At 59.6% G+C, this 57,671-nt stretch carries 49 protein-coding genes; 31 read left to right on the plus strand and 18 right to left on the minus strand.

The window, feature by feature from the left end:
* Positions 1-320: 320 nt before the first annotated feature.
* The 3 genes from GIW48_RS08970 to GIW48_RS08980 are packed head-to-tail and all read left to right on the plus strand — an operon-like array spanning position 321 to position 2,338.
* Positions 321-623 (plus strand): hypothetical protein, encoded by a 303-nt coding sequence (locus GIW48_RS08970; RefSeq protein WP_017137114.1) that lies wholly within the window; start codon positions 321-323, stop codon positions 621-623.
* The gene (locus tag GIW48_RS08975; RefSeq protein ID WP_236460203.1) at positions 623-1,483 is read left to right on the plus strand and encodes a DUF72 domain-containing protein; all 861 of its coding nucleotides are present in this window, start codon (positions 623-625) and stop codon (positions 1,481-1,483) included. The genes GIW48_RS08970 and GIW48_RS08975 overlap by 1 nt, the downstream gene beginning before the upstream one ends.
* A gap of 27 nt (positions 1,484-1,510) precedes the next feature.
* The gene (locus GIW48_RS08980; RefSeq protein WP_058421656.1) at positions 1,511-2,338 is read left to right on the plus strand and encodes an isocitrate lyase/PEP mutase family protein; all 828 of its coding nucleotides are present in this window, start codon (positions 1,511-1,513) and stop codon (positions 2,336-2,338) included.
* Between the two features lies 1 nt (position 2,339).
* Here GIW48_RS08980 and GIW48_RS08985 read toward each other — a convergent pair whose 3' ends face one another.
* Positions 2,340-2,960 carry an energy transducer TonB gene (locus GIW48_RS08985; RefSeq protein ID WP_236460204.1) on the minus strand — a complete coding sequence of 207 codons (621 nt, stop codon included), beginning with the start codon at positions 2,958-2,960 and terminating at the stop codon, positions 2,340-2,342.
* A 96-nt stretch (positions 2,961-3,056) separates the two neighbouring features.
* Between GIW48_RS08985 and GIW48_RS08990 the strand changes: the two genes are divergently transcribed.
* Positions 3,057-3,839 (plus strand): class I SAM-dependent methyltransferase, encoded by a 783-nt coding sequence (locus tag GIW48_RS08990; RefSeq protein WP_017137118.1) that lies wholly within the window; start codon positions 3,057-3,059, stop codon positions 3,837-3,839.
* A gap of 122 nt (positions 3,840-3,961) precedes the next feature.
* Here GIW48_RS08990 and GIW48_RS08995 read toward each other — a convergent pair whose 3' ends face one another.
* Positions 3,962-4,597 carry a TetR/AcrR family transcriptional regulator gene (locus GIW48_RS08995; protein ID WP_017137119.1) on the minus strand — a complete coding sequence of 212 codons (636 nt, stop codon included), beginning with the start codon at positions 4,595-4,597 and terminating at the stop codon, positions 3,962-3,964.
* Between the two features lie 93 nt (positions 4,598-4,690).
* On the opposite strand from GIW48_RS08995, the gene GIW48_RS09000 reads away from it, so the two are divergent.
* Complete coding sequence (locus GIW48_RS09000; protein WP_017137120.1) at positions 4,691-5,791, plus strand: efflux RND transporter periplasmic adaptor subunit; 1,101 nt, start codon at positions 4,691-4,693, stop codon at positions 5,789-5,791.
* Between the two features lie 6 nt (positions 5,792-5,797).
* The gene (locus tag GIW48_RS09005) at positions 5,798-8,863 is read left to right on the plus strand and encodes an efflux RND transporter permease subunit (protein WP_138453031.1); all 3,066 of its coding nucleotides are present in this window, start codon (positions 5,798-5,800) and stop codon (positions 8,861-8,863) included.
* Positions 8,864-8,968: 105 nt separating this feature from the next.
* Here the strand turns inward: GIW48_RS09005 and GIW48_RS09010 are convergent, their stop codons facing one another.
* Positions 8,969-9,559: an Lrp/AsnC family transcriptional regulator gene (locus GIW48_RS09010; RefSeq protein ID WP_225933036.1), complete on the minus strand. Its 591-nt coding sequence runs from the start codon at positions 9,557-9,559 to the stop codon at positions 8,969-8,971.
* 194 nt (positions 9,560-9,753) lie between these two features.
* Between GIW48_RS09010 and GIW48_RS09015 the strand changes: the two genes are divergently transcribed.
* Positions 9,754-10,368 carry a LysE family translocator gene (locus GIW48_RS09015; RefSeq protein WP_169985366.1) on the plus strand — a complete coding sequence of 205 codons (615 nt, stop codon included), beginning with the start codon at positions 9,754-9,756 and terminating at the stop codon, positions 10,366-10,368.
* A 513-nt stretch (positions 10,369-10,881) separates the two neighbouring features.
* Here the strand turns inward: GIW48_RS09015 and GIW48_RS09020 are convergent.
* Genes GIW48_RS09020 through plsB form a run of 3 tightly spaced genes read right to left on the minus strand, consistent with a single transcriptional unit; the run spans position 10,882 to position 14,567 of the window.
* Positions 10,882-11,571 (minus strand): DUF4197 domain-containing protein, encoded by a 690-nt coding sequence (locus GIW48_RS09020; protein WP_017137124.1) that lies wholly within the window; start codon positions 11,569-11,571, stop codon positions 10,882-10,884.
* A gap of 38 nt (positions 11,572-11,609) precedes the next feature.
* The gene (locus tag GIW48_RS09025) at positions 11,610-12,011 is read right to left on the minus strand and encodes a YbaY family lipoprotein (RefSeq protein ID WP_236460205.1); all 402 of its coding nucleotides are present in this window, start codon (positions 12,009-12,011) and stop codon (positions 11,610-11,612) included.
* 51 nt (positions 12,012-12,062) lie between these two features.
* Positions 12,063-14,567 carry a glycerol-3-phosphate 1-O-acyltransferase PlsB gene (plsB, locus tag GIW48_RS09030; protein ID WP_186616809.1) on the minus strand — a complete coding sequence of 835 codons (2,505 nt, stop codon included), beginning with the start codon at positions 14,565-14,567 and terminating at the stop codon, positions 12,063-12,065.
* Between the two features lie 182 nt (positions 14,568-14,749).
* Here plsB and GIW48_RS09035 point away from each other — a divergent pair, with 182 nt between their 5' ends.
* Entirely contained in the window at positions 14,750-14,959 is a 210-nt protein-coding gene (locus tag GIW48_RS09035; RefSeq protein ID WP_003219353.1) for a cold-shock protein, read from the plus strand.
* A gap of 137 nt (positions 14,960-15,096) precedes the next feature.
* Here GIW48_RS09035 and GIW48_RS09040 read toward each other — a convergent pair whose 3' ends face one another.
* The 4 genes from GIW48_RS09040 to GIW48_RS09055 all read right to left on the minus strand — a co-directional run bounded on the left by GIW48_RS09040 (position 15,097) and on the right by GIW48_RS09055 (position 20,336).
* Positions 15,097-15,474 (minus strand): hypothetical protein, encoded by a 378-nt coding sequence (locus GIW48_RS09040; protein ID WP_236460206.1) that lies wholly within the window; start codon positions 15,472-15,474, stop codon positions 15,097-15,099.
* Between the two features lie 54 nt (positions 15,475-15,528).
* Positions 15,529-16,338 carry a putative RNA methyltransferase gene (locus tag GIW48_RS09045; RefSeq protein ID WP_017137128.1) on the minus strand — a complete coding sequence of 270 codons (810 nt, stop codon included), beginning with the start codon at positions 16,336-16,338 and terminating at the stop codon, positions 15,529-15,531.
* Entirely contained in the window at positions 16,338-17,489 is a 1,152-nt protein-coding gene (dapE, locus tag GIW48_RS09050; RefSeq protein ID WP_017137129.1) for a succinyl-diaminopimelate desuccinylase, read from the minus strand. Before dapE ends, GIW48_RS09045 begins: the two co-directional genes overlap by 1 nt.
* Before the next feature lie 255 nt (positions 17,490-17,744).
* Positions 17,745-20,336, minus strand: a complete 2,592-nt coding sequence (locus tag GIW48_RS09055) for a glycosyltransferase (RefSeq protein WP_099548548.1) — start codon at positions 20,334-20,336, stop codon at positions 17,745-17,747.
* 217 nt (positions 20,337-20,553) lie between these two features.
* On the opposite strand from GIW48_RS09055, the gene tcdA reads away from it, so the two are divergent.
* Positions 20,554-21,369 (plus strand): tRNA cyclic N6-threonylcarbamoyladenosine(37) synthase TcdA, encoded by an 816-nt coding sequence (gene tcdA, locus GIW48_RS09060; protein WP_017137131.1) that lies wholly within the window; start codon positions 20,554-20,556, stop codon positions 21,367-21,369.
* Between the two features lie 99 nt (positions 21,370-21,468).
* Here the strand turns inward: tcdA and GIW48_RS09065 are convergent, their stop codons facing one another.
* The 4 genes from GIW48_RS09065 to GIW48_RS09080 all read right to left on the minus strand — a co-directional run bounded on the left by GIW48_RS09065 (position 21,469) and on the right by GIW48_RS09080 (position 24,522).
* On the minus strand, positions 21,469-21,882 hold the full coding sequence (locus GIW48_RS09065) for a SufE family protein (protein ID WP_170036451.1): 414 nt from the start codon (positions 21,880-21,882) through the stop codon (positions 21,469-21,471).
* On the minus strand, positions 21,879-23,084 hold the full coding sequence (locus GIW48_RS09070) for an aminotransferase class V-fold PLP-dependent enzyme (protein ID WP_169985372.1): 1,206 nt from the start codon (positions 23,082-23,084) through the stop codon (positions 21,879-21,881). Before GIW48_RS09070 ends, GIW48_RS09065 begins: the two co-directional genes overlap by 4 nt.
* 63 nt (positions 23,085-23,147) lie before the next feature.
* The gene (dapD, locus tag GIW48_RS09075; protein WP_017137134.1) at positions 23,148-24,182 is read right to left on the minus strand and encodes a 2,3,4,5-tetrahydropyridine-2,6-dicarboxylate N-succinyltransferase; all 1,035 of its coding nucleotides are present in this window, start codon (positions 24,180-24,182) and stop codon (positions 23,148-23,150) included.
* 31 nt (positions 24,183-24,213) lie between these two features.
* Positions 24,214-24,522, minus strand: coding sequence for an arsenate reductase (locus tag GIW48_RS09080; RefSeq protein WP_231982825.1), 309 nt, complete (start codon positions 24,520-24,522; stop codon positions 24,214-24,216).
* A gap of 278 nt (positions 24,523-24,800) precedes the next feature.
* Here GIW48_RS09080 and GIW48_RS09085 point away from each other — a divergent pair, with 278 nt between their 5' ends.
* Positions 24,801-26,444 (plus strand): Na+/H+ antiporter, encoded by a 1,644-nt coding sequence (locus GIW48_RS09085; protein ID WP_170036453.1) that lies wholly within the window; start codon positions 24,801-24,803, stop codon positions 26,442-26,444.
* Positions 26,445-26,463: 19 nt separating this feature from the next.
* Here GIW48_RS09085 and GIW48_RS09090 read toward each other — a convergent pair whose 3' ends face one another.
* The 4 genes from GIW48_RS09090 to map form a co-directional block, all read right to left on the minus strand.
* Positions 26,464-27,174: a M12 family metallopeptidase gene (locus tag GIW48_RS09090; RefSeq protein ID WP_236460207.1), complete on the minus strand. Its 711-nt coding sequence runs from the start codon at positions 27,172-27,174 to the stop codon at positions 26,464-26,466.
* A gap of 166 nt (positions 27,175-27,340) precedes the next feature.
* On the minus strand, positions 27,341-28,537 hold the full coding sequence (dapC, locus tag GIW48_RS09095) for a succinyldiaminopimelate transaminase (protein ID WP_169985376.1): 1,197 nt from the start codon (positions 28,535-28,537) through the stop codon (positions 27,341-27,343).
* Between the two features lie 146 nt (positions 28,538-28,683).
* Entirely contained in the window at positions 28,684-31,386 is a 2,703-nt protein-coding gene (locus GIW48_RS09100) for a [protein-PII] uridylyltransferase (RefSeq protein ID WP_017137139.1), read from the minus strand.
* Between the two features lie 66 nt (positions 31,387-31,452).
* Positions 31,453-32,235, minus strand: a complete 783-nt coding sequence (gene map / locus GIW48_RS09105; protein WP_017137140.1) for a type I methionyl aminopeptidase — start codon at positions 32,233-32,235, stop codon at positions 31,453-31,455.
* 387 nt (positions 32,236-32,622) lie between these two features.
* On the opposite strand from map, the gene rpsB reads away from it, so the two are divergent.
* The 21 genes from rpsB to eno all read left to right on the plus strand — a co-directional run bounded on the left by rpsB (position 32,623) and on the right by eno (position 57,658).
* Positions 32,623-33,360, plus strand: a complete 738-nt coding sequence (gene rpsB, locus GIW48_RS09110) for a 30S ribosomal protein S2 (RefSeq protein WP_003189158.1) — start codon at positions 32,623-32,625, stop codon at positions 33,358-33,360.
* 191 nt (positions 33,361-33,551) lie between these two features.
* The gene (tsf, locus tag GIW48_RS09115) at positions 33,552-34,415 is read left to right on the plus strand and encodes a translation elongation factor Ts (protein ID WP_177032712.1); all 864 of its coding nucleotides are present in this window, start codon (positions 33,552-33,554) and stop codon (positions 34,413-34,415) included.
* A 211-nt stretch (positions 34,416-34,626) separates the two neighbouring features.
* Positions 34,627-35,370 carry a UMP kinase gene (gene pyrH / locus GIW48_RS09120; RefSeq protein ID WP_003172271.1) on the plus strand — a complete coding sequence of 248 codons (744 nt, stop codon included), beginning with the start codon at positions 34,627-34,629 and terminating at the stop codon, positions 35,368-35,370.
* Positions 35,367-35,924 (plus strand): ribosome recycling factor, encoded by a 558-nt coding sequence (frr, locus tag GIW48_RS09125; protein WP_138453693.1) that lies wholly within the window; start codon positions 35,367-35,369, stop codon positions 35,922-35,924. Before pyrH ends, frr begins: the two co-directional genes overlap by 4 nt.
* A 17-nt stretch (positions 35,925-35,941) precedes the next feature.
* Complete coding sequence (gene uppS, locus GIW48_RS09130) at positions 35,942-36,697, plus strand: polyprenyl diphosphate synthase (protein WP_017137143.1); 756 nt, start codon at positions 35,942-35,944, stop codon at positions 36,695-36,697.
* Positions 36,698-37,507, plus strand: a complete 810-nt coding sequence (locus GIW48_RS09135; RefSeq protein WP_170036455.1) for a phosphatidate cytidylyltransferase — start codon at positions 36,698-36,700, stop codon at positions 37,505-37,507.
* Positions 37,504-38,694 carry a 1-deoxy-D-xylulose-5-phosphate reductoisomerase gene (gene ispC / locus GIW48_RS09140; RefSeq protein ID WP_138454083.1) on the plus strand — a complete coding sequence of 397 codons (1,191 nt, stop codon included), beginning with the start codon at positions 37,504-37,506 and terminating at the stop codon, positions 38,692-38,694. Before GIW48_RS09135 ends, ispC begins: the two co-directional genes overlap by 4 nt.
* 53 nt (positions 38,695-38,747) lie before the next feature.
* Complete coding sequence (rseP, locus tag GIW48_RS09145) at positions 38,748-40,100, plus strand: sigma E protease regulator RseP (RefSeq protein WP_017137146.1); 1,353 nt, start codon at positions 38,748-38,750, stop codon at positions 40,098-40,100.
* Between the two features lie 74 nt (positions 40,101-40,174).
* Entirely contained in the window at positions 40,175-42,565 is a 2,391-nt protein-coding gene (gene bamA / locus GIW48_RS09150; protein WP_017137147.1) for an outer membrane protein assembly factor BamA, read from the plus strand.
* Positions 42,566-42,610: 45 nt separating this feature from the next.
* Positions 42,611-43,114 (plus strand): OmpH family outer membrane protein, encoded by a 504-nt coding sequence (locus GIW48_RS09155; RefSeq protein ID WP_003189173.1) that lies wholly within the window; start codon positions 42,611-42,613, stop codon positions 43,112-43,114.
* Positions 43,115-43,117: 3 nt separating this feature from the next.
* Entirely contained in the window at positions 43,118-44,173 is a 1,056-nt protein-coding gene (lpxD, locus tag GIW48_RS09160) for a UDP-3-O-(3-hydroxymyristoyl)glucosamine N-acyltransferase (protein ID WP_017137148.1), read from the plus strand.
* Positions 44,174-44,284: 111 nt separating this feature from the next.
* Positions 44,285-44,725, plus strand: a complete 441-nt coding sequence (fabZ, locus tag GIW48_RS09165; RefSeq protein ID WP_003172281.1) for a 3-hydroxyacyl-ACP dehydratase FabZ — start codon at positions 44,285-44,287, stop codon at positions 44,723-44,725.
* Entirely contained in the window at positions 44,722-45,498 is a 777-nt protein-coding gene (gene lpxA, locus GIW48_RS09170) for an acyl-ACP--UDP-N-acetylglucosamine O-acyltransferase (RefSeq protein WP_017137149.1), read from the plus strand. Before fabZ ends, lpxA begins: the two co-directional genes overlap by 4 nt.
* Before the next feature lie 2 nt (positions 45,499-45,500).
* Positions 45,501-46,640, plus strand: a complete 1,140-nt coding sequence (gene lpxB, locus GIW48_RS09175; RefSeq protein WP_017137150.1) for a lipid-A-disaccharide synthase — start codon at positions 45,501-45,503, stop codon at positions 46,638-46,640.
* Positions 46,637-47,269, plus strand: coding sequence for a ribonuclease HII (gene rnhB / locus GIW48_RS09180; protein WP_017137151.1), 633 nt, complete (start codon positions 46,637-46,639; stop codon positions 47,267-47,269). The genes lpxB and rnhB overlap by 4 nt, the downstream gene beginning before the upstream one ends.
* Before the next feature lie 77 nt (positions 47,270-47,346).
* On the plus strand, positions 47,347-50,868 hold the full coding sequence (gene dnaE, locus GIW48_RS09185) for a DNA polymerase III subunit alpha (RefSeq protein WP_017137152.1): 3,522 nt from the start codon (positions 47,347-47,349) through the stop codon (positions 50,866-50,868).
* Between the two features lie 129 nt (positions 50,869-50,997).
* Positions 50,998-51,945: an acetyl-CoA carboxylase carboxyltransferase subunit alpha gene (locus GIW48_RS09190; RefSeq protein WP_017137153.1), complete on the plus strand. Its 948-nt coding sequence runs from the start codon at positions 50,998-51,000 to the stop codon at positions 51,943-51,945.
* A 190-nt stretch (positions 51,946-52,135) separates the two neighbouring features.
* Entirely contained in the window at positions 52,136-53,455 is a 1,320-nt protein-coding gene (tilS, locus tag GIW48_RS09195) for a tRNA lysidine(34) synthetase TilS (protein ID WP_236460208.1), read from the plus strand.
* A 273-nt stretch (positions 53,456-53,728) separates the two neighbouring features.
* Positions 53,729-55,360 carry a CTP synthase gene (locus GIW48_RS09200; RefSeq protein WP_078741105.1) on the plus strand — a complete coding sequence of 544 codons (1,632 nt, stop codon included), beginning with the start codon at positions 53,729-53,731 and terminating at the stop codon, positions 55,358-55,360.
* 5 nt (positions 55,361-55,365) lie between these two features.
* Positions 55,366-56,211 (plus strand): 3-deoxy-8-phosphooctulonate synthase, encoded by an 846-nt coding sequence (gene kdsA, locus GIW48_RS09205; RefSeq protein WP_010212442.1) that lies wholly within the window; start codon positions 55,366-55,368, stop codon positions 56,209-56,211.
* Positions 56,212-56,368: 157 nt separating this feature from the next.
* Positions 56,369-57,658, plus strand: a complete 1,290-nt coding sequence (gene eno / locus GIW48_RS09210; RefSeq protein ID WP_017137156.1) for a phosphopyruvate hydratase — start codon at positions 56,369-56,371, stop codon at positions 57,656-57,658.
* Positions 57,659-57,671 lie beyond the last annotated feature (13 nt).

Genomic DNA, 57,671 nt, shown 5'->3' on the forward strand with positions numbered 1-57,671 from the left:
CCCCAGGCTGCCCCGTTTTCCCGGCCCTATAAAGTTCCCAAACCCACGCCTGCCCCCGCCTTTTAGGTGTGGCGGGGGCGTTTGCCCCCGTCGGGCCGCAAAGCGGCCCCCTTTTTAAAAGATCGGGGCTGCTGCGCAGTCCAACGGGAGCAAGCTCCCTCGCCACAGTAAGTGCAGCGCACCGGCAAAAATCCCCAATCGTCAGAATTTTCCCCGGTTTGTAAACCTTTTACAAATTATGTGTTCTAGTTATCACCAGAGCATTTGCGCGCTACGGAAAGTGCCGCTAAATTGCCATCATTGATACCGAGTCTGCATGTATGCGTATAGACGGCTTTTCCTCACAGTCCTACCCACTCAAGCGTAAGCCGCGCAAGGCGAACGTTACGGTAGACGAGTCCGTCGAAGATTCGCCGGACTTCATCGAGGTTCAGTCCGAGTCGCAGCCCAGTGCCCAGGGTTCTGGCGCTGCACGCATCAGTGGCCTTCCTGCCCGTCAGCAAGACATGGTCTTCCCCCGTTCCATGAGCAAAAGCGTCGCCACCGCGCTGGCCAGCTACCTGACCACTGCCGGCTTTGTCGAATGGGATATGGAAGTGCTGGGTCTCGACATCCACATCTGATGCGCCTGCCTTACTACATCGGCTGCCCGTCCTGGAGTGAAAACGCCTGGCGCGAGTACCTATACCCGGCCGATGCCCGTTCCGGCGACTACCTCGCTTTGTATTCCCAAGTCTTCAACGCCGTCGAAGGCAATACCACCTTTTATGCCCGCCCCTCGGCCGCCACGGTGCAGCGCTGGGCTGAAATCATGCCTGAGGATTTTCGCTTCACCGCCAAATTCCCCGGAGACATCAGCCACGGCGGCGACCTGCGCGAACAGTTACCGGCAGCGGAAAGCTTTGTCGGCTTGATGAGCCCTTTGGGTGAACGGGTTTCACCGCTGTGGCTGCAATTGTCAGCGAGCTTTTCGCCGCAACGCCTGGGCGAACTGGCGGGTTTTATTGACGGCCTGGAGCGCCCGCTGGCCGTGGAAGTGCGCCACCCTGAGTTCTTCGCCAAGGGCGATGCCGAGCGCAGGCTCAACCGCCTGTTGCGCGACCGTGGCGTGGAGCGTATTTGCCTCGATCCACGTGCGCTGTTCAGTTGCACTTCAACGTCGGCGGCCGTGCTGCACGCCCAATCGAAAAAGCCCAAGGTACCAACACGGCCGGCGGCGTTGACTCAATTTCCCCAGGTGCGCTTCATCGGCCATCCGGAACTGGAGGCCAATGACCCGTTCCTGGTCCCGTGGGTAGAAAAAATTGCTGGCTGGATCGAAGAGGGGCGCACGCCTTATGTGTTCCTGCACACCTCGGATAACCGCCTCGCCGCGCAACTGGCGCTGCGCTTTCACCAACAGTTGATGCTGCGTTTGCCGGGGTTGCCAGCGCTGCCAACCTTGCATCGGGAACCCGCAGCGGAGCAACTGGGGTTACTCTAGGGCTCCTTTTTCCGACAGGAGTCAGCCATGGATGCCCAAACCCTTCGCGCCGAAACCTTCAAGGCCTTGCATGAGCGTGACCGCGCATTCGTGATGCCCAACCCGTGGGACGCCGGCTCCGCCATCATGCTCGCCAGCCTGGGTTTTGAGGCGTTGGCCACGACCAGTGCGGGCTATGCGTTCAGCCTCGGGCGCCCGGATGCGGAAGGCGCATTATCGCTTGAAGACACCTTGGCCAATGCCTCGGCGATTGTGCAGGCCACTGCGCTGCCGGTGGCGGCTGACCTGGAGAACGGCTTCAGCGACACCCCCGAAGGCTGCGCCCAGACCATCCTGCGCGCCGCGGCCAGCGGTATTGTGGGTGGCTCTATCGAAGACGCCACAGGCATTGCGGTCGACCCGATCTATCCGTTTGACCTGTCGGTGGAGCGCGTGGAAGCCGCCGTCGCCGCTGCCCGCAGCTTGCCATTTGCCTTTACGCTCACCGCCCGTGCAGAAAACCTCCTGCATGGTCGCCTGGATTTGCCTGACACTATTCGCCGCCTGCAAGCCTACGCCGAAGCCGGGGCGGACGTGCTCTACGCTCCCGCCTTGCGCAGTGCCGAAGAAGTGCTCGCGGTGGTCAAGGCGGTGGCGCCCAAACCGGTAAATGTGCTGATGTCCGGTGGTTTGAACCTGAGCGTGGCGCAGTTGAGCGAAATGGGCGTGCGCCGCATCAGTGTCGGCTCAGCCATGGCGCTGGCGGCGTATGGCGAGTTCTATCGGGCGGCGCAGGAGGTGTATGAGCTGGGCACTTTTACCTTCACTGAACGCAAGATGCCGTTCAGCCAGGCCAACGGTTTTTTCAAAGGCTGAATCAGGCCGCCAGGCGCAGGTTGTTGAGGACCAGCGGGCGCGCCCAGTGATAATCGAAGTCCAGCGCCTTCTGTTGCGCCACCAGCTCCTCGGCCGGGTAAGGCGTGGCAGGCGGTGGCAGCAGGTCCAGTTCGAATTCGGCAATCGGCAGGTGCAGCGGCTGGGGCTGCGGCGCCGGGCCAGGCTCAGGCAGCGGGTTGCCGGCATTGAGCACAATCGGGCGGACCCAGCCGCTTTCGAAGTTTTGCTGGCGCTGCTGGGCGATGATTTCTTCTGCCGGGAACGGCGTGGCAGGCGGCGGCAGCAGCTCGGTTTCAAATTCGGCGATGGGCAGGAACAGCGGCTCCGGCGGGGCGACCTCGGTGTCGTGTACGTCGCATTCACGCTGGGTGAGGATCTGTGACAACAGGTCGGCGCCTTCGCTGGGTTCTACCGCCGGGTCCCTCGGCGCCGGAGCTTTGGCCGCCAGCGCACTCGGCGTATCGCCAAGCTGCTCGGCCAACGCACGGGCGAAGAAGTCCTGCCACACATGGCTCACCCCAGCCAGCGCTTGAGTATTGCGCAGGCCGTAGTGGTTGTGGGTCGGCAGTACACCGATGGTTAGGGGAAGAATGTCTGACATTTTTCTCGGTCGACGCTCAGCTCTGGCAAAATACCTGACTATTGTTTTTATCGGCCGTTGTTTGCCGATCCTTAATATTTTTGAGCGTAGCGATTGATGAGCGAACAACCAGCGGCCAGCCGCATTCGGGTCGAGGCTTTGGCCGACGGTTTCAAGGCCCGCGCCGAGCACTGGGCCGCGCAGCTTGGCCTGCCTTTACAGCTGGAGGAGGCGGACTTTTCCCTGCAAGTCGGGGAACACGGCCTGCAACTGCAACAGCTCGGGCCTGACGCGCCGGGGCCGGTGCGCGTGGACTTCGTCGAAGGCGGCGCGGCGCATCGGCGTCTCTACGGTGGTGGCAGCGGGCAGATGATCGCCAAGGCGGTCGGTGTTGCCCAAGGCGTGCGCCCACGGGTGCTGGACGCTACGGCGGGCTTGGGCAAGGACGCGTTCGTACTCGCCAGCCTGGGCTGCGAGATGAGCCTGATCGAGCGTCAGCCGTTGATCGGCGCCTTGCTCGAAGACGGCCTGGCCCGTGGTGCGGACGACTTTGAAGTGGCGCCGATTGTGGCGCGCATGCAGTTGCTCAAGGGCAACTCGATCGAGGTGATGCGCAACTGGGAGGGCGAGCCGCCGCAGGTGATCTACCTGGACCCGATGTTCCCGCACCGTGAGAAAACGGCGCTGGTGAAGAAGGAAATGCGCTTGTTTCGCCCCTTAGTGGGTGATGATCCGGACGCACCGGCCTTACTCGCTGCCGCTTTGGCGTTGGCCAGCCACCGCGTGGTGGTCAAGCGCCCGCGCAAGGCGCCGTGCATTGACGGACCGAAACCGAGCCATGCGTTGGATGGCAAGTCCAGCCGGTATGACATCTATCCAAAGAAAGCGCTCAAGTCCTGAATCATTGTTGTTCTTTCGGGCCTCATCGCAGGCAAGCCAGCTCCCACCTTTTGATTTGCAAACACAGTCAAAGGTGGGAGCTGGCTTGCCTGCGATAGTGCCCGATCAGGCAGCTCAAACCCTCAAGGCCGATACGCCCGCATAAACAACCCCACCACCTCCTGCACATGCGCTTCGGCAGCTTCTTCACTCAGCTGCCCGCCACACCCATACAACAAGCAAAAATTTGCCGTGCCCTTGAGCAGGCAAAAGAAGTGCTCAGCCGCCGTAAATGGTTTGTCGATGCTCAAGGCGCCGCTCTGGTCAATGCGGCTGAGCAGGCGCTCCATGCCTTGCAGCATGCGCATAGGCCCGGCTTCAAAGAAGATCTGCGAGAGTTTCACGTCCTGGTTGCCGGTGGTCATCATCAGGCGGTGCAGGTTCACCGATTCTTCGCTGTTGATCAGCCGATGAAAGCCGCGCGCGATGTTCAGCAGTACGGTGTGCACCGGCATGCCCTCGGGCAACTCGAAATACATCACCGGCAACTGCTCCTCGCACTTGGCCACGACGGCGGCGGTGAACAAGGTCTCTTTATCCGTGAAGTGGCTGTAGACCGTCAGTTTTGACACGCCGGCCTCAAGGGCCACGGCATCCATGCTGGTGCTGGCGTAGCCATTGCTCAAAAACAGGATTTTGGCTGCTTCGAGGATTGCCTGGCGTTTTGCCATGTCCTTGGGACGCCCGGGGCTATTGGTGTTTACAGGATTGTCGGACATTTTCACCTTTAATACTGGACTGGTGAGTTTGGTATTAATAACATACCGGCCAGTATAATTATTCCTAGCTCCATTTGCGAAAGGTCCTTCAGCATGCGCAGTACTTTCCTGCCCCTTGCGTTGCCTGTCAGCCTGATCTTCCTGTTGACCGCCTGCGGTCATGAAGAAGCGGCCCAAACCACCATCCGCCCGGCCATGGTGGTGCAACCGCAGCCGTCGGCGCTGGCGATGGACAGTTTTCCGGGGGAAGTACGCGCCCGTTATGAGCCGGACCTGGCCTTTCGCATCGGCGGCAAAGTCAGTAAGCGCTTGGTGGAGGAGGGCGAGCGGGTCAAGGCCAACCAACCATTGGCAGAGCTCGACCCACAGGACGTGCGCCTGCAACTGGAAGCCACCCGCGCTCAGGTTGCCGCCGCCGAAGCCAACCTGAGCCTGGTGCGCGCCGAACGCGACCGCTACAAGACCCTGATGGACCGTCAGATGGTCAGCCGCTCGCAGTACGACAATTCCGAAAACCTCTACCGATCCGGTGAAGCGCGTCTTAAGCAGATCAAGGCCGAGTTCGACGTATCGAGCAACCAGGCCGGCTATGCCGTGCTGCGTGCGCCCCAGGACGGTGTAGTGGCCAAACGTGCGGTGGAAGTCGGCCAAGTGGTGGCCGCCGGCCAAACGGTGTTTACCCTGGCCACCGATGGCGAGCGCGAAGTGTTGATCAGCCTGCCCGAGCAAGGCTTTGGCCGCTTCAAGATCGGCCAACCGGTATCGGTGGAGTTGTGGAGCCAGCCCGACCAACGTTTTGCCGGGCGCATTCGTGAGCTCTCACCGGCAGCCGACCCAAAATCCCGCACCTTCGCTGCGCGCGTTGCCTTCACCGGCGGCAAAGTCCCCGCCGAGTTGGGCCAGAGCGCCCGCGTCTTCATCCAGGCTGATGGCATCGTCCCACTGTCCGTGCCGCTGTCGGCCCTGAGCGCGGAGAACGGTGCGTCCTACGTCTGGCGGGTACAGCCGGACAACACGCTCAAACGAACGCCGGTGCGCATCGGTGCTTTCGGTGAAAAAACCGTGCCGGTGCTTGAAGGCTTGGCCCCCACCGATTGGGTGATCGCGGCGGGTGTGCATGTGCTCCATGAGGGCCAGCAAGTGCGCCCGGTGGATCGCGCCAACCGAGTAGTGAATCTGGCGGCCAAGGAGTAGTCCCCGATGGGTTTCAATCTTTCCGAATGGGCGTTGCGTAATCGCCAGATCGTACTGTTCCTGATGATCCTGCTGGCAGTGGTCGGCACGTTGTCCTACACCAAGCTGGGGCAAAGTGAAGACCCGCCGTTTACCTTCAAGGCCATGGTCATCAAGACCAACTGGCCGGGCGCCACGGCCCAGGAAGTTTCGCGCCAAGTCACCGAACGTATCGAGAAGAAGCTGATGGAGACGGGCGAGTACGAGCGCATTGTCTCGTTCTCCCGGCCCGGTGAGTCCCAGGTCACCTTCATGGCCCGCGATTCGATGCACTCGGCACAAATCCCGGAGCTGTGGTACCAGGTGCGCAAGAAGATCAGCGATATTCGCCAGACCTTGCCGCCGGATATCCAGGGGCCGTTTTTCAACGATGAATTCGGCACCACCTTCGGCAATATCTACGCCCTGACCGGTGACGGTTTTGACTACGCGGTGCTCAAGGACTACGCCGACCGCATCCAGATTCAACTGCAACGCGTGCCGGATGTGGGCAAGGTCGAGTTACTGGGCCTGCAGGACGAGAAGATCTGGATCGAACTGTCCAACCTCAAGCTCGCCACCCTCGGCCTGCCATTGGCTGCAGTGCAGCAGGCACTGCAGGAGCAGAACGCCGTCTCCACCGCCGGTTTCTTTGAAACCCCGACGGAACGCGTGCAACTGCGCGTCTCGGGTAACTTCAAAACGGTCGATGAGATCCGTAACTTCCCGATTCGCGTAGGTGACCGCACCTTCCGCATCGGTGATGTGGCGCAAATCCATCGCGGCTTCAACGACCCACCGGCGCCGCGCATGCGCTATATGGGCGCGGACGCCATCGGCCTGGCCGTGGCGATGCGTGACGGCGGCGACATTCTGGTACTGGGCAAGGCCCTTGAAGGCGAATTCGCACGCCTGCAGAAGAACCTTCCGGCAGGCATGGAACTGCGCAAGGTCTCGGACCAACCGGCGGCGGTGAAAACCAGCGTCGGTGAATTCGTCCAGGTACTCGCTGAAGCCTTGGCCATCGTGCTGCTGGTGAGCTTCTTCTCCCTTGGTGTACGCACCGGCATGGTGGTCGCCCTGGCGATTCCGCTAGTACTGGCGATGACCTTTGCGACCATGTATTACCTGGGCATCGGCCTGCACAAAATCTCCCTCGGTGCCTTGGTGTTGGCCCTGGGCTTGTTGGTGGACGATGCGATCATCGCCGTGGAAATGATGGCGATCAAAATGGAGCAGGGCTACGACCGGCTCAAGGCCGCGAGTTTTGCCTGGACCAGCACCGCGTTCCCGATGCTCACCGGCACATTGATCACCGCCGCAGGTTTCCTGCCGATTGCCACCGCGCAATCGAGTACCGGTGAATACACCCGTTCGATTTTCCAAGTGGTGACCATTGCCCTGCTGGCCTCGTGGGTTGCGGCGGTGGTGTTTGTGCCGTACCTGGGGGAAAAGCTCCTGCCGGACCTGGCGAAGATTCATGCGGCCAAACACGGCACCGATGGGCCTGATCCCTACGGCACGCCGTTCTATCAACGTGTAAGACGCTTGGTCGAATGGTGTGTGCGTCGGCGCAAAACCGTGATCGTGTTGACCTTGTTGTTGTTTATCGGCTCGGTGGCGCTGTTCCGTTTTGTACCTCAGCAGTTCTTCCCGGCCTCCGGTCGCCTGGAGCTGATGGTCGACCTGAAACTGGCTGAAGGTGCTTCGCTGAGCAACACCGCCGACCAGGTCAAGCGCCTGGAAGCCTTGCTCAAGGAACATGCTGGCATCGACAACTATGTGGCCTATGTGGGCACCGGTTCGCCGCGCTTCTACCTGCCGCTGGACCAACAACTGCCGGCCGCCAGCTTTGCGCAGTTTGTGGTACTGGCCAAAACCATCGAGGAACGCGAAAGCCTGCGCACCTGGCTGATCGAGACCCTTAACGAACAATTCCCCGACCTGCGTTCACGCGTCACGCGCCTGGAAAACGGCCCGCCCGTGGGCTACCCGGTGCAGTTTCGCGTGACCGGCGAGCACATCGAAGAAGTCCGTGCCCTGGCGCGCAAGGTCGCGGCCAAGGTTCGCGAAAATACCCACGTGGTCAACGTGCACCTGGACTGGGAGGAACCGAGCAAGATCGTCTACCTGAATATCGACCAGGACCGTGCCCGTGCGCTGGGCGTCAGCACTGCCAACCTGTCGAAGTTCCTGCAAAGTTCCTTGACCGGCTCCAGCGTCAGCCAGTACCGCGAGGACAACGAGTTGATCGAGATCCTGCTGCGCGGCACCGTGCATGAACGTACCGAGTTGTCGCTGCTGCCGAGCCTGGCGGTGCCGACCGACAACGGCAAAAGCGTAGCGCTGTCGCAGATTGCGACCCTCGAATATGGCTTTGAAGAAGGCATCATCTGGCACCGCAATCGCCTGCCGACGGTGACCGTGCGTGCCGATATCTACGGCAAGGAACAACCGGCAACCTTGGTCCAGCAGATCCTGCCGACCCTGGAAGGCGTGCGCGCCGAACTGCCGGACGGCTACCTGCTCGAAGTGGGCGGCACCGTCGAGGATTCGGCCCGTGGCCAGAACTCGGTCAAGGCCGGCGTGCCGCTGTTTATCGTGGTAGTGCTGACCTTGCTGATGCTGCAACTGCGCAGTTTCTCACGCACTGCAATGGTGTTTCTGACGGCGCCGCTGGGCTTGATCGGCGTGACCTTGTTCCTGCTGGTGTTCCGCCAGCCCTTCGGCTTTGTCGCCATGCTCGGCACCATCGCGCTGTCGGGCATGATCATGCGTAACTCGGTGATCCTGGTGGACCAGATTGAACAAGACATCAAGGCGGGACTGGCGCCCTGGCAGGCGATCATCGAAGCCACCGTCCGACGCTTTCGCCCGATTGTGCTGACGGCGCTTGCGGCGGTATTGGCAATGATTCCGCTGTCGCGCAGCGTGTTCTTCGGGCCGATGGCGGTGGCTATCATGGGCGGGTTGATTGTGGCGACCGCGTTGACGTTATTGTTCTTGCCAGCCCTGTATGCGGCATGGTTTCGCATTAAGAAGGAGGCGCACTAGTTCATAACGGGAGGCGTGAAGGCGTATCGATAGTATTGACGGGTGTGGGAAAAGCCTGAAATTCGATAACTGCTGTTTAAGCCTGAATGTCTCCCACTTGTTTATTTAGAACAGGGGCAGTTTCTTCTCGACGGTTTTTATAATAGAGGTGTTGGTGTCGGCCAACGGCGTTATTTTTTGCAAGGTTTGATCAAGGTGGTTAACGGAATGTGTGTACAGATGGCAGACGAAACTGTCTTCCCCGGTGATCTTGTAACAGACAATACATTCAGGCATGTCTGACAGTAGCTGCTCCACTGTTTGAAAATTTCCCGTCAGCGGTTTTACCCGCACCAGTGCCTGCAGCGCAAACCCCAGTGCCTGCGCGTCCAACGCTACGCTGAACCCACTTATAACCCCTGCCACTTCCAGGCGTTTGAGACGCTCACTGCAACCAGGAGCGGACAATCCCACCTGCCGGCTGAGCGCGCGGATAGAGGCACGGGCATTCTGATGCAGGGCGACCAGCAGCGCGCGATCAATTGCATCGAGTGTCTGATCGTTTTTTGTAAGCCTTTTCATTAGATGGACCTTACGAACATTGATGAAATAGCGTGAAAATCTTACATACCACAGATCCCTGACAAAAGAATGGATTTTTAAAAGGTTTCCATCTATTTTTTTATTCTTGAATGTGCGAATTACAGCTGCGTTCAAAAGTTACCGCCGGCTAAACGATGCGGCTGTGTTTGAGTGAGTGTTTTTAACTTGCTATAAATTTTATTGAATGGGTGTATGAATGTGCAAAGCGGTCCAGTGCGTGGTGGTTGTGAGGGGTGCTAACGTCGAGTTACAACTACAAGGCGGTGCGGTTTCATTAAGTTTTGAATAAGGCTACCGAGGCGCTTCACATGTTTGATGTCACGCTAAGTGTTTACCAGGCGATATTCACCTTTACTCTCGCAGCTATCGCCTTACTGGCCAGCCCCGGCCCCGCGACTCTGGCGCTGGCTGCCAGCGGCGCGGCGTATGGCATGCAACGCTCGTTTCAGTTTTTTGTCGGGATCACCCTGGGTTTAGTGATTGCCATGGCGTTGGTTGTTTCTGGGCTGTATGTGGTCTTGCACAGCTTTCCCGGGTTGGCGGTGGCACTGACGATCATCTCCATTGTTTATATTTTTTGGTTGGCTTACCGCATTGGTACGGCACCGCCCATTCAGGATCAGCAAGCCGTGGTCACGCCGGGCTGGGGTGCCGGTTTTGTGCTGGGGGTTGCAAATATCAAGGCGTATGCCGCGTTTGCAGCGTTACTGGGCAGTTTCACCTTGGGCACGACGCCGGGCTGGGAGCAGGGCACAAAAGCGCTTATTTGTTTATTGGTTTGCGTGGTATTCGATTTTTTGTGGCTTTTTGCAGGCAGCCGGATGCGCAAGTTGTTCATCCACCCCGTTTGGAGTCGACGACTTAACGTAAGCTTCGCGATTTTGATGGTAGTGACGGTCGCCTGGTCATTCACGCTGACGTAGTAGCACTGACTCACATCCTGATGCAAACAGGCGTCTGCGCCTTTGGAACGTTTGCCTTTTTTACTCCACTCAGAATTGCCTGATGGACAGGCGCAGGTTTGGACTTCCCTGAGTTGGCAGTCCGACCTATTCAATGAGTTTATGGAGAGTTACATGGCTTTTTTTGATGCTGTAATTGCTTTCAAAAGTGCGCTGCTCGGAGCCCTGTTGGGCAATAATGCACCGCGCAACAATTTTGGAAATGGGTATAGGTCGGGGCACGCAACAAACAATCACCACTATCCCCAACATCGTCCTCATACAGTCCGGCCGAACGTGGGCCACACCTATCCAACCCAGACCAACCATGGCAGGCCGTATCCACAGCAGCACACGGTCTACGAGCAACCTTCACCCTACAGGCCTAGCTATCCGCTTTTTACGCTGAATCGTTAAGGGGCTTGGCCTGAAACAACTGCGCCAAGGCCCGTGGTAAGCGGCCTTGGCGCAGTGGGACCAGTGTGTTTGAGAAGCTTATAGTGCCCCAAACACCTTCTTGGCCAGACTGGTGGCCGCGGCCGCCGGGTTTTTGCGAATGGTTTCTTCCTGCTGCGCGATCATCTTGAACAAGCCGTCCAGCGCCTGTTCGGTCACGTAGTTTTCAACGTTGGCACTTTTGGCATCCACTGCGCCAAATGCTGCCGCCTTGCCGGCCAGGGCGTTGTACTGCTGCGCAACCCCAACCTTGTCGGTAGCGGCCTTGACGATCGGCAGGAACTTGGCGCGGATCTGCTCGCGGCTGCTTTTGTTCAAGTACTGCGTCGCCGAGTCCTGGCCGCCGCTGAGAATGCCCTTGGCGTCAGTCACGCTCATGTTTTTGACGGCATTGACCAGAATCGGTTGCGCCTGGGTCACGGCCGTTTCGGCGGCCTTGTTCATGCTGGTTTCCAGCTGCGTGACCTGGTCACCCATGCCGAACATCTTCAGCTTGTCGGCGACTTTGCCGAGTTTGCCTGGCAAGCCGATCTTCACTTCGGGGTTGTTGCTGAAGCCACCGGGCACGCCCAGTTGTTTCACGGCGATCTGGGCGCCTTGGGTCAGGGCGTCTTTGAGGCCGCCGCTGGCGTCGCCCTGGGACAGGCTGCCAAGGTCCAGGGCCATGGCGTTCGCACCGAGTAACAGGCCGGCACACAGGGCAGTGAGGCGAAGAGAGTGACGGAGCATGAGCGCTTCCTTATGTTCGGGCTTATGGTCTGGAAAGGTCAGTGTGCGACAGCATCAACGCGCAGACGCAGTGGCTGTTCGTCCTTGCCGTCGAGCTGCACCGCGTGGCGTTCGGTGGTAATAAACAGTAGCTTGCCGTCCAGCTCGATGCGAGCGCTCACCGAGTAAGTGTGGCCGGGTTTGACCTGGGCCGGGTCGTAGCTCAGGTGAAACGGCAGCGGCACCTGGCCTTTGACCGGGCCTTTCTGTTCGGCCAGGGTCACCGCCGGCGCGTCCATCAGCGACACGTCCTGCAGACTGACGCTCAGGGTGGCCGCGGGCGGCAAGGCGATGCGTTGCAGGTAGAACACTTCGCCGTCGAGGCTGGCCTTGGGGGCTGGGGTCATGGATTGGCAGGCTCCGAGCAGGGCGGTAAGGCCCAGGAGGATGATCTTTTTCATGGTACAGCTCCTTTTCAACGGCGCCGGAAACAGCCCGGCGCCTCAGTCAATCTAGCGGCTTTCTGCCGGTTCCACAGGCGCTTCAACTGCGCCGTCGACGCGATGCAAGGCCACCTGGCGAATCGACAGACGAATCTCGGCAGGCAGCACGCGTTTGGCCGCGCCTTCCGCCAGCTCACCCAGCAGGTCGTGGTAACTCAATTTCCCGGCCTCGTCGCGGCGCAGCACATCTTGCTCCAGCAATGTCTGGATAAAATGTCGGAAAAGACTCTTGTCGAAGAACTCCGGCGCGTTCAGGCCATGCAGGATCGACAGGCGCTGGGCCATGATCGTGCACAGGTCTTCCAGCTCTTCGGCGCTGATGCTGTTCTGGCCGCTGTTAAGCAGCAGCGAGATCGCCATGTAGAAGCGTTGCAGGGTCTGGGCGATGCTCTTGGACAACAGCGTCAGCAGCACAAAGTGCCGCGAACTCGGGGCCGGGCGCAGGTACACGTTGTTTTCAAACCGAAGCAGGCCTTGCTCGACAAAGGCTTCCAGCCATTGGTCGACGACGGCGTCCAACTCTTCCAGCGACCAGCGGATAAACAACTCCGATTGCAGGTAAGGGTAGAGCGCGCGAGTGAAGCGCAGGATCTGCTCGCGGCTCATGCGCGAGCTGCTCTGGAAGAAGCTCGCCAGCAGCGCCGGCAGGGCAAAAATATGCAGCACGTTGTTGCGGTAATAGGTCATCAGGACGGCGTTCTGCTCATCCAGATACACAATTTTGCCCAGGGCGTCACTCTGCTCCGAGAGCAGGTTCATGTCCTTGACGTGCTTGATCAGCGCCAGCCCATCGCCTTCCGGCAAGGTGGTGTGCGGCGAGTAGGGCACACGGCGTAGCAGTGCCAGGTACAGGTCCAACTGGCGGGCCATGGCCTGTTCATCCAGGGCCAGGCGTGTGGTCGAAAGCAGCGCCAGGGCCACCAGGTTTACCGGGTTGACCGCTGCGGCTTCGTTGAGGTGGCGTGCCACCTGTTCGCCGAGGCGGTTGGTGGTTTCATTGAGCCACGCCGGTTTGTAGTTCGGGCCCAGCTCTTGGGCACGCCAGTCCGGCTGCTCGGCGTCGAGGAACTCGGCCAGCTTGATCGGCTCGCCGAAGTTGACCGCGACCTGACCAAAGCGCTGCTTGAGCGCGCCGACCACTTTGAAAATATCGAAGATCGATTCTTTCTTCTTGCTCGCCCCGCGCAACTCGCCCAGGTAGGTACGGCCTTCGAGTACGCGTTCATAGCCGATATACACCGGCACGAACACGATCGGCATGCGTGAGGAACGCAAAAAGCTGCGCAGGGTGATCGCCAGCATGCCGGTTTTCGGTTGCAGCATGCGCCCGGTGCGCGAGCGTCCGCCTTCGACGAAGTACTCCACCGGGAAGCCCTTGGTGAACAGGGTGTGCAGGTACTCGTTGAACACCGAGGTGTACAGCGGGTTGCCCTTGAAGGTGCGGCGCATGAAAAATGCACCGCCACGGCGCAACAGGCTGCCGATCACCGGCATGTTCAGGTTGATGCCGGCGGCAATGTGCGGCGGGGTCAGGCCGTTTTTGAACAGCAGGTACGAAAGCAGCAGGTAGTCGATGTGGCTGCGGTGGCAAGGCACGTAGATCACCTCGTAACCCTGGGCAACCTTTTGCACACCTTCGATATTGTTGACCTTGATGCCGTCGTAGATCTTGTTCCAGAACCAGCTCAATACCACTTCCAGAAAGCGAATCGCGGTGTAGGTGTAGTCCGAAGCGATCTCGTTGCCGTAGCGCAGGGCCTGGGCCTTGGCTTTTTCCGGGGTGATTTTCTCGCGCTCGGCTTCATCGGCGATGGCCTGGCGCACCAGCGGCATGTTGACCAGGCCTTTGACCAGGTTACGGCGGTGAGACAGGTCGGGGCCGATGACCGCAGTCTTCAGGTTACGAAAGTGCACACGCAGGATGCGCTGGGCCATGCGCACGGTACGTTCGTGGCCTTTATTGTGCTCGATCAATTCACGCAGGTTGATAGGCGCGGAGAATTGCACACGGGTCTTGCGGCCCAGGATCAGGATGCTCAACAAGCGGCGCAGGCGGCCGGTGACGGCCCAGCTGTCGGCGAACAGCAGTTTCCACGGGCTGGACTCGCTTTCGGGCGACTGCCCCCAGAACACGCTGACCGGAATGATTTGTGCATTCTCTTCGGCGTGCTCGGTCAGGGTGTTGACCAGGCGGGTCAGGGTTGGCGGCGCGCCGCGCTTGTCCTGGCGGCCGAGCCAGTCGGGTTCGGGCGTGAGGTAGAAGAACGCGGCGGGTTCGATCAACGAACCCACTGACACCGGCAGCACCGGGCGCGGCAGGCCGGCCTTGGTGCATTCCTTGTCGACCACCGCCAATTCGGTGAGAGAGGGCGATTGCAGGACGTAAAACACCGGCCGGCTGCGGTCCAGGTTAAGGGTTAGGGACGACTGATTGATCGTCTCCGAGCGAACCCAGAGGTACAACAGTCGGCGCAAGGTGCCAAACACCAGACGGCGGAACGGGGAGCGGGTCATAGGCGTGCTGCTTCAAGTGGAAAAAACCGAGCAGGTGCTCGGGCGGGTAGTGTGCCGTATTCGCCGAAAATCGGCAAAAAAGCAGCGATGTAAACTTGAGTTGATCGTTTTTGAGCCTGTCTTATACTCGGCAGTTCAATGCGAGCGACTCAACAATAAAAATGCATGTGGGAGTAAGACAGATGGCAACGCGTGAAACCGGCAATGTGAAGTGGTTCAACGATGCAAAGGGCTATGGCTTTATCCAGCGTGAAGACGGCAAGGATGTGTTTGTGCACTACCGCGCCATTCGCGGTGAGGGCCACCGCTCATTGGCCGAGGGCCAGCAGGTGGAATACGCCGTGGTGACCGGCGAGAAGGGCTTGCAGGCTGAGGATGTGGTGGGTCTGTAACACCCTTGTCCTGCCAACCCAATCAACTGTGGGAGCTGGCTTGCCTGCGATGCAGACACCTCGGTCTAACAGTCGGACCGCGGTGATGCTATCGCAGGCAAGCCAGCTCCCACATTGATTGGGTTTTCAGGTTTGGATCAGGCAGTTTTCCAGGTGATCTGCTCTTCGCCGTCAGCACTGATGCGAATCCAGCTATCAGCGCTTTCCTCGCCTTCCTCCTCAACCCAGGTACCCGGCGCGCAGCGCACTTCGACGTTCAGCGCGGCAAAGGCGGCGCGGGCGCAGGCGATGTCGTCGTCCCACGGCGTCTGGTCGCTTTCCAGGTACAGGCTGTTCCACTTGCCCACGGCTTTTGGCAACCAAGTGACCGGTACAGTGCCGGCCTTGCACTTGTAGGTCTGGCCTTTCTGAACCCAGTCGGTGCATGGGCCCAGGGCGGCACCCAGCCAGGCGGCGATGGCCTTGTAGTCGACGTCGGCGTCTTTCAGGTAAATCTCGATATCAGGTTGGCGCATGGATGTTCCTCGTTGCGGGATTCGAAAATCCATTCGCGGATACTTAAAAGTCGGTTATTGAAGCACGAAATAATCGTAGCGCATCGACACGGTGACCAGCAGCGGCTCGGCGGCCTCGATCACTTCAGTACGGCGCTCGGCACTCGCGCGCCACCCATGGGGCGTCATCGCCAGCAGGTTGGCGCGGTCCTGGGGTTCGATCAGGCTCAGGGTGAATTCCAGCGTTTCACTGTGCGCCAGGCGCATGCCTTGCGGCACCAAAGCCAAATGCTTGTCGTCGGTGTATTCACGCACTTCGTCGTACAGGCGTTCGCGCAATTCCATCAGGTGGCCGGCAGTCGGGCCAACCTTCATCAAACCGCCGCCGGGGCTGAGCAGGCGCTTGGCCTCTTCCCAGTCCAAAGGGCTGAACACGCTGGCGAGAAACTGGCAACTGCCCGACGCCAACGGCACGCGGGCCATGCTGGCGATCAACCAGGTCAGCGCCGGGTTGCGTTTGCACGCGCGTTTCACCGCTTCCTTGGAGATATCCAGCGCATAACCGTCAGCGTGGGGCAGGGCGTCGGCGATTTGCGCGGTGTAGTAACCCTCGCCACACCCGATGTCCACCCAGCGCTGCGGCGCGCGCTCGGCGGCCAGTTCGGCCAGGCGCCTGGCCACTGGCGCATAGTGCCCGGCATTGAGAAAGTCGCGGCGTGCCTCGACCATGGCGAGGTTGTCGCCTGGGTCGCGGCTGTTCTTGTGCTGCACCGGCAACAGGTTCAGGTAACCCTGGCGCGCACGGTCGAAACGGTGCCCAGCGGGGCACGCCACGCCATTATCCACCGCGTTGAGCGGTGCGCTGCAAAGGGGGCACGCGAGCATCAGGCGAGCAACTTGATCAGGGTTTGGTAGTAGATTTCGGTCAGCACATCGAGGTCGCTGGCCAGAATGCGTTCGTTGACCTGATGAATCGTCGCGTTGACCGGGCCCAGCTCCACCACCTGAGTGCCGAGGGTGGCAATGAAGCGCCCGTCGGACGTGCCGCCGCTGGTGGACGCCTTGGTCTCGCGGCCGGTAATCGCCTTGATGCTGGCCGAGACAGCATCCAGCAACGCGCCCGGCTCGGTGAGGAATGGCAGGCCAGACAAGGCCCAATCAACGTGCCAGTCCAGGCCGTGTTTATCCAGAATCGCCGCAACCCGCTGTTGCAGGCCTTCGACGGTGGATTCGGTGGAGAAACGGAAGTTGAACACTGCTGTCAGGTCACCCGGAATCACGTTGGTGGCGCCGGTGCCGGAATTGAGGTTGGAGATTTGAAAGCTGGTCGGTGGGAAGAAGGTGTTGCCATCGTCCCAATGCTCGGCAGCCAGTTCCGCCAGCGCCGGTGCTGCCAGGTGGATCGGGTTTTTCGCCAGGTGCGGGTATGCCACGTGGCCCTGCACGCCGCGCACGGTCAAGGTGGCGCCGAGGGAGCCGCGACGGCCGTTCTTCACAACATCGCCCACCAGCGTGGTGCTCGACGGTTCGCCGACGATGCACCAGTCCAGACGCTCCTTGCGTGCCGCCAGACGCTCAATCACCGCTTTGGTGCCGTGGTGCGCCGGGCCTTCTTCATCACTGGTGATCAGAAAAGCCACCGAGCCCTTGTGGTCCGGGTAGTCGGTGACAAAACGCTCCGAAGCCACCAGCATTGCCGCCAGGCTGCCTTTCATGTCCGCTGCGCCACGCCCGCAGAGCATGCCGTGCTCGTCGATCAACGCATCGAACGGGTCGTTCTGCCAGGCCTGCACCGGGCCGGTCGGCACCACATCGGTGTGGCCGGCAAAGCACAGCACCGGGCCTTCGTGCTTGCCATGGGTGGCCCAGAAGTTGTCCACATCTTCGATACGCATCGGCTCAAGTGCAAAACCTGCGTCGCCCAGGCGCTGCATCATCAGCTTCTGGCAGTCGGCATCAATCGGCGTCACTGATGGGCGACGGATCAAGTCGATGGCAAGTTGAAGGGTCGGCGAAAGGTCGGCATGGGCCGTCATGGGAAAACTCCGGGAAGCGTGTAATGGGCGCGCAGGACGAATGTGGAATACAGAACCTGAATCGGCGCAAATCTAATGTGGGAGCTGGCTTGCCTGCGATACAGACGCCTCGGTCTGGCAGCTACACCGCGGCGCTGCTATCGCAGGCAAGCCAGCTCCCACAGAAAGCAGGGCCTGGCCAAGTCTCGTAAAACGGCCGTTATCTTATAGCAAAACGGCGGCCAGAGGCCGCCGTTTAGTGCATTGCGCAAGTTTTTACTCAGCGGTTGCCGGCTCAACCTTAGGTGCAGGTTTTGGCAGCGACGACAGGAACGCCATGATCAGCGCCGCCACATACGGCAGCGATTGCACCAGCAGCATCACCACCCAGAAGCGTATGTCATTACTCGGCAGGCCCTGCACCAGGTAAATCCCGAGTGCGGCGCCCCACAACAGCAACATGATGAACATCTCTTCGCGGGCTTCGGAAATCGCGACCCAGAAGCCGTGGTTATCGGCGTTTTTCGGTGTGCGAAAGAACGGAATACTGGTGGTGAAGAAGCCATACAGCACCGCCTTGGCGATGGTGTGTGACAACGCCAGCCCGGCCAGCGCCGCGCAGAATGCGTCCTTCAAGTTCACACCCACCGCACGGCGGTAGAGGAAGATGATCTTGCCGACCTTGAACACAAACAACGCCAACGGCGGGATCGCGAAAATCAGCAGCGGCGGGTCAACACGGGTCGGCACGATAATCATCGCCGCCGACCACAACAGGGCGCCGACTGTGAAGAAGATGTTCATGCCATCCGCCACCCACGGCAACCAGCCCGCGAGGAAGTGGTAGCGCTGGCCGCGGGTCAGCTCGGTGCCCTTGCCGCGCAACAGGCTGGCGGTGTGGCGCTTGATGATCTGGATCGCGCCGTAGGCCCAGCGGAAACGCTGCTTCTTGAAGTCGATAAAGGTATCCGGCATCAAGCCCTTGCCGTAGCTGTCGTGGTAATACGCGGCCGACAGGCCTTTCTCGAACACGCGCAGGCCGAGTTCGGCGTCTTCACAGATGCACCAGTCGGCCCAGCCCAGTTCCTCGAGCACCGAGCGACGGGTCATGGTCATGGTGCCGTGCTGGATGATCGCGTCACGGTCGTTGCGGGTGACCATGCCGATATGGAAGAAGCCTTTGTATTCGGCGTAGCAGAGCTTCTTGAAAGTGCTCTCGTTCTGGTCGCGGTAGTCCTGCGGCGACTGCACCACGGCGATTTTCGGGTCGGCGAAGTGCGGCACCATGTGCTTGAGCCAGTTGGGCGACACGCAGTAGTCCGAGTCGATCACTGCGATCACTTCGGCATCCTTGGCGGTATGCGGGATCAGGTAGTTCAGCGCGCCGCCCTTGAAACCGGCCAGGGGCGAGACGTGGAAGAACTTGAAGCGCGGGCCGAGGGTTTCGCAGTAGTCACGTACGGGCTCCCAGACGGCTGGGTCCTTGGTGTTGTTGTCGATGATCAGGACTTCGAAGTCCGGGTAATCGAGGGCGGCCAGGGCGTCGAGGGTCTGTTTGACCATCTCTGGCGGCTCGTTGTAGCACGGCACATGGATCGAGACTTTCGGGCGGTAGTCCGAATCGCCTTCCACCGGCAGGAATTCACGCCGGCGCTTGTGGGTCCACACCGCTTCAGCCAGTTCGTGGGCTTCGGTGAGCAACACGATAAACACGCCCAACGCGCCGAGGGCCAGCAAAATGCCGACGGTGACGCTGAACCAGGTGCTGTATTGCTGGCTGTAGTCGTAACCGATCCAGACCAATACCGAACCACAGAGGAACGCGATAAAGGTCAGGAAGGTGCGGCCACGCTGGCGCAGGGCCGAGCCGTCGATCATCAGCAGGGTCAGCGACAGCAGCGCCAGCACCACCGAGCCGATGGCCAGCACGCGCCATTGCGGGATCGCGACGACCGGGCCTTCAAAGTTGAATTTCTGCTGGCGTGCGGCGTTGTACACGCCCCAATAAGCGCCCGCCGAGCCTTCGTCGCTGACTTTCCACGGCTGGTCGAAGGCCTCGATTACGAAGTAGTTGTAACCCTGGCGGTTCAGTTTGTTCACCAGCGTACGCAGGTAAATCGCCTGGTCTGCCGGCGAGCTTTCATTGCCACCGCGCATACGGCCGTTGCTCGGCCAGCCCACTTCCGAGAGCAGCAGCGGTTTTTTCGGGAACAGCTTTTTCAGATCCCGTGCACGGTCCAGTACGTACTGGCCGGCCTTGTCCATCGGGATGAACTCCCAGAACGGCAGGATGTGCGCGGCGATCAGGTCGACGTGCTTGGCCAGTTGCGGGTTCTTTTCCCAGATGTGCCATTGCTCGGAGGTGGTCACCGGCACTTTCACGGCGGCGCGCACCCGGTCCAGCAGCACGATCAGCGCCTCTGGGGTGATTTCTTCGCGAAATAGCGCCTCGTTACCGACGACCACGCGCACGACACTGCGGGAGTTGTTGGCGATCTCGATGGCGCGCTGGATTTCACGCTCGTTGCGTTCCAGGTCCGGGCTGATCCAGATCCCCAGGGTCACGCGCAGGCCGAACTCTTCGGCCAGTTTGGGGATATCGCCCAAGGTGCCGTCGACTGAGTAAGTACGGATGTTGTCCGTCAGCTTGCTCATGATCGCCAGGTCCTGGCGCATCTGGTCGTCGGTGGGGTACTGGTCTTTCTGCGGGAACTGGCCTTGTTGGAACGGCGAGTAGGAGAACCCGGAGATCTGTTCAGGCCAGTTAGGGGTGGTGACCGGGCGGTTTATCAGCGCCCAGAAGCCGGTAAACAGCGCGGCAATTGCCAGCACTACCACCAGGTTGAGTCCAAATTTACGCGATGACATGGCTATTTCGGGTTCCAAAGGGTGTGGAACGAAAAGAGGTGTCGGCCTACGCCGAACGGCGCGCATCCTACACCGGCCTTTAACTGAGCGTACAGCAGACAGAGAAAAGCCGGACGTTAGTCAGCGAAAGACCCTCTAAGTTCTTTACTTGTAGCTGGAAGCTTCGAACTTGTCGCTGTGTAGTCCATAATGCGCGCCGGTTTTTGGGGTAATGGTCATGAGCACAGAAGATCCGCGGTTTGCAGGCGTCGCCCGCTTGTATGGCATTGAAGGCCTGGAACGCTTGAAAGCGGCCCATGTGGCGATCGTCGGCGTCGGCGGCGTGGGCTCTTGGGCGGCGGAAGCCATGGCCCGTTGCGGCGTGGGCGAGATTTCGCTGTTTGACCTGGACGATGTCTGCGTCAGCAACAGCAACCGCCAGTTGCACGCCCTGGACAGCACCGTGGGCAAGCCCAAGGTCGAGGTAATGGCCGAACGCCTGCGCGGCATCAACCCGGATTGCACGGTGCACGCGGTGGCGGACTTCGTGACCCGTGACACCATGGCTGAGTACATCACGCCGAATATCGATTGCGTGATCGACTGCATCGACGCCGTGAACGCCAAGGCCGCGCTGATCGCCTGGTGCAAGCGCCGCAAGATCCAGATCATCACCACCGGCGGCGCCGGCGGGCAAATCGACCCGACGCTGATCCAGGTCTGCGACTTGAACCGCACCTTCAACGACCCGCTGGCCTCGAAAGTGCGCTCCACGCTACGCCGCGACTACGGCTTTTCGCGCACCGTGACCCGCCATTACAGCGTGCCGTGTGTGTTCTCTACCGAGCAGCTGCGCTATCCCAAGCCGGACGGCAGCATTTGTTTGCAGAAAAGTTTTGTCGGTGACGGCGTGAAGCTGGACTGTGCGGGCGGGTTTGGCGCGGTGATGATGGTCACGGCCACGTTTGGCATGGTGGCGGCGACCAAGGCGGTGGACAAGATTGTGGCCGGGGTGCGCAGGCCGTCGGAGCGGGTTAAACCTACCCAGATCTAGCTGTCCTGCACAAAACAAAATGTGGGAGCTGGCTTTGACTGATAGACCGAGGTGCCTGCATCGCAGGCAAGCCAGCTCCCACACAAGCCAGCTCCCACATTAGTTTTGCGTACAGGTCAGCTCTTGCATGCGCTGCAGTACAGCATTAAGCCCATTGCTGCGCGACGGCGACAGCTGGCGCGACAGGCCCAACTGTGTAAACCAGTCCGGCAAGTCAACCGCCTGCAACTCACTTGCCGACAACCCATTGACCCGTGCCAGCAGCAACGCCACCAACCCCCGGATCATTCGCGCATCGCTGCTCGCGGCAAACTGCCAATGGCCGTCCTGTAAACGGCCGACCAACCACACCAGGCTTTCACAGCCCTGCACGAGGTTGGCCTCAACCTTTTCGTCAGCCGTCAACGCCGGCAGCCGCTCGCCCCACTGCATCAGCATGCGGGCGCGTTGTTCCCAACTGCCTACTGCCTGAAACGACTCAAGCGCGCTGATGGCATCCGCAGGCAAGCTCATCGCAACATATCCAGCGCCTGATCCAGCGCTTCAAAGAAGCGCTCCAGGTCATCGGAGTCGTTATACAGCGCCAGGGACACACGGATCGCTCCGGACAAGTGCATGGCCTTGAGCAATGGCATGGCGCAATGATGGCCAGCTCGCACGGCAATGCCTTGTTCGGTCAACAGATGAGCCAGGTCGGCGTTATGCACGCCCTCCACCACGAAACTGGCGAGTGCCACCTGGGGCGAGCCCAGTACGCGCACGCCATTGCGTGCTTTCAGGCCGCGCAGCAGGTAGTCATGCAGGGCTGCTTCATGGGCGACCACGGCCGGCTGGTCCAGAGAGTTCAGGTAGTCCAGCGTGGCACCCAGGCCGATCACACTTGCAATCGGCGGCGTGCCCGCTTCGAAACCCAGCGGGGCAGGGCGAAAGCTCGCACTTTGATACTCGGCCTGCTGCACCATCTCGCCGCCAAACTGCCAGTGGCGCAGGTGATGCAGCGCTTCGTTGCGGCCATACAGCACGCCGACGCCGTCCGGGCCGTAGAGCTTATGACTGGAAAACACGTAGAAGTCGCAACCCAGCGCCTGTACGTCGTGGCGACCATGGACAATGCCTTGGGCGCCATCGACCACGGTCAAGGCACCGTGGGCCTTGGCCATTGGCAGCAAGACCTCCAAAGGTTGCCAGGCGCCGAGTACGTTGGACAGCTGGCTCACTGCCAGCAAGCGCGTGCGCGGGCTGATCAATTCGGCGGCGGCTTGCAGGTCAATCACGCCATCATCGCCAAGGGGCAAGACCACCAGCGTCAGCGCGCGACGTTTGGCCAGTTGCTGCCAGGGCAGCAGGTTGGCGTGGTGTTCCAGGGCGCTGATGACAATTTCATCACCCGCATTGAATAAGTGCTCAAGGCCATAGGCCAGGAGGTTCAGCGCAGACGTCGCGCCGTGGGTAAACACGATCTGCCCGCTGTCACCTGCATTCAACCACTGCGCGACCTTGCTGCGACTGTCTTCAAACGCCTGGGTCGCGTGGGCACCCGGCAAATGCTGGGCACGGTGCACATTGGCTGCGCCATTGGCGTAGTAATGGCTGATGGCATCCAACAGGGCTTGGGGTTTTTGCGTGGTGGCGGCGTTGTCCAGGTAGGTCTGGTCTTGCCGTTGCAGGGTGGCGATGGCCGGAAAATCGGCGCGCCAGGGGGAGGGCACAAGCATGGTCTTAAGACTCGTATAAGCGAGCCCCAGGTGTGGGGCCCGCTAGTGGCATCGAGTGGCTGCTTAGTTGTGAGCGTGCAGCGCTTCGTTCAGTTCGATCGCCGATTTGTGGGTTTTGCACTCCACGGCACCGGTCTGGGAATTGCGGCGGAACAGCAGGTCCGGCTGGCCGGCCAGTTCGCGCGCCTTGACCACTTTGACCAGTTGGTTGTGCTCGTCTAGCAGAGCAACCTTGGTACCGGCAGTCACGTACAGGCCCGACTCCACGGTATTGCGGTCGCCCAACGGGATACCGATACCGGCGTTGGCGCCGATCAGGCAGCCTTCGCCCACCTTGATCACGATGTTGCCGCCGCCCGACAGGGTGCCCATGGTGGAGCAACCGCCGCCCAGGTCCGAACCCTTGCCGACGAATACACCTGCCGATACACGGCCTTCGATCATGCCCGGGCCTTCGGTGCCACCGTTGAAGTTGACGAAACCTTCGTGCATCACGGTGGTGCCTTCGCCCACGTAGGCGCCCAGGCGGATGCGCGCGGCATCAGCGATACGCACGCCAGCCGGCACTACGTAGTCAGTCATTTTCGGGAACTTGTCCACCGAGAACACTTCCAGCAGCTCGCCACGCAGGCGTGCTTCCAGTTGGCGCTCGGCCAGCTCGTTGATGTCGATTGCGCCCTGGCTGGTCCACGCCACGTTCGGCAACTGCGGGAACACACCGGCCAGGCTCAGGCCGTGGGGCTTGACCAGGCGGTGGGACAGCAGGTGCAGCTTGAGGTAGGCCTCAGGCGTGGAGGTCAGTGCGGCGTCTTCGGCCAACAGGGTGGCGACCAACGGGGTGTGGCTTTCAGCCAGGCGGCTGAGCAGCGCGGCCTGGGCCGTGTCGACACCTTTGAGCGCGTCAGCCAGTTGCAGCGCCTGGCTCACGGTGAAAGTAATGGCCTGGTTGCCCTCGGTATAACCGAGGATCGGCGCGATGGCGGCAACGATCTCGGCCGACGGGTTGAGCAGCGGTTGTGCGTAAAACACTTCCAGCCAAGCACCTTGGCGGTTCTGAGTGCCGACGCCGAAGCCCAGGCTGAACAGGGAATTGGACATGCTGTTACCTCTACAAAAATGGAAGGCTGGCCTACTTGAGGGCCGCCGAATAACTATCTGGCTTGAAGCCAATCAGGGTTCTGTCACCGAGATCGAGCACCGGGCGCTTGATCATCGAGGGTTGTGCGAGCATCAATTCAATGGCTTTCGACTGATCGAGATCGGCTTTGCGTTCGTCTTCGAGTTTGCGAAAGGTGGTGCCCGCACGGTTCAAAACCACCTGCCAACCGTGCTCGTTGCACCATTGGGTCAAGTGTTCGCGGTCGATACCGGCTGTTTTGTAGTCGTGGAACTCATAGCTCACAGCGTGCTCATCGAGCCAGGTGCGCGCCTTTTTCATGGTGTCGCAGGCTTTGATGCCGAAAAGGTGCAAGGTTGTGCTTGAAGCGGTCAAGGAATTGCCCCCCTTTGGACGTATGAAAGTTAAAGGTCACGGATTATGCCACGACCAGCGGGTTTGGGTGCCGCTCGTCATACTTGCCGATGATTCAGTGCGACTTATGTGCAAAAGCCGTTGCGCAGCCAAGCGGGTAACATAGCCGGTTAATATGGCACTTCAACGGCCAGTTGTTGCCAGATCGGTGTCATAGCAAGTCGATTGTCCGGGAAACCCGCGTTATGCAAACCGCCTATACCGTTCTTATCCTGCTGATGCTGGTCAGCGTTTCGCGCCTTGTCGGGCGCATTGTTCCCCTGCCGTTGCCCTTGGTGCAGATCGCCGCCGGCGCCTTGCTGGCCTGGCCTACGCTGGGGTTGCACGTGGCGCTGGACCCGGAGCTGTTCCTGTTTTTGTTCCTGCCGCCGTTGCTGTTCTCCGATGGCTGGCGCATGCCCAAGCGCGAATTGTGGCGGCTCAGAGGCCCGATCCTTACGCTGGCGGTGGGGCTGGTGCTATTTACCGTGGTGGGCGCCGGTTACTTCATCCATTGGATATTGCCCACGATCCCGTTGCCGGTGGCCTTCGCCTTGGCGGCCGTATTGTCCCCGACTGACGCCGTGGCGGTGTCGGCCATTTCCCAAAATCGCCTGCCAAAACCTTTGATGCATATGCTTCAAGGCGAGGCATTGATGAATGATGCCTCGGGCCTGGTGACCTTCAAGTTCGCCCTGGCGGCGGCGTTGACCGGCGTGTTTTCCCTGGCCGATGCCAGCCTGACTTTTGTGCTGGTAGCGGTGGGCGGCCTTGCGGTAGGCGTGGCGCTGAGCTGGTTGGTCGGCCGTTTACGCGCCTGGATGATTGCCCGTGGCTGGGACGACCCGGCCACCCACGTGGTGTTTATGTTGCTGCTGCCGTTCGCAGCCTACGTGCTGGCCGAGCGCCTGGGTGCATCCGGCATCCTGTCGGCGGTGGCGGCGGGCATGATGCAAAGCTGGCTCGACTTGCTGCCACGCCAGACCAGCACGCGCTTGCTCAACCGCAGTGTGTGGTCGCTGCTGGAGTTTGCGTTTAATGGCCTGATCTTCCTGCTACTGGGCCTGCAACTGCCGGACATCATCAAGGCCGTGGTCAGTCACGAACCGACACTGTGGCCAACGCTGTTGTATCGCTGCCTGGATGTGGTTGCGATCTTCCTGGTGCTGGTGGTGCTGCGCTTTATCTGGGTGCAAAGCATCTGGCGTTTGTCGGGCCTGTTACGGCGGCTGCGTGGGAAAAGCGAGCTGACACTCGTGCCTACGGCCCGGTCCTGCTGGCTATTGACCGTGGGTGGCGTGCGCGGTGCGGTCACTTTGGCGGGTGTGATGTCGGTGCCTTTATTGCTGGCGCCTGGCCAGGATTTTCCCGAGCGCGACCTGCTGATCTTTATCGCCGCCGGCGTGATCCTGCTGTCGCTGGTGGCCGCCTGCATTGCGTTGCCGCTGCTATTGCGTGGCATCGAGCAGAGCCCCGATGAAAAGCGCCATAACGAAGTGCGTGAGGCGTGGAAAAAAACCGCCGTAGCCGCCATCCACGCGCTGGAAGCGGACGAGCCTGCCGAAACCGAAACCCCAGACGCCGCCCAGGCAGCACTCGCGACCGAGTTAAAGGCGCGGCTGATGTCGGAATACCGTCATCAGCTGGAAGTATTCAACGATTCAGCCGAAGCCCAGGCACTGGCGCATCAGATGGACCTGCTTGAACGCAAATTGCGCCTCAAGGCCTTGCGCGCGCAGCGCTTGGAGTTGTACAGCCTGAGCCGTCATCACCAGATTGGTGATGACGTGTTGCGCGAGGTCCTGGCGGATCTGGATATGAGTGAGGCGAATCTGGGTGTGATGAAGTAGTTGTCCACACCGCGGTGCCTTATGGTTTGGGGTACTGCTCGGCTATGAAAGACTTATCCAGTTCTGTCAATCGGGTGGGCCAAGGGATTGCTGGCTGCTTCCATAGTTCGTCTCTGGTGAAGCCGTAATGCATGATTGAGTTTCTATCGTATTTGGAGGCAGCGACGTTTTTTCCAGTGAGGCGCTGGAGAATGTCTTTATGGATGGCTTCATTCGATCCATGGCCTTTAAAGTGCCTGTAGATGGTTGGCGTATTAAAATCAATCGTTCTATTGGGGTGTTTATGTTCGTGATGCAACCCTAGGGCATGCCCGAACTCATGGGCTGCAATGGCTTCGAATCTTGGGTTGTCGTAAGGGTTTGGCAACACCATGGTCGGTAGGTAGAGGGGTACCTTTTGCGCGTCGGTTCCAAGTGCAGAGCTGCCTGATTGAGTCTCCCCATAGTCCAGCGCGATGCGTATATCTCCCTCTTCCCCTGAAACAAATTCAAAGGTCAGGTTGATATGCGACAGCCAAAGATTCGCCGCCTTTTTTATGTGCTCCAGTGCTTCTTCGTCGGCATCATAGACAGCAATCTTCAGCGTGGAATTTTGCGGCCAGTATTTGTCGGGTGCTGAAACAGCGCGGGTTTTTCTTGAGTGGGATTTATCCGGGGGCGCTTGATATATATCAATGTCGTGAGTGCGTGTGGAGGTGAAACTGAGAGTTGCTGTGCTCAGGTTTGTCATCGTGCCATGTCTACATTGTTCAAGACGTTAATGAACATTGAGTGGCACTTGTCGTTGATAGGATTCCACCGATTATCGTTTTTAAGCAAATGGCTACTTATGCAGCGCAGTGTCGATCGTGTGGCGCTGCCCGCACTTTATTACAGTGCGGGTATTGTGGGGGTGTTCAGCGACGGTTTATGAAGTCCCGAATCCGTTCCGCCGCTTCCACACACTCCGACAACGGCGCAACCAGCGCCAGGCGTACGCGACCGGCGCCAGGGTTGAAGCCGTCGACTTCGCGCGACAGGTACGAACCCGGCACTACGGTCACGTGTTCTTCCACGAACAAGTCACGGCAGAACGCGGCATCGTCGCCCTTCACGTTCGGCCACAGATAGAAGCCGCCGTCTGGGGCTTGTACATCCAGCACCGGCTTGAGAATCGCCAGCACGGCGTCGAATTTCTCCCGATACATGTCACGGTTGGCCAATACGTGGGGCTCATCCTGCCAGGCAGCAATGCTGGCCAGCTGGGTTTGCACCGGCATCGCGCAGCCGTGATAGGTGCGGTACAGCAGGAAGGCCTTGAGGATATCGGCATCGCCGGCCACGAAGCCCGAGCGCAGGCCTGGCAGGTTGGAGCGCTTGGACAGGCTGTGGAACACCACGCAACGCTTGAAGTCCTGGCGGCCCAGTTCGACACAGGCGCTGAGCAGGCCTGGCGGCGGGGTCTGTTCGTCGAAGTACAGCTCGCTGTAGCACTCGTCGGCGGCGATCACGAAGTCATATTCGTCGGCCAGGGCGATGAGCTTTTTCAGGGTCTCGACCGGGATCAGCGCGCCGGTCGGGTTGCCGGGTGAGCACAGGAACAGGATCTGGCAGCGTTTCCAGATGTCTGGCGAAACGGCGTCGAAGTCCGGGTTGAAACCATTGCTGTCCAGGCATGGCAGGTAATGCGGCTTGGCCCCGGCCAGGAACGCAGCGCCTTCATAGATCTGATAGAACGGGTTGGGGCTGACCACCAGTGCATCGTCAGCGCGGTTGACCACGGTTTGGGTGAAGGCAAACAGCGCCTCGCGGGTGCCGTTGACCGGCAAAATGTTGCGCGCCGGGTCGAGCCAACCTTTGGGCACGTTGAAGCGCCGTTCGCACCAGGCGCCGATGGCCTCGCGCAGGGCCGGGATGCCCAGGGTGGTCGGGTACACCGCCATCTGGTCGAGGTTATCCGCCAGGGCCTTGGCTACGAAGGCCGGGGATTTGTGCTTCGGCTCGCCGATGGACAGCGCGATCGGGCGCTTATCCGGGTTCGGTGTAACGCTGCCGAGCAGGGCGCGCAGTTTTTCGAACGGGTAGGGCTGGAGCTGGTTCAGGGCGTTGTTCATGTAAGCCTCGATCAAGATGAGTGCGGCCTTTTGTGGGAGCTGGCTTGCCTGCGATCACATCGCTGCGGTGTACCAGATGCACCGCGGCGCCCGCATCGCAGGCAAGCCAGCTCCCACAGGGACCGTGCCCACTGGGAAGTTAAAAATCAAATGGTCAGTCTGGTCAGCTCGACACCCGGTTCCTGGCTCACGCTCAATTGCTGCACGATAGCTTCCTGCAAGCGCAGGCACAGCTGCGGGTCGGACAGCGGCTGGTTGTCGGCGTCGGTAATGAAGAACACGTCTTCCACGCGTTCCCCCAGGGTCGCAATCTTGGCGTTTTGCAGCGACAGGTCGAACTCCAGGAAGATCCCGCCGATGCGCGCCAGCAAGCCTGGGCGGTCCGGTGCGCTGAGTTCCAGCACGGTCACTGGGCGCTGGGCGTCGTTGGAAATGGTCACCTGGGGCGCAAACGCAAAGTGCTTGAGCTGGCGCGGCACCCGGCGCTGGATGATGGTCGGGTAGTCATCAGGGTTGCGCAGGGCCTCGGTAAGGCCTTCGCGGATCTTTTTCACGCGCACCGGGTTGTCGCCGATCGAGTCACCGTCGGTGTCGAGCACAATGTAGGTGTCGAGGGTGAACTGGCTGCTGGAGGTGATAACCCGCGCATCATGGATGTTCAGGTTGAGCTGGTCCATGGCGGCCACGGTCACGGCGAAGAAGTCGTGCTGGTCCGGCGCGTAGATGAAGATCTGCGTGCCGCCCTCGAATTCGCGCTGGGTGGTTTCCTTGATCAGCACCAGTGGGCCGCCGTCGGCCGGCTGTTGCAGGATCGCGTCACTGTGCCAGGCCACGTCGCCGGCGGTGTGGCGCAGGAAGTAATCATCGCCCAGTTGCGACCATAGCTGCTCGACGTCATCCGGGTCGTTGCCGCCGCGCACGAGGATATCCAGGGCCGCGCTTTGGGTGCGGCGGATCTGCTCCTCGCGGTCCACCGGGTTTTCCAGGCCACGGCGCAGCGCGCGCTTGGTCTCGGTGTAGAGCTGGCGCAACAGGCTGGCGCGCCAGGAATTCCACAGTGTCGGGTTGGTGGCGTTGATGTCGGAGACGGTCAGCACGTAAAGATAGTCGAGGCGGGTTTCATCACCGACGATCCCGGCAAAGTCGTGGATCACCTGCGGGTCGGAGAGGTCCTTGCGCTGCGCGGTCGTCGACATCACCAGGTGGTTCTGCACCAGCCACACGATCAGGCGGCTGTCCCACTGCGGCAATTGGTGGCGCTGGCAGAAGGCTTCGGCATCGACCGCGCCGACTTCAGAGTGGTCGCCATGCCGGCCTTTGCCGATGTCGTGGTACAGGCCGGCCAGATAGATCAGTTCGGGTTTGGGTAGCTTGGCCATGAGTTTACTGGCCAGCGGGAATTTTTCTGACACCTGGGTGTACTGCAACTTGCGCAGGTGTTTGATCAAATTGAGGGTGTGGGCGTCGACGGTATAGATGTGGAACAGATCGTGCTGCATCTGCCCGACGATAAAGCCGAACTCCGGCAGGTAGCGGCCGAGGATGCCGTAACGGTTCATGCGCCGCAGGTTGCGGTGAATGCCGATCTTGCACTTGAACAGTTCGATAAACAGGCTGGTGTTACGGATGTCGTTGCGAAAATCATCGTCGATCAGGTGACGGTTTTCCCGCAGCAGGCGGATGGTATCGGCGCGCACGCCTTTGATTTCCGGCTGCTGGGCCATCAGCACAAAGATTTCCAGCATGGCGAACGGCGTGCGACGGAACACATTGTCGTTGCGCGCCTCGATATAGCCGTCGTGCAGTTGGAAGCGCGAGTTGATCGGCTGCGGCGGGGCTTCGTCTTCCGGCGCCAGGATCACCTCTTCGAAGTGCTGGATGATCAGGTCGCTGAGCTGGGCAATGCTCATGACCACGCGGTAATACTGCTGCATGAAGCTTTCGATGCTGGTTTTCGCGTCCTCGCCTTCAAACCCCAGCAGGGTGGCGATGGAGCGCTGGTGGTCGAACAGCAGGCGGTCTTCGGAGCGCCCGGCGAGCATGTGCAGGGCGTAACGCACCTTCCACAGGAACTCCTGGGACGAGGCCAGCAGCGCATTTTCGCTCTCGACCAGAAAGCCTTCACCGGCCAAGGCGCGCAGGTTGAGGGTGCCGTACTGGCGGCGGGCCACCCATAAGATGGTCTGGATGTCGCGCAGCCCGCCCGGAGAGCCTTTGACGTTGGGTTCCAGGTTGTATTCGGTGTCGTTGTACTTGTGGTGCCGGGCTTTTTGCTCGGCACGCTTGGCCAGGAAGAACTCCTTGCTTGGCCACATATGCGCGGTGCTGGTGACCTCCAGCATGCGCTGGCGCAGGCGTTCCGGCCCGGCAATGGTGCGGCTTTCCATCAGGTTAGTGATGACGGTGAGGTCGGCGCGTGCCTCTTCGGCGCATTCGTCCACCGAGCGCACGCTCTGGCCGACCTCCAGGCCGATGTCCCACAACAGCGTCAGAAAACGCTCGATGGAATCGCGAAAGATCTCATGATCGGCACTGTCCAGCAGGATCAGCAGGTCGATGTCGGAGTAGGGGTGCAACTCACCTCGACCGTAGCCGCCGACCGCTACCAGGGCGATGTCGGCGTCTTCGCTCCAACTGAACTGCTCCCAGGCCTTTTGCAGGATATTGTCGACGAACCAGGCGCGGTCCTCGATCAGCCGACGAATGTCCCGGCCGCTGCGAAAGCGCTCATCGAGCACCTCGCGGGCCTGGCGGATAGCCTTCTTGAAGGCGGCGATGGGGCTTGCCTTCAGGGCCAGTTCGGCCTGGAACTGGCCACGGTCGAAGAGTTCGGGGTCCACCTGGGGCATCGATCGGCTTTCCTATCTGTCTATTGAGTCAGTCACAACGGTGTAGCTGGAAAACCGAGGCAACCATCACGCCGAGACGCGAGGGATCGTGTCGTCTGCGCGCAGGGTGAAGATCTCGTAGCCGGTTTCGGTGACCAGCAGGGTATGTTCCCACTGGGCCGAGAGCTTGCGGTCCTTGGTGATGGCGGTCCAACCGTCGCCCAGCACCTTGGTGTCGGCTTTGCCCTGGTTGATCATTGGCTCGATGGTGAAGGTCATGCCTGCCTTGAGCTCCATGCCGGTGCCGGCGCGGCCGTAGTGCAGGATCTGTGGTTCTTCGTGGAATACGGTGCCGATACCGTGGCCGCAGAATTCGCGCACCACCGAAAAGCCGTTCTTTTCTGCGTGCTTCTGGATCACTTCACCGATATCGCCCAGGCGGCAGCCAGGTTTTACGATCTCGATGGCCTTGTACATGCATTCCTGGGTGACCTGGGACAGGCGCTCAGCCCAGACCGGCACGTTGCCGACGTGGAACATACGGCTGGTATCGCCGAAATAGCGGTCCTTGATCACGGTGACGTCGATGTTCAGGGTGTCGCCGTCCTTCAACGGCTTGTCGCCTGGAATCCCGTGGCAGACCACGTGGTTGACCGAGGTGCAGATCGATTTGGGGAAGCCCTTGTAGTTCAGTGGGGCAGGGATGGCCTTTTGCACGTTGACTATATAGTCGTGGCAGATCTGGTTCAGAGTGTCGGTGGTGACGCCTGGCTTGACATGCTCGGCAATCATTTCCAGCACGTCGGCAGCCAGTTTGCCGGCAATGCGCATGCCGGCGATGTCTTCGGCGGTTTTCAAACTAACGGTCATACAGGCTCTCTCTAGCGCGACGCGCTGAAATCAATACGGTTTACGGGCGTGCGACAAATGGTTACGAAGTTCGCACAAGCCTCAAAAAACGCGATTCTAACAGACGATGGCGTCAAATCATGAGCCTCTGATAATCGCATCTCTCTATAGAGTAGGGGTATGTCGGCTCTATTCAAGGGGTTACACGAACACGGTTGCTGGCAAATGTGATTGCGGGTTTCGTTTTCGTCCTTCGTGTGGTATAAAATGCGCCGCTTTCCGGGGATACCCCGCAAAGCTTAAATCCACACACGTGTCGACACGATGACCTGGGTGCCGGAGGCCTTGATGCCGCTGGTTGGTCATTGGGATACGTGGAGGCCAAACCCGACTTATTAAGGAACTATCATGTCCCAAGTCAACATGCGCGATATGCTGAAGGCCGGTGTGCACTTCGGTCACCAGACCCGTTACTGGAACCCGAAAATGGGTAAATACATTTTCGGCGCGCGTAACAAGATCCACATTATCAACCTTGAAAAAACCCTGCCAATGTTCAACGAAGCTCTGACTTTCGTAGAGCGTCTGGCCCAGGGCAAAAACAAGATCCTGTTCGTCGGCACCAAGCGTTCCGCTGGCAAGATCGTTGCTGAAGAAGCAGCACGTTGCGGTTCGCCGTACGTCGATCACCGCTGGTTGGGCGGCATGCTGACCAACTTCAAAACCATCCGTGCTTCCATCAAGCGTCTGCGTGACCTTGAAGTGCAAGCCGAAGACGGTACTTTCGCCAAGCTGACCAAGAAAGAAGCGCTGATGCGCTCCCGTGACCTGGAAAAGCTCGATCGTTCCCTGGGTGGTATCAAGGACATGGGCGGTCTGCCTGACGCACTGTTCGTTATCGACGTTGATCACGAGCGCATCGCGATCACCGAAGCCAACAAGCTGGGCATCCCGGTTATCGGCGTAGTCGATACCAACAGCAGCCCGGAAGGCGTTGACTACATCATCCCAGGCAACGATGACGCAATCCGCGCTATCCAGCTGTACATGGGTTCGATGGCTGACGCTGTAATCCGTGGTCGCAACCACGTTGCTGGTGGTACCGAGCAGTTCGTTGAAGAAGCTCCGGTAGCTGCCGCTGAGTAATTAGCGCCCTGGCGTTGACTCAGTAAGCAAAAAGGGGGCTTGGCCCCCTTTTTGCCACCTCGAAAACCATTTGTCGGCAGCGCAGCTACAACTTCTGTAACGTGCAGCGGCCTACAAGGGTGATTCGGGAAGAATTGATCGCCCGTTTGATCGGGTGGAATGGTTGAAAACCTATCCAAGAGGATTTTGAAATGGCAGAGATTACTGCAGCGTTGGTTAAAGAACTGCGTGAGCGTACCGGCGAAGGCATGATGGATTGCAAAAAGGCCTTGACCAAGGCTGGCGGCGACATCGAAAAAGCCATTGATGACATGCGTGCTTCCGGCGCCATCAAGGCTGCCAAGAAAGCAGGCAACGTTGCTGCTGAAGGCGCTATCGCTCTGGTTGAAGACGGCAAGGCTGCCGTTCTGCTGGAAGTGAACTCCCAGACCGACTTCCTGGCTCTGCAGGACGACTTCAAGGCATTCGTTGCTGCCAGCGTCAAGAAAGCATTCGACGACAAGCTCACTACCGTTGAGCCGTTGATCGAAGCTCAAGAAGCTGATCGCCTGGTACTGGTCGGCAAGGTTGGCGAAAACGTCAACATCCGTCGCCTGACTCGCGTTGAAGGCGATGTGGTTGGTGGTTACCTGCACGGTAACAAAATCGGCGTCGTGGTTGCCCTGAAAGGCGGCGACGTTGAGCTGGCAAAAGACATCGCTATGCACGTAGCGGCCAGCAACCCGGAATTCCTGCTGCCATCGGAAGTGTCCGCTGACGCAATCGAACGCGAAAAAGCCGTGTTCCTGAGCCTCAACGCTGACAAGATCGCCGGCAAGCCGGAAAACATCGTTGAAAACATGATCAAAGGCCGTATCAGCAAGTTCCTGGCTGAAGCGAGCCTGGTTGAGCAGGCGTTCGTCAAGAACCCTGAAATCAAGGTTGGCGAACTGGCCAAGAAAGCCGGTGCTGAAATCGTTTCCTTCACCTACTACAAAGTAGGCGAGGGCATCGAGAAGCCGGTCGACAACTTCGCTGAAGAAGTTGCTGCCCAGCTGGCTGCCGCCAAGCAATAAGACAGTTTTCAACTGTCGCCGAAAGAGGCTGCCCGCTCACGCGCGCAGCCTCTTTTCAAATGGGAAGGCCAATTTTTATTTGGCTTCCTTTCGGAACTGGCTTACAAAGCCGTGTTCCGATGGCGCTGTGATAGCGTCCAGCTAGAGTGAACGCAAGCCGTAAACGGCTCGCCAAGAATTTTTAAAAAATACGCCGCAGGAGAGATTCGCAATGGCTCAGCAGGGCAGTGGTTATCAGGCTCGCTATAAACGCATTCTACTCAAGCTCAGCGGCGAGGCCCTGATGGGCTCGGAAGAGTTCGGGATCGATCCCAAGGTGCTCGACCGCATGGCGCTCGAAGTCGGCCAACTGGTCGGCATCGGCGTTCAAGTCGGCCTGGTGATTGGCGGCGGTAACCTGTTCCGTGGCGCGGCACTGAGTGCTGCCGGTATGGACCGGGTCACTGGCGACCACATGGGCATGCTGGCCACTGTGATGAACGCCCTGGCCATGCGCGACGCCCTGGAGCGCGCCAATATCTCGGCCATCGTGATGTCGGCTATTTCCATGGTTGGCGTGACTGATCATTATGATCGTCGCAAAGCCATGCGCCACCTGAACGCCAAGGAAGTCGTGATCTTTGCCGCAGGCACGGGTAACCCGTTCTTCACGACCGATTCGGCTGCCTGCCTGCGTGCCATCGAAATCGATGCTGACGTGGTGCTCAAGGCCACCAAGGTAGACGGCGTCTATACTGCCGACCCATTCAAAGACCCGCATGCCGAGAAGTTCGATCATCTGACCTACGATGAAGTGCTGGATCGCAAGCTGGGTGTGATGGACCTGACGGCTATTTGCCTGTGCCGCGACCACAAGATGCCGCTGCGCGTATTTAACATGAACAAGCCCGGCGCCCTGCTGAATATCGTACACGGCGGCGCGGAAGGGACTCTGATCGAGGAAGGCCAACAATGATCAACGAAATCAAGAAAGACGCTCAAGAGCGTATGCAGAAATCCCTGGAGTCTCTGGCCCATGCATTTGGCCAGATTCGTACCGGCAAGGCTCACCCAAGCATCCTGGGTAGTGTGATGGTGCCGTACTACGGCGCAGATACCTCCATCACTCAGGTAGCCAATATCACCGTAAAAGACTCGCGCACCCTGCAAGTCGTGGCTTTTGAGCGCAACATGCTCGGCGCTGTCGACAAGGCCATCCAGAGCGCTGGCTTGAACCTCAACCCGACCAACCTGGGCGAGTTGTTGCTGATCTCCATGCCGGCCCTGACCGAAGAAACCCGTAAGGGCTTCACCAAGCAGGCGCGCAGCGCAGCTGAAGATGCGCGGGTTGCAGTGCGTAATATCCGCCGTGATGCGCTGGGCGACCTGAAGAAACTGGTCAAGGACAAAGAAATCAGCGAAGACGAAGAACGTCGCGCCGTCGCCGATATCGACAAGCTGACCAAAGATGCCGAGGCCCAGATCACCAAGGCTACGGAAGAGAAAGAAAAGGACCTGATGGCCGTATAAGGGGTCAGGACACCTTCATGGAAAAGACCAAGCAGACTGTGCCCTCTGTGGTGCCGCGCCATGTCGCGATTATCATGGATGGGAATAATCGCTGGGCGAAAAAACGCTTTATGCCGGGTGTCGCCGGGCATAAAGCGGGTGTCGATGCAGTGCGCGCGGTGATTGAGGTATGTGCCGAGGCCAAGGTCGAAGTGTTGACCCTGTTTGCCTTCTCCAGTGAGAACTGGCAACGGCCGGCCGAAGAAGTCAGCGCCTTGATGGACCTGTTCTTCAAGGCTTTGCGTCGTGAGGCCAAGCGCCTCAACGACAACAACATCAGCCTGCGTATCATCGGTGACCGTTCGCGGTTTCATCCGGAGCTGCAGGCGGCCATGCGCGAAGCTGAAGCCATCACCGCTGGCAGCAACCGTTTTGTACTGCAGATCGCGGCCAACTATGGCGGCCAGTGGGATATCGCCCAGGCCGCGCAGCGCCTGGCTCGCGAGGTACAGGCCGGGCACCTGCGGCCCGACGACATCACGCCCGAATTGTTGCAAACCTGCCTGGTGACCGGTGACCTGCCGTTGCCGGACCTGTGTATCCGCACCGGTGGCGAGCACCGCATCAGCAACTTCCTGTTGTGGCAGTTGGCCTACACCGAGCTGTACTTCTCCGACCTGTTCTGGCCGGACTTCAAACACGATGCCATGCGTAATGCACTGGCCGATTTCGCTTCCCGTCAGCGCCGCTTCGGTAAAACGAGCGAGCAGATCGAAGCTGGAGCCCGGGTTTAAATGCTTAAACAACGAATCATCACCGCACTGATCCTGCTGCCGATCGCCTTGTGTGGGTTTTTCCTGCTCGATGGTTCCGGCTTTGCGCTGTTTATCGGCGTGGTCGTGACCCTGGGTGCCTGGGAGTGGGCGCGTCTGGCGGGCTTTAATGCGCAATTGCCACGCGTGGTCTACGCCGCTGTTGTAGCGCTGTTGCTGTTTCTGATGCATACCCTGTCGAGCATCGTGGTGCCTTGGGTATTGGGCGCTGCGGTGCTGTGGTGGGCGCTCGCGACCTTCCTGGTGCTGACCTTTCCGCGCACCAGTGGCCAGTGGTCCAGTGTTGCCAGCAAATTGGTGATTGGCTTGTTGATTTTGCTGCCGGCCTGGCAAGGCCTGGTGGAAATCAAGAATGCACCGATGGGCAACTGGCTGATCATGGCGGTGATGGTATTGGTGTGGGGCGCCGATATTGGCGCCTACTTCTCTGGTCGCGCCTTCGGCAAGCGCAAGCTGGCCCCGGCTGTCAGTCCTGGCAAGAGCTGGGAAGGCGTCTACGGCGGCTTGGCGTTGACCTTGCTGATCACGCTCGTAGTGGGTGTTGTGCGCGACTGGTCGGTGAAGGAAATACTCCTGGCCCTGCTGGGTACGGCGGTCGTGGTGTTCATCTCGGTGGTGGGCGACCTGACTGAAAGCATGTTCAAGCGCCAGGCCGGGATCAAGGACAGCAGCAACCTGCTGCCGGGCCATGGCGGCGTGCTGGATCGTATCGATAGCCTTACCGCTGCTATCCCGATCTTTGCAGTGCTGTTGTGGATGACGGCTTCGTGAGCCGCCTGCAACAGGTGACCGTGTTGGGTGCAACCGGCTCGGTGGGGTTGAGCACCCTGGATGTGATCGCTCGCCATCCTGACCGTTATCAGGTGTTTGCCTTGACCGGGTTCACCCGTTTGGCCGAGCTGCTGGCCCTGTGCGTGCGTCATACGCCGCGCTTTGCCGTAGTGCCTGAAGTGGCGGCAGCACGTGGCTTGCAGCAACAGTTGCAGGCTGCCGGGCTGGCTACGCAGGTGCTGGTGGGTGAGGAAGGGCTGTGCCAGGTGTCGGCCGATGCCGAGGTGGACACCGTGGTGGCGGCCATCGTCGGCGCAGCGGGTTTGCGCCCGACGCTGGCAGCGGTGGGTGCCGGCAAGAAGATCCTGCTGGCCAATAAAGAAGCGCTGGTGATGTCCGGCACGCTCTTTATGCAGGCAGTACGCAAGAGCGGCGCAGTGTTGCTGCCCCTCGACAGCGAACACAACGCAATCTTCCAGTGCATGCCCGGTGATTTTGCCCGCGGCTTGAGCCAGGTGGGTGTACGACGGATTCTTCTTACGGCATCCGGTGGTCCGTTCCGGCAAACTCCACTGGCTGATCTGGAGCACGTGTCGCCTGATCAGGCCTGTGCACACCCGAACTGGTCCATGGGGCGCAAGATTTCCGTGGACTCGGCGAGCATGATGAACAAAGGCCTGGAGTTGATCGAGGCGTGCTGGTTGTTCGACGCTCGGCCCGATCAGGTTGAAGTGGTGATCCATCCGCAAAGTGTGATTCATTCCCTGGTCGACTATGTGGACGGCTCGGTGCTGGCGCAGTTGGGTAACCCGGACATGCGCACGCCGATCGCCAATGCCCTGGCGTGGCCGGAGCGGATTGACTCGGGGGTCGCGCCGTTGGACCTGTTCGCCGTTGCGCGCCTGGACTTCGAGGCGCCGGACGAACAACGCTTCCCGTGCCTGCGTTTGGCGCGTCAAGCAGCAGAGGCGGGCAACAGTGCGCCGGCGATGCTTAATGCGGCTAACGAGGTGGCTGTGGCGGCGTTTCTTGACGGGCGTATTCGCTTCCCGCAGATCCCGAGTATCATCGAGGAAGTTTTGAGTCTTGAGCCCGTTGTGGCAGTGGAAGATTTAGGTGCAGTGTTCGAGGCCGATGCAAAGGCCCGTGCCCTGGCCGAGCAATGGTTGAACCGCAACGCGCGTTAGCCTGTGGGCAGGTTTGAGCCTTCAGGCACTGGATTGGAATGCGGAGAAATTAGATGAGTGCGCTCTACATGATTGTCGGCACCCTGGTTGCTCTGGGTGTGCTGGTCACCTTCCACGAATTCGGCCACTTTTGGGTGGCGCGTCGTTGCGGCGTCAAGGTACTGCGCTTTTCCGTCGGTTTCGGCATGCCGTTGCTGCGTTGGCACGATCGTCGTGGCACCGAATTCGTAATTGCGGCCATTCCGCTGGGTGGCTACGTCAAAATGCTCGATGAGCGTGAAGGCGAAGTGCCGGCTGATCAATTGGACCAGTCCTTTAATCGCAAGACCGTTCGTCAGCGTATCGCGATTGTGGCTGCCGGTCCGATCGCCAACTTCCTCTTGGCGATGGTGTTCTTCTGGGTCTTGGCCATGATGGGCAGCCAGCAGGTGCGCCCGGTCATCGGCGCGGTCGAAGCGGACAGCATGGCGGCCAAGGCCGGCCTGGTCGCAGGGCAGGAAATTGTTTCCATTGATGGTGAACCGACCACAGGGTGGGGCGCGGTCAATTTACAGCTGGTACGCCGCATGGGTGAAAGCGGCACCATTAATGTGGTGGTGCGCGAACAGGATTCCACCGCCGAGACGCCTCGCGCCCTGGCCCTGGATCACTGGCTCAAGGGCGCAGATGAGCCTGATCCGATCAAGTCGCTGGGGATTCGGCCTTGGCGCCCGGCCTTGCCGCCGGTGCTGGCCGAGTTGGATCCGAAAGGCCCGGCGCAAGCCGCAGGTCTGAAAACCGGCGACCGTTTGTTGGCCCTTGATGGCCAGGCGCTGGGCGACTGGCAGCAAGTGGTTGATCTGGTGCGTGTACGCCCTGATACCAAAATTGTGCTGAAAGTTGAGCGCGATGGTGCTCAAATCGACGTCCCTGTGACCCTGGCGGTACGCGGGGAAGCCAAGGCCGCTGGGGGTTACCTGGGTGCCGGGGTGAAAGGTGTCGACTGGCCACCCTCGATGGTGCGGGAGGTCAGCTTCGGGCCGTTGGCGGCGATTGGCGAGGGTGCAAAACGCACTTGGACCATGAGTGTGCTGACCCTCGAATCGCTCAAGAAAATGTTGTTCGGCGAGCTCTCGGTAAAAAACTTGAGTGGACCGATAACCATTGCTAAAGTGGCGGGCGCTTCTGCCCAGTCGGGTGTCGCGGATTTCCTGAATTTCCTGGCTTATCTGAGTATTAGCCTTGGAGTTCTGAATTTGCTGCCCATTCCAGTATTGGATGGGGGGCATCTGTTGTTTTATCTGGTCGAGTGGGTGCGTGGTCGCCCCTTGTCGGATCGGGTGCAGGGTTGGGGGATACAGATCGGTATCAGTTTGGTGGTTGGAGTGATGTTGTTAGCTCTGGTCAACGATCTGGGACGACTGTAACGCTTCGCTGAATTGCGAATCTGCCGCATTTTGCGGCAGTTTGTTTATTGCCAGTTGGAATAAGAAAGGACTTCATGAAACGTCTGCTGCTAACTGCGGTTCTCACCGTATTGATGATCGCCGAAGTTCACGCCGAGTCCTTCACTATCTCCGATATTCGCGTCAACGGCCTCCAGCGGGTTTCCGCCGGTAGCGTCTTTGGTGCCTTGCCGTTGAACGTCGGGGAACAGGCGGATGATCGTCGCCTGGTGGAATCCACTCGTGCGCTGTTCAAAACCGGGTTCTTTCAAGATATCCAACTGGGTCGCGAAGGTAACGTCCTGGTCATCACTGTCGTTGAGCGACCTTCCGTCGCCAGTATCGAGATCGAGGGTAACAAGGCGATCTCCACTGAAGACTTGATGAAGGGTCTCAAGCAATCCGGCCTGGCCGAAGGCGAGATCTTCCAGCGCGCCACCCTCGAGGGTGTGCGTAACGAACTGCAACGTCAGTACGTCGCCCAGGGTCGCTATTCCGCGTCCGTGGAAACCGAAGTGATTCCGCAGCCTCGTAACCGTGTTGGCCTCAAGGTCAAGATCAACGAAGGCACCGTGGCGGCGATCCAGCACATCAACGTGGTGGGTAACACCAAGTTTGCTGATGACGACCTGATCGACCTGTTCGAACTCAAGACCACCAACTGGCTGTCGTTCTTCAAGAACGATGACAAGTACGCCCGTGAAAAACTCTCCGGTGACCTGGAACGTCTGCGTTCCTACTACCTGGACCGTGGCTATATCAACATGGATATCGCTTCGACCCAGGTGTCCATCACCCCGGACAAGAAACACGTCTACATCACCGTCAACGTCAACGAAGGTGAGAAATACACCGTGCGTGACGTCAAGCTCAGCGGCGACCTGAAAGTCCCTGAAGACCAGGTGAAGTCGCTGTTGCTGGTGCAGAAAGACCAGGTGTTCTCGCGCAAGCTGATGACCACCACGTCCGAACTGATCACCCGTCGCCTGGGTAACGAAGGCTATACCTTCGCCAACGTCAACGGCGTGCCGACCCCGCACGACGAAGACCACACCGTGGACATCACCTTCGTTGTCGACCCAGGCAAGCGTGCCTACGTGAACCGCATCAACTTCCGTGGCAACACCAAGTCTGCGGACGAAGTGCTGCGTCGTGAGATGCGTCAGATGGAAGGTGGCTGGGCGTCGACTTACCTGATCGACCAGTCCAAGACCCGTCTTGAGCGCCTGGGCTTCTTTAAGGAAGTCAACGTCGAAACCCCGGCCGTACCGGGTGTGGATGACCAGGTTGACGTGAACTACGCCGTTGAAGAACAGGCCTCGGGTTCGATCACTGCCAGCGTCGGTTTTGCACAGAGTGCCGGCCTGATCCTCGGTGGTTCGATCACCCAGAACAACTTCCTCGGTACCGGTAACAAGGTCTCCATCGGCCTGACCCGAAGCGAATACCAGAGCCGCTATAACTTCGGTTATGTCGACCCCTACTGGACAGCTGACGGTGTGAGCCTGGGCTACAACGCCTTCTACCGCACCACCGACTACAAAGACCTGAACGTTGACGTTGCCAGCTACGCGATCGACAGCCTCGGCGCCGGTGTCAACATCGGTTACCCGATCAGCGAGACTTCGCGTCTGACCTTCGGTTTTACTGCGCAACAGGACAAAATCAAGACCGGTGTGTACACCACGGATGAGATTTTCGACTTCGTGCGCCGTGAAGGTGACCAGTTCCTGAACTTCAAGGCGTCGGTTGGCTGGTCGGAATCGACCCTGAACAAAGGTGTGCTGGCGACACGTGGCCATTCCCAAAGCCTGACTGCTGAAGCCACCACGCCGGGCAGCGACCTGTCGTTCTTCAAGCTCGACTACCGTGGCCAGTTGTTCCAGCCGCTGAGCGACAACTACACCGTGCGCCTGCACACCGAATTGGGTTATGGCGACGGTTATGGTTCGACCAGTGGTCTGCCGTTCTATGAGAACTACTATGCAGGCGGTTTCAACTCGGTTCGTGGCTTCAAGGACAGTACCTTGGGCCCGCGTGGTACGCCGAGTCGTGGTCAAGCGGTAACCGGTAACCAAGGCACGCTCCCTGACTCCAACAATGACGCTCTGGCATTCGGTGGTAACGTACTGATCCAGGGTGGTGCCGAGCTTCTGTTCCCGCTGCCATTCGTCAAGGATCAGCGTTCGCTGCGTACTTCGGTCTTCTGGGACGTGGGTAACGTGTTTGACTCCAAGTGCCAACAGGTCAACAACCCGACTCCTGGTTCTGTGTCCAACACCCAGTGCAATGACGTCAGTCTGACCAACCTCGCCAGTTCCGTAGGTGTAGGTGTGACGTGGGTGACTGCACTTGGCCCATTGAGCTTTGCTCTGGCCATGCCGATCAAGAAACCGGATAACGCTGAAACCCAGATTTTCCAATTCTCCCTCGGCCAGACGTTCTAAGCGTCTGACCCAAGATAACGACAACGGATTCTGTAGGAGTACATCGTGCGTAAGTTGACTCAATTGGTTCTGCTGGCCACCGTGCTGGTAACCACCCCGGCCTTCGCCGAAATGAAAATCGCCGTCCTGAACTATCAGATGGCCCTGCTGGAATCCGACGCGGCCAAGCGTTACGCCGTGGATGCCGAGAAGAAGTTCGGTCCGCAACTGACCAAGCTCAAGACTCTGGAAAGCAGTGCCAAGGGTATCCAGGATCGTCTGGTAGCCGGTGGCGACAAAATGCAGCAAGGCGAGCGTGAGCGTCTGGAGCTTGAATTCAAGCAAAAGGCCCGCGACTACCAGTTCCAGTCCAAGGAGCTGAACGAAGCCAAAGCCGTTGCTGACCGTGAAATGCTCAAGCAGCTCAAGCCTAAGCTCGACAGCGCCGTGGAAGAAGTCATCAAGAAAGGTGCCTTTGACCTGGTGTTCGAGCGCGGCGCCGTGATTGACGTCAAGCCTCAATACGACATCACCCGCCAGGTGATCGAGCGCATGAACCAGCTGAAGTAAGCCATGACCGCGACTATCAAGCTCGGCGAGTTGGCCGAGTTCCTGGGGGCCACCTTGCGTGGCTCCAAGGAGAAAGAAATTACTGGGCTAGCCACCTTGCAGGAGGCTGGCCCAGCTCAGTTGAGCTTCCTCGCAAATCCCCAATACCGTAAATACCTGGTCGACAGCCAAGCCGCAGCCGTGTTGCTGAAGGCCGCTGACGCCGAAGGGTTTAACGGGGATGCGCTGGTGGTTGCCGACCCTTACCTGGCGTATGCCCGGGCGTCGCACCTGTTCGATCCGAAACCCAGGGCGGCGGCTGGTATTCACCCGTCGGCCGTGATTGCCGATGATGCCCAGGTTGACCCTGCGGCCAGCATTGGCGCGTTTGCCGTGATCGAGAGTGGTGCGCGCATTGCTGCCGGTGTCACGGTGGGGGCTCATTGCTTTATCGGTGCGCGCTGCGAAATCGGCGCCGATGGTTGGCTGGCGCCTCGCGTCACCCTTTACCACGACGTGCGTATTGGTGAGCGGGTTGTCATTCAGTCAGGCGCAGTGATCGGTGGCGAAGGTTTCGGTTTTGCCAACGCCAAAGGCATCTGGCACAAAATTGCCCAGGTCGGCGGCGTATTGATCGGCGACGACGTGGAAATCGGTGTCAACACCGCTGTGGATCGCGGGGCCTTGGCCGATACCGTACTCGGTAACGGCGTGAAGCTCGACAACCAGATCCAGATCGCCCACAACGTGCAGATTGGCGATCACACCGCCATGGCGGCGTGCGTGGGTATCTCCGGCAGTACCAAGATCGGCAAGCATTGCATGCTCGCCGGTGGCGTTGGGCTGGTGGGGCATATTGAAGTTTGCGACAACGTCTTCATCACCGGCATGACCATGGTGACCCACTCGATTACCGAGCCGGGTGCCTACTCTTCCGGTACGGCCATGCAGCCTGCGGCTGAATGGCGCAAAAGTGCGGCACGTTTGCGCAAGATCGACGACATGGCCCGACGCCTCAAGCAGGTCGAAAAGCGTGTCGAGGACGTGACCCCTGGCGGTAATGCTTCATCAGAAGGCTGATACCATTTCCATATCAAGTGTGCACAGCCGCTAGACTGCCTCCTTGATTTGCTAGCGGGGCGTGCGTTTAGTTCGCCCGCCCCCAATCTTTATTACAGGCTTCCCCCCGAAATGATGGACATCAACGAGATTCGCGAATACCTGCCTCACCGTTACCCGTTCCTGCTGGTGGACCGTGTAGTGGACCTCAATGTCGAGGAAAAGCGCATTCGTGCCTACAAGAATGTCAGCATCAACGAACCGTTCTTCAATGGTCACTTCCCCGCGCATCCGATCATGCCGGGCGTGCTGATTATCGAAGCGATGGCCCAGGCTGCCGGTATCCTTGGTTTCAAAATGCTCGACCTCAAGCCTGCCGACGGCACGCTTTACTATTTCGTGGGCTCCGACAAACTGCGCTTTCGCAACCCGGTCACCCCGGGTGACCAGTTGATCCTGGAAGCCAAGTTCATCAGCTGCAAGCGCCAGATCTGGAAGTTCGAATGCCAGGCCTCGGTGGACGGCAAGCCGGTGTGTTCCGCTGAGATCATCTGTGCGGAACGCAAACTATGAGTTTGATTGACCCTCGCGCAATCATCGATCCGTCGGCCGTTCTGGCCGCCGACGTTGAGGTCGGCCCTTGGTCGATCATCGGCGCAGGTGTTGAAATCGGCGAGGGGACTGTCATCGGGCCACACGTGATCCTCAAAGGTCCGACCCGCATTGGCAAACACAATCGTATCTACCAGTTTTCCTCGGTAGGCGAAGACACCCCGGACATGAAGTACAAGGGTGAAGAAACACGCCTGGTAATCGGTGATCACAACATCATCCGTGAAGGTGTGACCATTCACCGTGGCACTGTGCAGGATCGTGCCGAAACCACGTTGGGTGATCACAATCTGATCATGGCCTATGCGCATATCGGCCATGACAGTGTGATCGGCAACCATTGCATCCTGGTCAACAACACGGCGCTGGCCGGCCATGTGCACGTTGACGATTGGGCGATCCTGTCCGGCTTCACCCTGGTCCACCAGTACTGCCATATCGGCGCCCACAGCTTTTCCGGCATGGGCACGGCGATTGGCAAGGATGTTCCGGCATTTGTCACGGTGTTCGGCAACCCTGCCGAAGCCCGCAGCATGAACTTCGAAGGCATGCGCCGTCGCGGTTTCAGTGAAGACGCGATTCACGCTCTGCGCCGCGCCTATAAGACGGTTTACCGTCAGGGGCTGACGGTTGAGCAGGCACTGACTGAACTGACCGAGCCAGCAGCGTTGTTCCCGGAAGTCGCGGTGTTCCGCGACTCTATCCAGGCATCGACGCGCGGCATCACCCGCTGATCATGGCTACTCTGCGTATTGCGCTGGTGGCCGGTGAGGCTTCCGGCGATATCCTGGGCGCTGGCCTGATGCGGGCGCTCAAGGCCCAGCATCCAGCGGTGGAGTTTATTGGCGTGGGCGGCCCGCTGATGCAGGCCGAAGGTCTGACATCCTACTTTCCCATGGAGCGCCTGTCGGTCATGGGGCTGGTGGAGGTGCTGGGCCGCCTGCGTGAGTTGCTGGCACGCCGCAAGCTGCTGATTCAAACCCTGATCGAAGAAAAGCCCGACGTCTTTATTGGCATCGATGCGCCGGACTTCACCCTCAATATCGAACTCAAGTTGCGTCAGGCCGGCATCAAGACCGTGCATTACGTCAGCCCGTCCGTATGGGCGTGGCGGCAGAAGCGTGTGCTGAAGATCCGCGAAGGCTGCGACTTGATGCTGACCTTGCTGCCGTTCGAAGCCAGGTTTTACGAAGAGAAGGGCGTACCGGTGCGGTTTGTCGGGCATACCTTGGCCGACACCATCCCGCTACAAGCTGACCGCGCCGCCGCGCGCGCCCAACTGGGCTTGCCTGACGGTCCGCTGGTGGCATTGATGCCGGGCAGTCGAGGCGGTGAAGTCGGGCGTCTGGCCAGTGTGTTTTTCGAGGCTGCCGAACGCCTTCAAGCCTTGAAGCCAGGCGTGCGTTTCGTATTACCTTGCGCCAGCCCGCAACGGCGTGCGCAAATCGAGACGTTGCTCGAAGGCCGCAATCTGCCGTTGACCTTGCTCGACGGCCAGTCGCACCTGGCTCTAGCCGCCTGTGATGCGGTATTGATTGCCTCGGGCACCGCGACCCTGGAGGCGCTGCTGTACAAACGCCCGATGGTCGTGGCTTATCGCCTGGCGCCGCTGACGTTCTGGATTCTCAAGCGCATGGTCAAGAGCCCTTACATCTCCTTGCCTAACCTGCTGGCCCAACGCCTGCTGGTGCCGGAGTTGTTGCAGGACGATGCAACGCCCGAAGCCCTGGCACAAACCCTACTACCCTTGATCGACGGCGGCGAAGAGCAGACCCGTGGTTTTGACGACATCCACCGCACCCTGCGGCGTGATGCATCGAACCAGGCAGCCGATGCCGTACTGACCTTGATCGGGCAAAAAGAGGACGCTTTATGACCACGCAAATGGGCCTGGATTTCAGTCTGGTCGCACACGCCGACGCACTGGTCGCCGGTGTTGATGAAGTGGGGCGTGGCCCGTTGTGTGGCGCGGTGGTGACGGCGGCGGTGATCCTCGACCCAAATCGCCCGATCCTCGGTCTCAATGACTCGAAAAAACTCACCGAAGCGCGCCGTGAAAAGCTCTACGACGAGATCTGCGAAAAAGCGTTGAGCTGGCACATCGCCCGGGCCGAAGTCGAAGAGATCGATGAGCTGAACATCCTTCACGCCACCATGCTGGCCATGCAGCGCGCCGTCGAAGGGCTGCACATCACACCGAAAATGGCGATGATCGACGGCAACCGCTGCCCCAAACTGGCGATGCCTTCAGAAGCCGTGGTCAAGGGGGATAGCAAGGTCCCGGCGATTGCCGCCGCCTCGATCCTGGCCAAAGTCAGCCGCGACCGCGAAATGGCGGCGTTTGAATTGATCTATCCGGGCTACGGCATCGGTGGTCATAAAGGTTACCCGACGCCCGTTCATCTGGAAGCCTTGGCTCGCCTGGGCCCGACGCCGATCCACCGTCGTTCGTTCGCCCCGGTCCGTCAGGCTTACGAGGCGCGTGAGAGTCTCAGCGAGGTTTAGTCGCGAGGCTGATGTTTTGCTCAAGGCCCGGTACAATCCCGGGCCTTGTTGTTTCTAAGTTTTTAGACAGGATCACTATGCCGGCTTCATTCGTTCACCTGCGCCTGCACACTGAATACTCCCTGGTCGACGGCCTGGTACGGATCAAACCGCTGGTCAAAACCCTGGTGGGCATGAACATGCCTGCGGTGGCGGTTACCGACCAGAACAACATGTGTTCCCTGGTCAAGTTTTACAAGAACGCCATGGGCGCCGGCATCAAGCCGATTTGCGGCGCCGACCTGTGGCTGTCGAACAAAGACCCGGATAACCCCCTGAGCCGCATCAGCCTGCTGGCGATGAATGGCGTGGGTTATCGCAACCTCACCGAATTGATCTCGCGCGGTTTTATCGACGGCCAGCGCAACGGCTCGATCATCATTGAGCGTGAGTGGGTGGCTGAGGCGAGTGAGGGCGTGATCATGCTCTCGGCCGCCAAAGAGGGCGAGATCGGTATCGCGCTGCTGGGCGGCAACCCCCAGGAAGCCGAAGTGTTGGCCCGCGAGTGGATGGACGTGTTTCCCGACCGCTTCTATCTGGAAGTCCAGCGCACCAATCGCCCCAATGACGAAGAACACCTGCACGCCGCCGTGGCCCTGGCCGACAAGCTGGGCGCGCCGCTGGTTGCGACCAACGATGTGCGCTTTATCAAGAAAGAAGATTTCGAGGCCCACGAAACCCGCGTGTGCATTGGCGAAGGCCGGGCACTGGATGACCCGCGCCGCTCCAAGAACTACAGCGAAGAGCAGTACCTCAAAAGCGCCGATGAAATGGCCGAGCTGTTCAGCGACCTGCCTGAGGCGCTGGAAAACTCGGTCGAAATCGCCAAACGCTGCAATATCGAAGTGAAGCTGGGCAAGCACTTTCTGCCCAACTTCCCGATTCCCGATGGCATGACCATCGATGAGTATTTCCGCAAGGTGTCGTTCGACGGTCTGGAAGAGCGATTGAGCGTTCTGCTGCCCAAGGACACCACCGAAGACTACGACGCCAAGCGCCAGGTCTACGTCGACCGGCTGAATTTCGAGCTGGATATCATTATCCAGATGGGGTTCCCCGGTTACTTCCTGATCGTAATGGACTTTATCCAGTGGGCCAAGAGCAACGGCGTGCCGGTAGGCCCAGGGCGGGGTTCGGGTGCCGGGTCGCTGGTGGCCTATGTGCAGAAGATCACCGACCTTGACCCGCTGGAATACGACCTGCTGTTCGAACGGTTCCTGAACCCGGAACGGGTTTCCATGCCCGACTTCGACGTCGACTTCTGCATGGACGGTCGCGACCGTGTGATCGAGTACGTGGCCGAGAAATACGGCCGCAATGCTGTGAGCCAGATCATCACCTTCGGTTCCATGGCGGCCAAGGCCGTAATCCGTGACGTGGCGCGGGTGCAAGGCAAGTCCTACGGTCTGGCGGACCGTCTATCGAAGATGATTCCGTTTGAAGTCGGCATGACGCTTGAGAAGGCTTACGAGCAGGAAGAAATCCTGCGCGACTTCATCAAGATCGATGAAGAAGCCGCCGAAATCTGGGACATGGCACGCAAACTCGAAGGCGTGGTGCGTAACGTCGGCAAACACGCCGGTGGTGTGGTGATTGCGCCAACCAAGCTCACCGACTTTTCGCCGATTTATTGCGATGAAGAAGGCGATGGCCTGGTCACCCAGTTCGATAAGGATGACGTGGAGGCAGCCGGCCTGGTGAAGTTCGACTTCCTCGGCCTGCGAACCCTGACGATCATCGACTGGGCGCTCAAGACCATTAACCGCGAGCGCGCCAAGGTCGACGAAGAACCGCTGGATATCGCGTTTATCCCGCTGGATGACAAACCTACCTACCAGCTGCTGCAAAAAGCCGAAACCACCGCGGTGTTCCAGCTTGAGTCGCGCGGCATGAAAGAGCTGATCAAAAAGCTCAAGCCCGACTGCCTGGAAGACTTGATCGCACTGGTGGCCTTGTTCCGCCCAGGCCCGCTGCAGTCGGGCATGGTGGATGACTTTATCAACCGTAAGCACGGCCGCGCCGAACTGGCGTACCCGCACTCCGATTACCAGTATGAAGGCCTAAAACCGGTACTGGCGCCGACCTACGGCATCATCCTGTATCAAGAACAGGTGATGCAGATTGCCCAGGTCATGGCCGGTTACACCCTTGGCGGTGCGGACATGCTGCGTCGCGCCATGGGTAAGAAAAAGCCCGAGGAAATGGCCAAGCAGCGCGGCGGTTTCATTGAGGGTTGCGCCACCAACAATATCGACGCGGACCTGGCTGGTAACATTTTCGACCTGGTAGAGAAGTTCGCCGGTTACGGCTTCAACAAATCCCACTCCGCCGCCTACGGCCTGGTGTCGTACCAGACCGCCTGGCTGAAAGCCCACTACCCGGCGCCGTTCATGGCGGCGGTACTCTCGGCGGATATGCACAACACCGACAAGGTCGTGACCTTGATCGAGGAAGTGCGCACCATGAAGCTGCGCCTCGACGCGCCGGACGTGAACGCCTCGGAGTTCAAGTTCACGGTGAACGACGAAGGCCGCATCATCTATGGCCTGGGCGCCATCAAGGGCGTGGGCGAAGGGCCGGTTGAAGCAATCACCGAAGCGCGTCAGCATGGGCCGTTCGAGGATTTGTTCGACTTCTGCGCACGGGTTGACCTCAAGCGCATCAACAAGCGCACCCTCGATGGTTTGATCCGCAGTGGCGCGCTCGATCGTCTCGGCCCGTATTTTCATGATGAACCGAAGGCTTACCAGGCGAACATCGACCGCAACCGGGCGGTGCTGCTCACAGCCATGGAAGAAGCGATCAAGGCCGCCGAACAGACCGCCCGCACCCATGACAGTGGCCACGCCGACCTGTTTGGCGGGCTGTTTGTCGAGGAAGATGCCGACGTTTATGCCAACCATCGCAAGGCCAAGGAGCTGACCCTCAAGGAGCGTCTCAAAGGTGAGAAAGACACCCTGGGCCTGTACCTGACCGGTCACCCGATCGACGAGTACGAAGGTGAAATACGCCGTTTCGCCCGTCAGCGCATCATCGACCTGAAGCCAGCGCGCGATACCCAGACCGTCGCCGGCATGATCATCGCCCTGCGCGTGATGAAAAATAAGAAGGGCGACAAGATGGGCTTTATCACCCTCGATGACCGCTCGGGCCGCATCGAGGCGTCGCTGTTTGCCGATGCGTTTCACTCCGCGCAGTCGCTGCTGCAGACCGATGCCATGGTGGTGGTGGAAGGCGAGGTCAGCAACGATGACTTCTCCGGCGGCCTGCGCTTGCGGATCAAGCGGGTGATGAGCATGGAAGATGCGCGCACCAACCTGGCCGAAAGCCTGCGCTTGAAGGTCAAGACCGAAGCCCTTAAAGGCGATCAGCTACGCTGGTTGGGTGACTTGCTCAAACGTCACCGTGGCGCGTGCCCGGTGACCATGGAATACACCGGCAATGACGCCAAGGCGATGTTGCAGTTTGGTGAGACGTGGCGAATTGATCCCGCTGATGGCTTGATTCAAGCTTTGCGTGACCAGTTCGGGCGAGACAACGTCTTCCTCCAATACCGCTGACGGTCAGATACGTCTGATCTCGGCTGAACATTTAATCTCGACCTAAACGCGCCTCTCCCTTAAGGTAGGGCGCGAATAGACAACCGGCTGGCCAGGCACTCCTTGGCCGTCGACCCAAGACGGACGCTTATGAACCCGAATTTTCTTGATTTCGAACAGCCGATCGCTGACCTGCAAGCCAAGATTGAAGAACTGCGCCTGGTCGGCAATGACAATTCGCTGAATATCGGCGATGAGATCGCTCGCCTGCAAGACAAGAGCAGCACGCTCACCGAAGACATTTTCGGCAAGCTGACCAGCTGGCAGATCGCGCGCCTGGCCCGCCACCCGCGCCGTCCGTACACCCTGGATTATATTCAGCACATTTTCACCGAATTCGACGAGTTGCATGGCGATCGCCACTTTTCCGACGACGCGGCCATCGTGGGCGGTATCGCCCGCCTGGACGACCAGCCAGTGATGGTGATCGGTCACCAGAAAGGCCGTGAAGTGCGTGAAAAGGTTCGCCGTAACTTCGGCATGCCGCGCCCGGAAGGCTACCGCAAGGCGTGCCGCCTGATGGAAATGGCCGAGCGCTTCAAGATGCCGATCCTGACCTTCATCGACACCCCGGGTGCTTACCCCGGTATCGATGCCGAAGAGCGCAACCAGAGCGAAGCGATCGCGTGGAACCTGCGCGTCATGTCCCGTCTGAAAACCCCGATCATCGCCACCGTGATTGGTGAGGGTGGTTCCGGCGGTGCGCTGGCCATTGGCGTCTGCGACCAACTGAACATGCTGCAATATTCGACCTACGCGGTGATTTCGCCGGAAGGTTGCGCCTCGATCCTGTGGAAAACCGCCGAAAAAGCGCCGGACGCTGCCGAAGCCATGGGCATCACCGCCGATCGCCTGAAAGGCCTGGGCATCGTTGATAAAGTTATCGCCGAGCCATTGGGCGGCGCCCACCGCGATCCGGCTGCCGCTGCTGCGACTATCCGTGCCGAGCTGGGTTCGCAACTGGCGATGCTCAAGAAGCTGGACAACGAAGCGCTGCTCAAGCGTCGTTATGAGCGCCTGATGAGCTACGGCCTCTAAGTCCTCGCAGTACCCAATGTGGGAGCTGGCTTATGTGGGAGCTTGCTTGCCTGCGATAGCATCAACTCGGTGTAACAGATGAACCGAGTTGTCTGCATCGCGGGCAGGCCCGGCTCCCACACAAGCCCGCTCCCATATTTGCTTTGTGTATGCTTGGCTGCCGTATTCCAGTTCTGCGCCGGTATTTTTGATGAGCCCGACTTTACCCGCCAAACTTCTGCAAAACCTCGCCCCTTGGCGCAACGCCCCCGCCTGGCATATCGCCTTCTCTGGCGGCCTTGATTCCACCGTCCTGCTGCACCTCCTGGCCTCCCTGGCAAACACCGAAACCCTGCCGCCCCTCAGCGCAATCCATGTCCATCATGGTCTGCAAGCTGCCGCCGATGCCTGGCCAAGTCATTGCCAGGGCGTATGTGACGAGCTGGGCGTGCCCTTGCAGGTGGTGCGTGTGCAAATCCAGTCGGGTGCCAGCGTTGAGCGTGCAGCGCGGGAGGCGCGCTACCGGGCGTTTACCGAAGTGACCGGGGCAGGGCAGGTGATGCTCACCGGCCAGCATCGTGACGATCAAGCCGAAACCCTGCTGTTTCGCCTGTTGCGTGGCGCGGGGGTGCGAGGCTTGGCGGCCATGCCGGTGCATCGCCCATTGGGGGGAGGGCACTTGCTGCGGCCGTTGCTGGATGTCTCACGCGCCGAGTTGCAAGCCTATGCGCACCAGCACCAGTTGCAGTGGATCGAAGACCCATCCAACGCCGATTCCCGATTTTCGCGCAATTACCTGCGCAATCGTGTGTTCCCGCTGCTGAGCGAGCGTTGGCCCCAAGCGGTCGCCAGCCTGGCCCGCGCTGCCGAGCATTTGAGCGAAGCCCAGGGCTTGCTCGACGAATTGGCCGTCATTGACCTGCAAACCGCCGACCAGCCTTCGCCGTTTCCCTGGCTGGCCTTGCCGTCATTGGCCCTCGCTCCCTTGCGCGAATTTTCCGATGCCCGCCAACGCAATGCCCTGCGCCACTGGCTGACGCCGCTGACGCGCTTGCCCGACAGCGACCACTGGGCCGGTTGGTATTCCTTGCGGGATGCCAAGGGTGATGCGCAACCGCTGTGGCGCCTGGCCGATGGTCAATTGCACCGCTGCGGCGAGCGTGTGTGGTGGCTGCCTTCCACCTATTCAGCGTTTTCCGACACGCCGGTGAGCTGGCCCCATCCGCAAAACCCACTAGAGTTACCGGGTAATGGTCAGCTTGAACTTATCGGAGAGGCACCTGCAGGCCCGTTGGTGATTCGTTATCGCCAGGGCGGCGAAATCATCGATGTGCCTGGTCGGGGCCGGCGGGACTTGAAGCGCCTGCTGAATGAAAGTAGCTTGCCGGGCTTCATCCGTGGCAGATTGCCGCTGCTCTATCAGGGCGAGCAATTGCTGGCTGTCCCAACCCTTGCGGGGCTATGCGCCTGCTCGACTGGCAAGTGGCAACTACATTGGATGCCACAGAGGTGCGATCAAGGTTTGAGCTGATAGAGGCTTTCCGGTAGACTACGCTCCCTTCTTGATACAACTTCTGTGGATTCAACTGAATCGCAGCAGTTGCCGATTACCAAGCAGTCTTTGCTGGGCGATTCCAAAAAATGTGTAGCGATCAACGTACCGGTGTTTCATTGCTGGTCTGTCACCACGCGGCGGTTTTTTTGAAAGGTGCACTGTGATTAATGCAGGTGATCGGGGGCTTCGGCCTTCCTTCGCTTTCCCCGGCGGCTCGGACCGCTTTAACGCAGACTTCTAGGGTTTTTCATGACGCGCTACATATTCGTCACGGGCGGTGTTGTTTCTTCATTGGGGAAAGGCATTGCCTCCGCTTCATTGGCGGCCATCCTGGAGGCGCGGGGACTTAAGGTCACCATGCTCAAGCTGGACCCGTACATCAACGTTGACCCGGGCACCATGAGCCCGTTCCAGCACGGTGAAGTGTTCGTCACCCACGACGGCGCCGAAACCGACCTGGACCTGGGCCACTACGAGCGGTTCATCCGCACGACCATGACCCAGAACAACAACTTCACCACCGGTCGTGTCTACGAGCACGTGCTGCGCAAAGAGCGCCGTGGTGACTACCTGGGTGCAACCATCCAGGTGATTCCGCACATTACCGACGAAATCAAACGCCGCATCATCAAGGGTGCAGGCGATGCCGACGTGGCAATGGTCGAGATCGGTGGCACCGTGGGTGACATCGAATCCCAACCGTTCCTCGAAGCCATCCGCCAGTTGCGTTTCGAAGTCGGCGCCAAGCGCGCGATGCTGATGCACCTCACGTTGGTGCCGTACATCGCCACCGCCGGCGAGACCAAGACCAAGCCAACCCAGCACTCGGTAAAAGAGCTGCGTTCGATTGGCCTGCAGCCGGACGTGCTGGTGTGCCGCTCCGATCACCCGATCGACATTTCCTCGCGTCGCAAGATCGCGCAATTCACCAACGTTGAAGAACGTGCGGTCATCGCGCTGGAAGACGCCGACACCATCTACAAGATCCCGGGCATCCTGCACTCGCAAGGCCTGGACGATTTTGTGGTCGAGCGTTTCGGCCTGCAGTGCAATGGTGCAGACCTGTCCGAGTGGGAAGCCGTGGTTGACGCCAAGCTCAACCCTGAGCACGAAGTCACCATCGCCATGGTCGGCAAGTACATGGAACTGCTGGATGCGTACAAGTCGCTGATCGAAGCGATGAGCCACGCGGGAATCAGCAACCGTACCAAGGTCAACCTGCGCTACATTGATTCCGAAGACATCGAGAACCAGGGCACTGCACTGCTCGAAGGTGTTGACGCGATCCTCGTACCCGGCGGTTTCGGCCTGCGTGGCGTGGAAGGCAAGATCACCGCGGTTCAATACGCTCGTGAAAACAAAGTGCCGTACCTGGGTATCTGCCTGGGCATGCAAGTGGCCGTTATCGAGTTCGCCCGTAACGTGCTGGGCTGGAAAGACGCCAACTCCACCGAGTTCGATCACACCAGCGGCCACCCGGTCGTGGGCCTGATCACCGAGTGGGAAGACGCCACCGGCGCCGTTGAAACCCGTACCGAAACCTCCGACCTGGGCGGCACCATGCGCCTTGGCGCACAGGACTGCCTGCTGGAGCCGGGCTCGCTGGTTCACGACTGCTACGGCAAGGACGTGATCGTCGAGCGTCATCGTCACCGCTACGAAGTGAACAACAACCTGCTGCCGCAGATCAAAGAAGCCGGCCTGAAAATCTCTGGTCGCTCCGGTGATGGCAAGCTGGTTGAAGTGGTCGAGGCGCCGGATCATCCGTGGTTCGTGGCCTGCCAGTTCCACCCTGAGTTCACCTCGACGCCGCGCGATGGTCACCCGTTGTTCAGCGGTTTCGTTAAAGCAGCACTGACGCAACATCAGAAGAAGGCGTAAACCTGATGGCCCAGAAGATCATTCGCGTAGGCGACATCGAGATTGCCAACGACAAGCCCATGGTGCTGTTCGGCGGCATGAACGTGCTGGAAAGCCGCGACATGGCGATGCAGGTCTGTGAAGAGTACGTAAAAGTGACCGAGAAACTCGGTATCCCTTACGTGTTCAAGGCCAGCTTCGACAAGGCCAACCGTTCGTCCGTGACCTCCTATCGTGGCCCCGGCCTTGAAGAAGGCATGCGGATCTTCCAGGACATCAAGCAAGCCTTTGGCGTGCCGATCATCACCGACGTCCACGAGCCTGAACAGGCTGCCGTGGTCGCCGAGGTGTGCGACATCATCCAGTTGCCGGCCTTCCTGTCGCGCCAGACCGATCTGGTCGTTGCGATGGCCAAGACCGGCGCTGTGATCAATATCAAAAAAGCCCAGTTCCTCGCGCCTCAGGAAATGAAACACATCCTGAACAAGTGCGTGGAAGCGGGTAACGACCAGTTGATCCTCTGCGAGCGTGGTTCGAGCTTCGGCTACAACAACCTCGTGGTGGACATGCTCGGTTTCGGCATCATGAAACAGTTCGAATACCCGGTATTCTTCGACGTGACCCACGCGCTGCAAATGCCCGGTGGTCGCGCCGATTCTGCTGGCGGGCGACGTGCCCAGGTGCTGGACCTGGCCAAGGCGGGCATCAGCCAGTCGCTGGCGGGCCTGTTCCTGGAAGCTCACCCGGACCCGGACAACGCCAAGTGCGACGGCCCTTGCGCCCTGCGCCTGGACAAGCTGGAGCCGTTTTTGGCCCAGTTGAAGCAGTTGGACGAACTGGTCAAGAGTTTTCCGACGGTAGAGACCGCGTAAGCCGCGTTTCTCCGGTAAAGTATCCCACGCTAAACGCTCAGGCCTGCGGGCCTGAGCCTTGTCGCCTGCAAGTCTGCCCTGTTGTTCCACCCTTGCGGTCGGTCAAAAGATTTCCTACAGCTGCGTCGTTTTCGTCAACTTTGGAGTGTTTACAACAATGGCAAAAATCGTCGACATCAAAGGTCGTGAAGTTCTCGACTCCCGTGGCAACCCCACCGTCGAAGCCGACGTGCTTCTCGATAACGGCATCATCGGCAGCGCTTGCGCGCCGTCCGGTGCGTCTACCGGTTCGCGCGAAGCGCTGGAACTGCGTGATGGCGACAAGAGCCGTTACCTGGGCAAAGGTGTACTCAAAGCTGTAGCCAACATCAACGGCCCGATCCGTGACCTGTTGCTGGGCAAAGACCCGCTGGACCAGAAAGCCCTGGACCACGCGATGATCAAGCTCGACGGCACCGACAACAAAGGCAGCCTGGGCGCCAACGCCATCCTCGCCGTGTCCCTGGCCGCTGCCAAGGCGGCTGCGCAGGACCAGGACCTGCCGCTGTACGCACACATCGCCAACCTGAACGGTACCCCGGGTGTTTACTCGATGCCGGTGCCGATGATGAACATCATCAACGGTGGCGAGCACGCCGATAACAACGTCGACATCCAGGAATTCATGGTGCAGCCGGTTGGCGCCAAGACCTTCTCCGAAGGCCTGCGCATGGGCACCGAGATTTTCCATCACCTCAAGGCTGTGCTGAAGGCCCGTGGCCTTAGCACTGCGGTGGGTGACGAAGGTGGCTTTGCACCGAACCTGGCGTCCAACGAAGATGCACTCAAAGTCATCTCCGAAGCTGTGGCCAACGCTGGCTACAAGCTGGGCACCGACGTGACCCTGGCCCTGGACTGCGCGGCCAGCGAATTCTACGAAGACGGCAAGTACAACCTGTCCGGCGAAGGCCACGTGTTTACGTCGGAAGGTTTTGCTGATTACCTCAAAGGCCTCACCGAGCGCTACCCGATCATCTCGATCGAAGACGGCCTGGACGAGTCCGACTGGGATGGCTGGAAAGTCCTCACCGACAAGATCGGCGAGAAAATCCAGCTGGTGGGCGACGACCTGTTCGTCACCAACACCAAGATCCTGAAAGAAGGCATCGATAAAAAGATCGCCAACTCGATCCTGATCAAGTTCAACCAGATCGGCACCCTGACCGAAACCCTGGAAGCCATCCAGATGGCCAAGGCTGCGGGCTACACTGCCGTGATCTCGCACCGCTCCGGCGAAACCGAAGATTCGACCATTGCCGACTTGGCTGTGGGCACTTCGGCAGGCCAGATCAAGACCGGCTCCCTGTGCCGTTCCGATCGTGTGTCCAAGTACAACCAATTGCTGCGTATCGAAGAGCAACTGGCGGGTAAAGCCAAGTACAACGGTCGTAGCGAGTTTCGCGGCTGATTGTTAAGTGGTA

It is taken from the genome of Pseudomonas sp. PA-6-3C (genome assembly GCF_021605825.1).
In the GTDB taxonomy this organism is placed as follows: Bacteria; Pseudomonadota; Gammaproteobacteria; order Pseudomonadales; family Pseudomonadaceae; genus Aquipseudomonas; species Aquipseudomonas edaphica.

Excerpts from the sequence above, each read along its gene's own strand:
- GIW48_RS08970 (WP_017137114.1), top strand. The coding sequence starts at position 321 with ATGCGTATAGACGGCTTTTCCTCACAGTCCTACCCACTCAAGCGTAAG.
- GIW48_RS08975 (WP_236460203.1), top strand. The coding sequence starts at position 623 with ATGCGCCTGCCTTACTACATCGGCTGCCCGTCCTGGAGTGAAAACGCC.
- GIW48_RS08980 (WP_058421656.1), top strand. The coding sequence starts at position 1,511 with ATGGATGCCCAAACCCTTCGCGCCGAAACCTTCAAGGCCTTGCATGAG.
- GIW48_RS08985 (WP_236460204.1), bottom strand. The coding sequence starts at position 2,960 with ATGTCAGACATTCTTCCCCTAACCATCGGTGTACTGCCGACCCACAAC.
- GIW48_RS08990 (WP_017137118.1), top strand. The coding sequence starts at position 3,057 with ATGAGCGAACAACCAGCGGCCAGCCGCATTCGGGTCGAGGCTTTGGCC.
- GIW48_RS08995 (WP_017137119.1), bottom strand. The coding sequence starts at position 4,597 with ATGTCCGACAATCCTGTAAACACCAATAGCCCCGGGCGTCCCAAGGAC.
- GIW48_RS09000 (WP_017137120.1), top strand. The coding sequence starts at position 4,691 with ATGCGCAGTACTTTCCTGCCCCTTGCGTTGCCTGTCAGCCTGATCTTC.
- GIW48_RS09005 (WP_138453031.1), top strand. The coding sequence starts at position 5,798 with ATGGGTTTCAATCTTTCCGAATGGGCGTTGCGTAATCGCCAGATCGTA.
- GIW48_RS09015 (WP_169985366.1), top strand. The coding sequence starts at position 9,754 with ATGTTTGATGTCACGCTAAGTGTTTACCAGGCGATATTCACCTTTACT.
- GIW48_RS09020 (WP_017137124.1), bottom strand. The coding sequence starts at position 11,571 with ATGCTCCGTCACTCTCTTCGCCTCACTGCCCTGTGTGCCGGCCTGTTA.
- GIW48_RS09025 (WP_236460205.1), bottom strand. The coding sequence starts at position 12,011 with ATGAAAAAGATCATCCTCCTGGGCCTTACCGCCCTGCTCGGAGCCTGC.
- plsB (WP_186616809.1), bottom strand. The coding sequence starts at position 14,567 with ATGACCCGCTCCCCGTTCCGCCGTCTGGTGTTTGGCACCTTGCGCCGA.
- GIW48_RS09035 (WP_003219353.1), top strand. The coding sequence starts at position 14,750 with ATGGCAACGCGTGAAACCGGCAATGTGAAGTGGTTCAACGATGCAAAG.
- GIW48_RS09040 (WP_236460206.1), bottom strand. The coding sequence starts at position 15,474 with ATGCGCCAACCTGATATCGAGATTTACCTGAAAGACGCCGACGTCGAC.
- GIW48_RS09045 (WP_017137128.1), bottom strand. The coding sequence starts at position 16,338 with ATGCTCGCGTGCCCCCTTTGCAGCGCACCGCTCAACGCGGTGGATAAT.
- dapE (WP_017137129.1), bottom strand. The coding sequence starts at position 17,489 with ATGACGGCCCATGCCGACCTTTCGCCGACCCTTCAACTTGCCATCGAC.
- GIW48_RS09055 (WP_099548548.1), bottom strand. The coding sequence starts at position 20,336 with ATGTCATCGCGTAAATTTGGACTCAACCTGGTGGTAGTGCTGGCAATT.
- tcdA (WP_017137131.1), top strand. The coding sequence starts at position 20,554 with ATGAGCACAGAAGATCCGCGGTTTGCAGGCGTCGCCCGCTTGTATGGC.
- GIW48_RS09065 (WP_170036451.1), bottom strand. The coding sequence starts at position 21,882 with ATGAGCTTGCCTGCGGATGCCATCAGCGCGCTTGAGTCGTTTCAGGCA.
- GIW48_RS09070 (WP_169985372.1), bottom strand. The coding sequence starts at position 23,084 with ATGCTTGTGCCCTCCCCCTGGCGCGCCGATTTTCCGGCCATCGCCACC.
- dapD (WP_017137134.1), bottom strand. The coding sequence starts at position 24,182 with ATGTCCAATTCCCTGTTCAGCCTGGGCTTCGGCGTCGGCACTCAGAAC.
- GIW48_RS09080 (WP_231982825.1), bottom strand. The coding sequence starts at position 24,522 with ATGAAAAAGGCGCGCACCTGGCTCGATGAGCACGCTGTGAGCTATGAG.
- GIW48_RS09085 (WP_170036453.1), top strand. The coding sequence starts at position 24,801 with ATGCAAACCGCCTATACCGTTCTTATCCTGCTGATGCTGGTCAGCGTT.
- GIW48_RS09090 (WP_236460207.1), bottom strand. The coding sequence starts at position 27,174 with ATGACAAACCTGAGCACAGCAACTCTCAGTTTCACCTCCACACGCACT.
- dapC (WP_169985376.1), bottom strand. The coding sequence starts at position 28,537 with ATGAACAACGCCCTGAACCAGCTCCAGCCCTACCCGTTCGAAAAACTG.
- GIW48_RS09100 (WP_017137139.1), bottom strand. The coding sequence starts at position 31,386 with ATGCCCCAGGTGGACCCCGAACTCTTCGACCGTGGCCAGTTCCAGGCC.
- map (WP_017137140.1), bottom strand. The coding sequence starts at position 32,235 with ATGACCGTTAGTTTGAAAACCGCCGAAGACATCGCCGGCATGCGCATT.
- rpsB (WP_003189158.1), top strand. The coding sequence starts at position 32,623 with ATGTCCCAAGTCAACATGCGCGATATGCTGAAGGCCGGTGTGCACTTC.
- tsf (WP_177032712.1), top strand. The coding sequence starts at position 33,552 with ATGGCAGAGATTACTGCAGCGTTGGTTAAAGAACTGCGTGAGCGTACC.
- pyrH (WP_003172271.1), top strand. The coding sequence starts at position 34,627 with ATGGCTCAGCAGGGCAGTGGTTATCAGGCTCGCTATAAACGCATTCTA.
- frr (WP_138453693.1), top strand. The coding sequence starts at position 35,367 with ATGATCAACGAAATCAAGAAAGACGCTCAAGAGCGTATGCAGAAATCC.
- uppS (WP_017137143.1), top strand. The coding sequence starts at position 35,942 with ATGGAAAAGACCAAGCAGACTGTGCCCTCTGTGGTGCCGCGCCATGTC.
- GIW48_RS09135 (WP_170036455.1), top strand. The coding sequence starts at position 36,698 with ATGCTTAAACAACGAATCATCACCGCACTGATCCTGCTGCCGATCGCC.
- rseP (WP_017137146.1), top strand. The coding sequence starts at position 38,748 with ATGAGTGCGCTCTACATGATTGTCGGCACCCTGGTTGCTCTGGGTGTG.
- bamA (WP_017137147.1), top strand. The coding sequence starts at position 40,175 with ATGAAACGTCTGCTGCTAACTGCGGTTCTCACCGTATTGATGATCGCC.
- lpxD (WP_017137148.1), top strand. The coding sequence starts at position 43,118 with ATGACCGCGACTATCAAGCTCGGCGAGTTGGCCGAGTTCCTGGGGGCC.
- fabZ (WP_003172281.1), top strand. The coding sequence starts at position 44,285 with ATGATGGACATCAACGAGATTCGCGAATACCTGCCTCACCGTTACCCG.
- lpxA (WP_017137149.1), top strand. The coding sequence starts at position 44,722 with ATGAGTTTGATTGACCCTCGCGCAATCATCGATCCGTCGGCCGTTCTG.
- lpxB (WP_017137150.1), top strand. The coding sequence starts at position 45,501 with ATGGCTACTCTGCGTATTGCGCTGGTGGCCGGTGAGGCTTCCGGCGAT.
- rnhB (WP_017137151.1), top strand. The coding sequence starts at position 46,637 with ATGACCACGCAAATGGGCCTGGATTTCAGTCTGGTCGCACACGCCGAC.
- dnaE (WP_017137152.1), top strand. The coding sequence starts at position 47,347 with ATGCCGGCTTCATTCGTTCACCTGCGCCTGCACACTGAATACTCCCTG.
- GIW48_RS09190 (WP_017137153.1), top strand. The coding sequence starts at position 50,998 with ATGAACCCGAATTTTCTTGATTTCGAACAGCCGATCGCTGACCTGCAA.
- tilS (WP_236460208.1), top strand. The coding sequence starts at position 52,136 with ATGAGCCCGACTTTACCCGCCAAACTTCTGCAAAACCTCGCCCCTTGG.
- GIW48_RS09200 (WP_078741105.1), top strand. The coding sequence starts at position 53,729 with ATGACGCGCTACATATTCGTCACGGGCGGTGTTGTTTCTTCATTGGGG.
- kdsA (WP_010212442.1), top strand. The coding sequence starts at position 55,366 with ATGGCCCAGAAGATCATTCGCGTAGGCGACATCGAGATTGCCAACGAC.
- eno (WP_017137156.1), top strand. The coding sequence starts at position 56,369 with ATGGCAAAAATCGTCGACATCAAAGGTCGTGAAGTTCTCGACTCCCGT.